Origin of the sequence: uncultured Flavobacterium sp., assembly GCF_951805225.1 — a bacterium.
Lineage (GTDB): Bacteria > Bacteroidota > Bacteroidia > Flavobacteriales > Flavobacteriaceae > Flavobacterium.
Map to the genome: position 1 here is coordinate 6,055,498 of NZ_OX638201.1, position 57,671 is coordinate 6,113,168.

26 protein-coding genes (2 of these 26 only partly in view) are annotated in these 57,671 nt (G+C 34.7%); 22 read left to right on the forward strand and 4 right to left on the reverse strand.

Annotated features, from left to right (window positions below; translation table 11 throughout):
- From WN975_RS25295 to WN975_RS25310, 4 genes are all read right to left on the reverse strand, one after another.
- Positions 1 to 10,335: the 5' portion of a gliding motility-associated C-terminal domain-containing protein gene (locus WN975_RS25295; RefSeq protein WP_337968883.1), read on the reverse strand. Its footprint begins 2,031 nt before the window's first position; only the first 10,335 of its 12,366 coding nucleotides appear in the window; it begins with the start codon at positions 10,333 to 10,335; its stop codon lies off the left edge, out of view.
- A 213-nt stretch (positions 10,336 to 10,548) separates the two neighbouring features.
- A complete protein-coding gene (locus WN975_RS25300) occupies positions 10,549 to 12,951 on the reverse strand; it encodes an arylsulfatase (RefSeq protein WP_337968884.1) in 2,403 nt (800 codons plus the stop codon).
- 485 nt (positions 12,952 to 13,436) lie between these two features.
- Positions 13,437 to 14,456 carry a proline-specific peptidase family protein gene (locus tag WN975_RS25305; RefSeq protein WP_337968885.1) on the reverse strand — a complete coding sequence of 340 codons (1,020 nt, stop codon included), beginning with the start codon at positions 14,454 to 14,456 and terminating at the stop codon, positions 13,437 to 13,439.
- 253 nt (positions 14,457 to 14,709) lie between these two features.
- On the reverse strand, positions 14,710 to 17,421 hold the full coding sequence (locus tag WN975_RS25310) for a S8 family serine peptidase (RefSeq protein WP_337968886.1): 2,712 nt from the start codon (positions 17,419 to 17,421) through the stop codon (positions 14,710 to 14,712).
- Between the two features lie 577 nt (positions 17,422 to 17,998).
- On the opposite strand from WN975_RS25310, the gene WN975_RS25315 reads away from it, so the two are divergent.
- The 22 genes from WN975_RS25315 to WN975_RS25420 form a co-directional block, all read left to right on the forward strand.
- A complete protein-coding gene (locus tag WN975_RS25315; protein ID WP_337968887.1) occupies positions 17,999 to 18,829 on the forward strand; it encodes a M57 family metalloprotease in 831 nt (276 codons plus the stop codon).
- Positions 18,830 to 19,052: 223 nt separating this feature from the next.
- A complete protein-coding gene (locus WN975_RS25320) occupies positions 19,053 to 20,084 on the forward strand; it encodes a LacI family DNA-binding transcriptional regulator (protein WP_337968888.1) in 1,032 nt (343 codons plus the stop codon).
- Positions 20,085 to 20,391: 307 nt separating this feature from the next.
- The gene (locus WN975_RS25325) at positions 20,392 to 22,557 is read left to right on the forward strand and encodes an alpha-glucuronidase family glycosyl hydrolase (protein ID WP_337968889.1); all 2,166 of its coding nucleotides are present in this window, start codon (positions 20,392 to 20,394) and stop codon (positions 22,555 to 22,557) included.
- A 71-nt stretch (positions 22,558 to 22,628) separates the two neighbouring features.
- Positions 22,629 to 23,366, forward strand: a complete 738-nt coding sequence (locus tag WN975_RS25330) for an SDR family oxidoreductase (RefSeq protein WP_337968890.1) — start codon at positions 22,629 to 22,631, stop codon at positions 23,364 to 23,366.
- Positions 23,367 to 23,697: 331 nt separating this feature from the next.
- On the forward strand, positions 23,698 to 24,870 hold the full coding sequence (gene uxuA / locus WN975_RS25335) for a mannonate dehydratase (RefSeq protein WP_337969019.1): 1,173 nt from the start codon (positions 23,698 to 23,700) through the stop codon (positions 24,868 to 24,870).
- A gap of 111 nt (positions 24,871 to 24,981) precedes the next feature.
- Entirely contained in the window at positions 24,982 to 26,037 is a 1,056-nt protein-coding gene (locus tag WN975_RS25340) for an endo-1,4-beta-xylanase (RefSeq protein WP_337968891.1), read from the forward strand.
- Between the two features lie 221 nt (positions 26,038 to 26,258).
- Complete coding sequence (locus WN975_RS25345; RefSeq protein ID WP_337968892.1) at positions 26,259 to 27,692, forward strand: MFS transporter; 1,434 nt, start codon at positions 26,259 to 26,261, stop codon at positions 27,690 to 27,692.
- 29 nt (positions 27,693 to 27,721) lie between these two features.
- Positions 27,722 to 28,756, forward strand: a complete 1,035-nt coding sequence (locus WN975_RS25350) for a glycoside hydrolase family 43 protein (RefSeq protein WP_337968893.1) — start codon at positions 27,722 to 27,724, stop codon at positions 28,754 to 28,756.
- A 37-nt stretch (positions 28,757 to 28,793) separates the two neighbouring features.
- On the forward strand, positions 28,794 to 29,525 hold the full coding sequence (locus WN975_RS25355) for an NUDIX hydrolase (RefSeq protein WP_337968894.1): 732 nt from the start codon (positions 28,794 to 28,796) through the stop codon (positions 29,523 to 29,525).
- A 271-nt stretch (positions 29,526 to 29,796) separates the two neighbouring features.
- Positions 29,797 to 31,278, forward strand: coding sequence for an FGGY family carbohydrate kinase (locus tag WN975_RS25360; RefSeq protein WP_337968895.1), 1,482 nt, complete (start codon positions 29,797 to 29,799; stop codon positions 31,276 to 31,278).
- An 8-nt stretch (positions 31,279 to 31,286) separates the two neighbouring features.
- Positions 31,287 to 32,612 (forward strand): xylose isomerase, encoded by a 1,326-nt coding sequence (xylA, locus tag WN975_RS25365; RefSeq protein WP_337968896.1) that lies wholly within the window; start codon positions 31,287 to 31,289, stop codon positions 32,610 to 32,612.
- A gap of 108 nt (positions 32,613 to 32,720) precedes the next feature.
- Positions 32,721 to 33,377, forward strand: a complete 657-nt coding sequence (fsa, locus tag WN975_RS25370; RefSeq protein ID WP_121326383.1) for a fructose-6-phosphate aldolase — start codon at positions 32,721 to 32,723, stop codon at positions 33,375 to 33,377.
- Positions 33,378 to 34,071: 694 nt separating this feature from the next.
- Entirely contained in the window at positions 34,072 to 35,799 is a 1,728-nt protein-coding gene (locus WN975_RS25375; RefSeq protein WP_337968897.1) for a glycoside hydrolase family 43 protein, read from the forward strand.
- Positions 35,800 to 35,995: 196 nt separating this feature from the next.
- Entirely contained in the window at positions 35,996 to 37,240 is a 1,245-nt protein-coding gene (locus tag WN975_RS25380; RefSeq protein ID WP_337968898.1) for an SGNH/GDSL hydrolase family protein, read from the forward strand.
- A 189-nt stretch (positions 37,241 to 37,429) separates the two neighbouring features.
- Positions 37,430 to 39,112 (forward strand): sialate O-acetylesterase, encoded by a 1,683-nt coding sequence (locus tag WN975_RS25385; RefSeq protein WP_337968899.1) that lies wholly within the window; start codon positions 37,430 to 37,432, stop codon positions 39,110 to 39,112.
- 21 nt (positions 39,113 to 39,133) lie between these two features.
- Entirely contained in the window at positions 39,134 to 41,659 is a 2,526-nt protein-coding gene (locus tag WN975_RS25390) for a glycosyl hydrolase 115 family protein (protein ID WP_337968900.1), read from the forward strand.
- Positions 41,660 to 41,716: 57 nt separating this feature from the next.
- Positions 41,717 to 44,185, forward strand: coding sequence for a glycoside hydrolase family 95 protein (locus WN975_RS25395; RefSeq protein ID WP_337968901.1), 2,469 nt, complete (start codon positions 41,717 to 41,719; stop codon positions 44,183 to 44,185).
- 20 nt (positions 44,186 to 44,205) lie between these two features.
- Complete coding sequence (locus WN975_RS25400; protein WP_337968902.1) at positions 44,206 to 45,762, forward strand: glycoside hydrolase 43 family protein; 1,557 nt, start codon at positions 44,206 to 44,208, stop codon at positions 45,760 to 45,762.
- A gap of 253 nt (positions 45,763 to 46,015) precedes the next feature.
- On the forward strand, positions 46,016 to 48,610 hold the full coding sequence (xyl3A, locus tag WN975_RS25405) for a xylan 1,4-beta-xylosidase (protein WP_337968903.1): 2,595 nt from the start codon (positions 46,016 to 46,018) through the stop codon (positions 48,608 to 48,610).
- Positions 48,611 to 48,655: 45 nt separating this feature from the next.
- Complete coding sequence (locus WN975_RS25410) at positions 48,656 to 50,611, forward strand: glycoside hydrolase family 97 catalytic domain-containing protein (RefSeq protein ID WP_337968904.1); 1,956 nt, start codon at positions 48,656 to 48,658, stop codon at positions 50,609 to 50,611.
- A gap of 131 nt (positions 50,612 to 50,742) precedes the next feature.
- Positions 50,743 to 54,870, forward strand: a complete 4,128-nt coding sequence (locus WN975_RS25415; RefSeq protein WP_337968905.1) for a two-component regulator propeller domain-containing protein — start codon at positions 50,743 to 50,745, stop codon at positions 54,868 to 54,870.
- An 852-nt stretch (positions 54,871 to 55,722) separates the two neighbouring features.
- Positions 55,723 to 57,671, forward strand: the 5' portion of a protein-coding gene (locus WN975_RS25420) for a TonB-dependent receptor (RefSeq protein WP_337968906.1). 1,060 nt of this gene lie beyond the right edge of the window; the window shows 1,949 of its 3,009 coding nt (coding positions 1-1,949); the start codon lies at positions 55,723 to 55,725; its stop codon lies off the right edge, out of view.

Sequence of the window (57,671 nt, forward strand, 5' to 3'; positions counted from 1 at the left end):
TATTCCAGTTGTATCAAAATATTGTCCAGTTGTAGAGCTGTAAACAATATATTCGTAACCGTTTGGCAGTAAATCCTTCACTCTTACTCCGGTTGCTGCTTGTGGCCCGCTATTTTTTACCGTGATTTCAAAAGTAACTGTAGCTCCGAATATCGGACTTAAATTACCACCTACTACTGCTTTGGTAAGAGATAAATCGGCTACGGCTTGAGTTGGTGTAACTGTTGCAGTGGCATAATCATCTTCTGTTGGAACTCCGTTATTTGGAGTTGAATTTGGATCTGGCAAACTGCTGGCAGTAACCTCAGCAATGTTGATATAATTTCCTGTTGCATTAACAGTGGCTGTTAATTGCAAAGTTTGAGAATCGCCATTAAGCAGAGAACCAATATTCCATTTTCCTGTAGTTTTATCGTACGCTCCTTTAGTCGCAGTAAAACTATTATAGGTATATCCGGAAGGTAATAAATCAGTTACTTCGACACCTGTAACATTTTGTGGGCCGCTATTGGTTACTACAATTTCAAATGTAACTGCAGTACCAACTAAAGGTGTAGGGTTATTTACTATTTTAGTTAAGGATAAATTAGCTGCCTGAGTAATTGGTGTTGTAATTACAGATCCGTAATCGTCTTCTGTTGTTACGCCATTATTTGGAGTAGAATCAGGATCAGGAAGTCCGGCTGCTGTAACTTCGGCTACATTTAAATAACTTCCGGTAAGGTTTACTGTTGCAGTAATTTGTAATGTTTCAGATTTTTCATTGATTAAATTACCAACGTTCCATAATCCTGTTGCAGAATTGTAAGTTCCGGTAGAAATTGTAAAACTGTTAAGAGTATATCCATTAGGAAGTAAATCAGTTACCTGAACGCCTGTATTATCCTGCGGACCATTGTTGGTTACTACAACTTCAAAAATAACTTGAGAACCTACTAAAGGTGTCGTATTATTTACGGTTTTAGTTAATGATAAATCCGATGCTTGATTCGTTGGTGTAACTGTTGCAGTCGCATAATCATCTTCTGTAGTAACTCCATTATTTGGCGTTGAATCCGGATCAGGAAGAGATGCCGCTGTAATTTCGGCAATATTCAAGTAATTTCCTGCTGCATTTACAGTTGCTGTTAATTGCAATGTTTCTGATTTTCCATTAACCAAATTACCAACGTTCCATAATCCAGTTGTGGGATTGTAAGTTCCAGTAGAAATGGTAAAGTTGCTGTAAGTATATCCGCTAGGAAGTAAATCAGTTACTTGAACACCGCTATTATTCTGCGGGCCGTTATTTGTAACTACAATTTCAAAAGTAACTTGAGAACTTACTATTGGAGTAGTATTATTCACGGTTTTAGTTAATGATAAATCCGATGCCTGATTCGTAGGCGTTACTGTTGCAGTTGCATAATCATCTTCTGCAGAAGCTCCATTATTTGGAGTTGAATCCGGATCAGTAAGAGAAGCTGAAGTAACCTCAGCAATATTTAAATAATTTCCTGTAGCATTCACAGTTGCTGTTAATTGCAATGTTTCTGATTTTCCATTAACCAAATTACCAACATTCCATGTTCCTGTTATAGGATCGTAAGTTCCTGTCGAAATGGTAAAGTTGCTATAAGTATATCCGTTTGGAAGTAAATCAGTTACTTGAACGCCTGTATTATCCTGCGGGCCGTTATTTGTAACTACAATTTCAAAAGTAACTTGAGAACCTACTATTGGAGTAGTATTATTTACGGTTTTAGTTAATGATAAATCTGAAGCCTGATTTGTTGGTGTAACTGTTGCAGTCGCGTAATCATCTTCTGTTGTTACGCCATTATTTGGAGTAGAATCTGGATCAGGAACTGCACTTGTGGTAACTTCGGCTATATTAATATAATCTCCGGAAGGATTTACCGTTGCAGTTATTTGAAGAGTATGAGACGCAGAAACTGGTAATGTTCCAATATTCCAAAGTCCTGTTATTGGATTATAAGTTCCGTTTGTAGCACTATACGAAACATAAGCATATCCGGATGGAAGTAAATCTGTCACTGTAACGCCAGTTGTTTCTTGTGGTCCGGCATTGTTAATTTCGACGCTAAAAGTTACCTGCGAACCAATTAATGGAGTGCTATTGTTTACTGTTTTAGTAAGTGATAAATCTGCTGATGCTAAGATTGGAGTTGTTAAAACTTCCGCATAATCATCTTCTGTAGTAACTGCGTTATTTGGAGTTGAGTCTGGATCCGGCTGATTGCTGGCAGTAACTTCTGCGGTATTAAGATAATTTCCTGTTGCATTTACTACAGCAGTTATTTGCAAGGTATGAGAGGCAGAAACAGGTAAGAATCCAATATTCCATAATCCTGTTGAAGCATCATAGTTTCCGGCAGTTGTACTGTATGAAATATATGTATATCCGCTAGGAAGTAAATCAGTTACTATTACTCCGTCCGTATTTTGAGGCCCATTGTTGCTTATTTCCAAACTGAAAATTACTTGCGAACCTACTAACGGAGTTGCATTGTTTACCGTTTTAGTAAGTGATAAATCAGCTGAAGTTGGAATAGGAGTAGTTAAAGCTTCTGCATAATCATCTTCTGTTGTACTTCCGTTATTCGGAGTTGAATCCGGATCGAAAACATTTGCTGCCGTTATTTCTGCCGTATTAAGATATATGCCTGAAGCATTTACAGTTGCAGTAACTTGTAACGTTTCAAATTTTCCATTCACTAAATTACCAACTGTCCAAATTCCTGTTATTGGATCATAAGCTCCAGTTGAAACTGTAAAGCTGTTAAAAGTATATCCTGATGGCAATAAATCAGTAACCTGAACACCAGCATTATCTTGTGGTCCGTTATTGGTCACTATAACGGCGAAAGTAACGGGAGTGCCTACAACTGGCGTAGCATTGCTTACTGTTTTTGTAATAGATAGATCTGATGCTTCTGGTATAGGAACTGTTGAAACTTCTGCATAATCATCTTCAGTTGTGATTCCGTTATTCGGAGTTGAATCCGGATCGAAAACAGTTGCAGCCGTTATTTCTGCAGCATTTAGATAGATGCCTGATGGATTTACAGTTGCAGTAACTTGTAGAGTTTCAAATTTTCCATTAACCAAATTACCAACTGTCCAAACTCCAGTTATTGGATCATAAGCTCCAGTCGAAACTGTAAAGCTGTTAAAAGTATATCCTGATGGTAATAAATCAGTAACCTGAACACCAGCATTATCTTGTGGTCCGCTATTGGTTACTATAATTGCAAAAGTAACTTGAGTACCTACGACTGGTGAAGCATTAGTTACTGTTTTAGTAATGGATAAATCAGATGAAACAGGTATGGGAACTGTTGAAACTTCGGCATAATCATCTTCTGTTGTACTTCCATTATTTGGAGTTGAATCTGGATCAAAAACGTTTGCAGCTGTTATTTCTGCACTATTAAGATAGATTCCTGAAGCATTTACAGTTGCAGTAACTTGTAATGTTTCAAATTTTCCGTTGACCAAATTTCCTACTGTCCAAACTCCACTTATTGGATCATAAGCTCCAGTCGAAACTGTAAAGCTGTTAAAAGTATATCCTGATGGCAATAAATCAGTAACCTGAACGCCTGCATTATCCTGAGGTCCGTTATTAGTTACTATAACGGCGAAAGTAACTTGAGTACCAACTACTGGTGTAGCATTAGTTACTGTTTTTGTAATAGATAGATCTGATGCTTCTGGTATAGGAATTGTTGAAACTTCTGCATAATCATCTTCTGTTGTGCTTCCGTTATTCGGAGTTGAATCCGGATCAAAAACATTTGCAGCTGTTATTTCTGCAGTATTAAGATAGATGCCTGAAGCATTTACAGTTGCGGTAACTTGCAATGTTTCAAATTTTCCATTAACTAAATTTCCTACTGTCCAAACTCCAGTTATTGGGTCATAGGCTCCAGTTGAAACTGTAAAACTGTTATAAGTATATCCGGATGGCAGTAAATCTGTAATCTGAACTCCTGTATTATCTTGAGGTCCGCTATTGGTAACTATAACAGCAAAAGTAACTTGAGTACCAACTATTGGCGTGGCATTACTTACTGTTTTTGTAATCGACAAATCTGATGAAACAGGTACAGGAACCGTTGGAACTTCTGCATAATCATCTTCTGTTGTAATTCCGTTATTTGGAGTAGAATCAGGATCAGGAAGATCACTTGCGGTTACCTCTGACTTATTAAGATAATCTCCTATAGGATTTACGGTTGCAGTAATTTGAAGTGTTTCAAATTTTCCATTCACTAAATTTCCTACTGTCCAAACTCCTGTTCCCGAATCATAAATTCCTGTTGACACGGTAAAACTATTAAAAGTATATCCGGAAGGCAGTAAATCAGTTACTTCAACTCCTGTACTATCCTGAGGTCCGTTATTGGTGACTATAACTTCAAAAGTAACTTGTGAACCAACTAATGGCGTTGGATTATTTACTGATTTTGTTAATGATAAATCTGCTGAAGGCTGAATTGGAGTAATAACTGCATTGTCTTCGTCATCTTCGCTTTGATCTCCGTCGTCATTATTTGGAGTAGAATCCGGATCCGGAAGATTACTGGCTGTTACTTGTGCAACATTGGTGTAAATACCTGTTGGAAGCACTTTTGCATCTATAATAAGAGATTCAGAAACTCCAACGTCAACTGTACCTACATTCCATAAACCAGTAGCGTCATTATAGATTCCTGCTGATGAGCTATAATTTATAAATGCAAAACCAGACGGAAGTAAATCAGTTACCTGAACTCCGGTTGCATTATTTGGTCCGCTGTTTGTAATTACAAGTTCAAATGAAACCTGGTTTCCTACAACAGGACTTGTATTTCCTGCCACTACATTTTTAACCAAAGATAAATCGGCAGATGGACCAATAAAAGTAATTTCGGCAGTATCCTGATCGTCCTCTGTTGGAATATTATTATTTGGCGTACTGTCAGGATCGGGTAAATCACTTGCTGTAATCTGAGCGACATTTACATAACTTCCAAGAGGATTTACAAATGCATTAAAAGTCAGATTGATATTGGCTCCGCTTGCTAAAACTAAGTTTTTCCAATCAATAGAAGCATTGGCAACTTGATACACTCCGCCATTAGAAACTGATCCCGGAATTAAACTATAACCAACCGGAATAATATCTTGTACATTTACTCCAGTAGCATTTCCGGGGCCTTTATTAACTACATTAATTGTAAAATTAACTTGTTGTCCTGCTGCTGCAGAAGTTGGAGAAACAGATTTAGTCAGTTCCAAATCAGCTGATTTTAGCGTAATATTGGCACTCGCCATATCATCTTCCGGAAGACCATTGCCCGGAGTACTGTCAGGATCTAATTGTTTCGCGGTTTGTATTTCGGCAGTATTTATATAATTGGCAGCTGTGGCAACATTGACTTTTGCGGTAATCTGCAAAGTAAGAGAGTTTCCGTTGTTTAGATTACCAACATTCCAAATGCCTGTTGTGTTATTGTATTTACCGGCTCCGTTATCACTTACATAAGTATATCCCGGAGGAAGATGATCTGAAACTGTAATTCCCGAAGCATTATTTGGTCCGCTGTTCGTTACTCTAATGGTAAATATCACATTATCATTAATGCTAACGGTCGAAGGTGAAACTGTTTTTTGAAGCGATAAATCGGCAACATCTAATATAAAATCGGCATCGTCCTGATCGTCTTCAGTTAAGATATTATTGTTTGGAGTACTATCAGGATCAAATTGATCGGAGACAATTACTTCGGACATATTTAAATACGATCCTGTTGGAAGAACTACTGCTTTGAAAGTTAAGGTAATTCGGTTTCCATTAGGAACAGTCAGATTGTACCACGATATCGTATTGTCGCCAATATTGTATTGTCCGCCAAAATTTGCTGAACCCGGAATTATCGTATAACCACTCGGAATATAATCTCTTACTGCAACGCCCGTCGCATCTACCGTTCCGCCAAAGGAATTGTTATTAAACACTTGAATGCTAAAAGTTACGGTATCGCCCGCACTTCCTGTCATTGGAGTAATAGATTTAGTCAATTCAAGATCAGCAACAGACAATATAGTAAGAGTCATTGTATCTGATGATACAGTACAATTTCCGTTACTAACAGTCCATCGCAAAACATATGTTCCGGAAATAGTACCTGTAACTGCTGTTGTTGGAGATGTTTCATCGGTAAATCCTACTGTACTTGGACCAGAAACCTGAGTCCATTCTCCCGTGCCCACAGTTGGCGTTGTTGCATTCATATTTACAGGTGAAAACTGAGGTATAGTTTGATCTAATCCTGCATTTGCGGTTGATGGCAAGTCATAAATAGTAACTATGACAGAATCCTGCGAAATACATCCGTTTAGATTTAATGTGGTAACAGTCCAGAGAAATTCATAAGTTCCAGGGACTAAACCTAACATTATTGAATTTTCATTATTTGGTGAAGCAATATTAGCAGGTGGCCCTGAAACTTTAGTCCAGGTTCCTATACCCGAAGTTACTGGCTGAGCGGCCATCGTAACTGATGTAACGTTGCATAATTCCTGATCCGGACCTGCATTTGCAATAGATGGAGGAATATCGTTGAACGTTATTTCAACAGTATCTGAAGAAGGCTGACATAAAGATGGATTGGTAAAAGGACCATTTGTAACTGTCCATGTTAATCGATAAGTTCCTAATGTTGTAATATTAGATAAAGTTGTTGTAGGACTGTTAGGATTATTAATTACAACAGCACCTCCGGAAGGATCATCTCCGGGACTGGCAAAACTCCAAGTTCCAATACCTACTGTTGGCGGAACAGCGGCAGTTTGATAAGTTGTTTGACAAGCGGCTGTATCATCTGGTCCTGCATTTGCAGTACTTGGCGCAGCGTTCATTTCAATTCGCACAACATCTGATAATGTTCGGCAAGAAGTATTTTCAAATACCCATTCCAGAATATAGAGTCCCGGCACAGTTAAACCAGTAACTGTAGTTAATGGAGCAGAAGGAGTCGTGATTACAGCGACACTTCCTACAGGTTGGTAAACAAAACGCCATTCGAAAGTAGAAACATCGGCAGGCGGCATATTTCCAGTTAAAGTGGCTGTTCCTCCAACATCAGAAATACATAAAATTTGATCCGGACCTGCGTTTGGATCTATACTGGCACCACTGAAAATATCAACATTTACTGAGTCTGAAGATCCTGAGCAAGTGCTGCCATCAGGATTCGTTACAGTATTTGTTGTATAGGTAAAAACATAAGTGTTTCCGGGAACAACTGTAGCATTGGCAACGTAATTATCCGGCGGAGATTGGGTAATAACCACATCATTTATATTTCCTGATGTGCTGGTCAGCGTCCAGGTTCCTTTAGAATTTTCATTTCCTTTAAGCTGAATACTGCTTACATCACAAAAAGTCTGATCGGCTCCGGCATTTGCAGCAGGAGTAACCACTACTACAACATCATCTTGAGTTCCGTTACATATAAAAATACTTTTTGCAGTAATGGTCCATCTAAAAGTATAAGTACCAGCCACAAGTCCGCTAATTACTGTATTTGGACTGGAAGGATTTACAATATTTGGTTGATTTGGAGCACCTGTTAAAACAGACCATTGCCCACTTTCAAAAAAACTGTCGTAAGCATTTCCTGCCATTGTAACATTGGTGTTGTTACATATATTTTGATCTGGCCCTGCATTTGCAGCAACTGGCGGGATTCCGATAGTTAAGTTAATATCATCAAATGCGACACCGCAGACTTCGGCATTTATCGTCCATCTAAAAATATAAAATCCACTGTAAGCAAAGGTAAAAACCGCATTAGGATCATGTTCGTCACTTATTGTATAACCACCAACTCCGGAAATTCTTGTCCACGTACCAATTGCGCCACTGCTTGCTGTTGCTGCCATGGTTACGGTAGTACCACATATTTCCTGATCCGGACCTGCGTCTGCCGTGGGAGGAGTATTGGCAATAGTAATAGAAACAGAACTTCTGTTAGGTTCACATAATCGGGTTATAGTTTCGATTGCCCAAGTAAAAACGTAAGTTCCATTTCCGGGAACGGTCACTATTGTATTGGGATCATTTATGTCTGCAATTACAACTCCGGCAGATGGAACTACACTCCAGATTCCATTTTCTAATGGAGCAGGAGTATTACCGCTAAGATTGAAAGAACTTGTACCAGAAGGATAACAGGCATCCGGACCAGCATCAGAAGTCGATGAAGCAGTTGCATTATTTGTGCTAATTGTTACAGTATCAGAAATTGCTGCGCTGCACGATGGACCAGGATGAAGATAAGATACTGTCCATTGTAATACATATGTTGATGCTGTTGATGTAAAACCTGTTGCGACTGCATTTGGATCATTTACATCAGAAAATGTAATCGTACCGGGACCTGAAACTTTGCTCCACGTACCAATTTCACCACTCTGAACAGGTATTGCATCGAGAGTTACTTGTGAGTTAGAACATACGAGTTTATCTGTTCCGGCATTAGCATTAGCCAGAGAACTTCCCGATACATAAATAGTTACTGTAGCAACTGAAAATCCACATTTTGCGCCGCCGCCTTTTGTTATATATTGAAAGACATATTCTCCCGGAATAAGCCCTGTAACTTGTGTGTCTACCGCAAAGATGTCAGCAATTACAGCCTCATTAGGACCGCTTAACTGACTCCAAAAGTGTAAACCTGCATCTGTCATAACTCCGGATAAAAGTGTACTTGTATCTCCGCAAGGCAAACTTACATCTGAACCTGCATTTGAGGGAGTTGGCTGACCGGACACCAGAATATTTAAGGAGTCAAAACCAAAATCACAACCAATAGGAAGCGATCCGTCTTGCTTTCTTATAAATTCGACTATATATTCACCCGAAGTAACAAGTGTAAGCGTTAAGGAATTTCCAATATCTGTTAATGCAGTTGGAAAAGGACCTAGGGGAGAAGTGCTGGGACCACTCACAATTCTATATTGATTGTAACCAGTTCCTGTTACCGTAAGCGGTATTGTAAATACAGTCGCATTACAGCTTCCTATTAAATCATCGCCGTTATTAGCAAGAATTGTTCTTGTTGAACTATTAAATTGTACAATATAATCTTTAGTAAAAACGCAACCAGTATTATTATTTGTAAGCGTATATCTAAATCTATAAGGATCTCCGGCATCAGAGATATTAGTAACTAATGTCGTTGGGTTATTAGGCGAAACAATTACAGCGCCTGCGTCTCCTTGAATTCGTGTCCATTGTACAGTTTCACCTGCATACAAAGGAGTTTGGGCAATAAGTGTTACTTGATTAATAGTGTTGTCGCAAAAGAAAATATTTTCATCTCCCCCCGAAAGAGTAGTTACATCCTGTGTTGCCGGAGGAACTACAATAGTAACAAGATCATTACCCGAAGCACATGGCCCGGTAACAGTCCATCTAAAAGTATAAGTTCCCTGAACTAGATTAGAGATTTGTGTTTTGTTTGAATTTGGGCTGCCAATAGTTGGTGTATTAGGACCACTTACAAATGTCCATTGACCATTTTGTCCATTAAGACCACAGCCGCCATAAGTTCCGGTAAGATCTGTAGTCTGTGTAGTAGTATAACAATTGCTTAATGTTTGGTCAGGTCCGGCAGAAACCGGTTTAACTCCACCATAATTTGTCACAGTAATCTGTGATGTCGTTCTGCAGCGTTGTCCTGCAGCATATTCAGGGCCTTCTATAACCCATTGAATTGTAGTTGTGCCACAACTTGTTGGAGGTAATGTTATTGTTGAAGTTGGTAAATTGGGAAAATTAATTACAACACCTGCATTATTAGCACCAACTATTTCCCAATAAGCCGTTTCTCCGGTATTTTGAGGCGCATTCGCCGTAATTGTCAAAGTTCCCGAACTATTTGGACAGCTTACTACATTACCTCCTGCATTGGCAATAGTAATAGGCTGTACATTTACGACTTTATCCTGATAGGTAGATACTCCATCTCCGCAAGTTGCACTATATCTAAAAATATAAGTGTTTCCTCCTGTATAACCGGAAACACTAGTTGTTGGATTATTTGGAGAATTGATTACTACGGTTGGTCCTGATATTTGCGTCCATAAAACATTTCCAATAATTGGAGACGGATTATTTCCTGATAGAACCAAAGCATCTGTTTCACAAATAGTAACATTCAGAACTCCTGCATTTACCGTACAGTTTTGCCCAAACGTATTTATCGAATAAAAAAATAGAATAAATACGGTATAAAATAATTTTTTAAAATAATTCTTAATTTGTATAGATCGTTCCATAGGCTGCAGGATTGCTGTGTTAGTTCGAACAATTTAAGTATGATCACTTTATTCAGTAAATCATTTATAAGTAGAGATATACAATAGAATTTTTACAACATTAAATGTTTAAATATCTCTGTATTATATTTCAAATTTTACAATATCTTTCAAAAAAGACCAATGAGAATCATAAAATGAAAAATCGAATTGGTCTTTTTATATCTAAATAAATTATTGTTTTAAATCAACTGTAACTTTTTCTATTTTTCCCTGAAAAGTAAACGGAGCATCATAAGTTCTGTCGACCGGTGTACCAAAATCTTCGCCAACATCAAGAGTTTCATCAGCAGAAAAACGGCTTGGAACTGTTTTAGGAATATCTCCGCTTGCTACTTTTTTTCCATCAACCAATAAGGTAGCTTTTGCTGCTTTACCAACACCTCCGCCGGCATAATCAAAATTTAATACGATTGTATGTTTACCCGCAGTTAAAGCAGTTGGCGATTGTATACGCCATTTATGATTCGGATAATGAGAGAAAGCATAAGCAAAAGTTGGTTTTCCTTTTTGAAGCATCAAAGCTAAACCTGCAAAATAACCACCTTGAGTAATAATCATTCCTTCTTGTCCTGCTTTGACGTCAATATCAGCCGTAATACTAAACGAAGTATTTTTCATATTTGGCGCCATTCCTTCTGTTATACGAGATGTTCCTTGATGGAAAGTAAATTTCGTTCTTCCTTTATTTAAATTAGGACGATTTTCAGGGTTCACACGATCAATATAACGATCATCAAAAGGGAAAACTTTATATTTTTGCGCTTCTTCCATAAAAGCTTTTTGCATGTCTTTTAATTTCTCAGGATTTTGTGCCGCAATATCATTAGCTTGACTATAATCTTTTGTCAGATCATACAATTCCCATTTATAATCTTTTACAGGATCTTCTGATGGAATTGGATGTCCTTGCCAAGGTAGATTTTTTGGAGTTGTATTGGCCAGCCAGCCATCTTTATAAAAACCTCTGTTGGCAATAACTTCAAAATATTGAGTTTTGTGAGTTTCAGGAGCACTTGCATTATCAAACGAATAGACCAAACTTTTTCCTGCTATAGGTTCTTGTTCAAAACCATCAACTTTTTTGGGCTGAGGTATATTTGCTGCTTCCAGAATTGTTGGTACAATATCAGTAATATGTGCAAATTGACTGCGAATTTGTCCCACTTGTTTGATTCTTGCAGGCCATGAAATCACCATTCCGGTGCGGCTTCCTCCTAAATGCGAAGCGATTTTTTTATCCCATTGAAAAGGCGTATTCATAGCGTGAGCCCAACTTTGAGAATAATGTTCTGCCATCCACGGACCACCAAAATCGTCGAGATGTTTCAGCATAAATTCTTCAGTATCAACTTCGCCATTTACCATAATACCAATTTCGCTTGTCAATCCCTGACCAGTTGGATCCTCGGCACTGGCTCCGTTATCACCCATTATAAAGATGACCATCGTATTATCATATTGCCCTAAATCTTTAATAGATTGCAATATTCTACCAATTTGATTGTCGCAATACGCTAGCATTGCAGCATAAACTTCCATTTCTCTAGCGGCTACTTTTTTCATTCCCGGAGAAAGAGCATCCCATTTTTGATATTCCGGTGGAGTAGCTGCCAATAATGCATCCGAAGGTATAATGCCTAATTTCTTTTGGTTTTCGTAAGTTGCAATACGTTGTTTGTCAAATCCCTGATCAAATTTTCCTTTAAATTTTGCAATCCATTCCTTTGGTGCCTGATGAGGTGCGTGTGCTGTTCCAGGCGTATAATAAGCAAAGAAAGGTTTGTTTGGCGAAACGTTTTTTTGTGTTTGTATCCAATGAATAGCATGATCTGCTAAATCTCGGTCTAAAATATAATCAGGATCTACTTTTTCGTCTTTAAAATAAGGATCGACAGGTTTTGTACCTTCAAACAAAGCAGGTCTAAATTGATGCGCATCTGCACCCAGAAAACCGTAGAAATATTCGAAACCTAAACCTGTTGGCCATAAATTAAAAGGTCCGGCAGGAGTAGATTGCCAATCCGGTACATTATGATTTTTTCCAAACCATGAAGTTCCATAACCATTATCAGTCAATATTTTACCAATTGTAGCAACGCTCCGCGGCACTAGACTGTTATATCCGGGATATGGAGTAGAGAATTCCATAATAATTCCTGTTGCTGCTGTATGATGGTTTCGTCCTGTAATAAGTGCAGCTCTCGAAGGCGAACAAACCGCTGTTGTATGAAATCTGTTGTATCGTAATCCGTTTTTGGCAAGAGCATCAAAATTTGGTGTCGGTATTGGACCTCCAAAAGTAGAAGTTGCACCAAAACCAACATCATCTATCATAATTAATAATACGTTGGGAGCTCCTTCAGGTGCGCTAACTTCTTTAGGCCATTCTATAGGATCAGAATCTTTGATTGTAGGGGCAACTTTACCGACTTTTTGATAAGGTTCTATAGGAAGAACAGTTCGATCTGGCCAGTTTTGATCAGATGATTTTTCCTGAGCCTGAATTGAGTTAATAAAAAGCACATTAATAAATAGTAAAAGCACTATTTTCAAGAGTAAAAAATTAATTTTCATAATTATACTTTTATTGGTTGGAAAAAGAACTGAAAAATATATACGATGAGTGCTAATGTTAACCGATAAATAAAATTTACTCAGGAAACACTTGAAAAGATTGTTGTTATTTGTTTATGGGAGTTTTAAAATTAGAAAAAAAAAGAACTGACCTTTAAAATTGTAGGAAAGAAATGGTTGCAAATTATAACTTGCAACATTGTTTTGACAATTCTTTTAAAAATTTGATGAGTTTGTTCTTTTTAACTGATGCTAAATTTTACTTTAATTATGAGGAAGTATTTCTGTATTTCTACCACATCAGAAAGTTGATTTTTCAATTTGAAATTAAAAATACTTGGTGTAAAATTTTTCAGAATAAATCTGCACAAACAAAGAAGAATGAAAAAGGAGAGTTTATAAAAGAAAAACACCTGTAAAAAAGCTTTTACAGGTGCCTTATTAAATATTATTCAGGACTAGTTTTAATGATTTAAAACTTCATTTTAAAACTTTTCAGAATCGACATCATTTACAAATTGAATTACGCCATTCATAAAAACCTTTTGATCGTCCCACATTGCTAAATGGCTTCCGTTAGGACAATATAAATATCTTCCTTTTTGAACCAATTTGCTTTGTTCTTCCATCGCTTTTGGATCCATTGTATCATATTTGGCTCCAATCATTAAAGTAGGAATTTTAAGTTCGTGTAAACGATTTTTAATGTCCCATTTAGCTAAACGACCGCTAATTCCAAATTCACTAGGTCCTTGCATTAAAGTATAAATTTCTCCATTAATATGTTTGCTGGCACGATTTAATCCATCCGGCCATTCATTTAATCGGCACAAATGTTTTTTGTAGAAATTAGGAATCAATAACTCCATATAGCGCGGATTACTAAAATCTTTTTTAGCTTCTAATGCTCTGATTTCGGCTAGAATTTCCGGTTTCATTTGTTTTGCGAGCACTTCATCAGCGTATTTTCCATATTCAGGCGCACTGGCAACCATATTTGCAACCAATAAACCTTTTAAATTTTGCTGATATTTTAAGGCATATTCCATTGCAAGTATTCCGCCCCAGGAATTTCCTAAAACATAAAAATTATCCTTATCTGCTCCAATAGCTTTACGTACTTGTTCTACTTCTTCAACAAAACGTTCTGTTGTCCATAATGTGCTGTCTTTTGGCTGATCGCTGTAATAAGATCCCAGTTGGTCATATTCGTAGAATTCATAACCTTCACGCTGAAAAAAGGTTTCAAAACATTCCATATATTCATGCGTCATTGCTGGTCCGCCATGCAACAATAGTATTTTAATTTTTGGATTATTTCCAAATCGTTTCGTCCATACTTTAAATTCCCCAACAGGTGTTTTAATAGGAATCATTTTTACACCAGCTGATTCTACTTCGTTATTTTGATTATAAGAAAAATAATCTTGAAGAGATTTTGATTTCGTTTCATTTTTACAAGAAACAGTAAGTAGAATTAAACTTAAGAAGAGAATAGCGCGCATATTTTTAGAGTTTGATAGTTGGTTTGGAATTACTTTTCAGATTAAAAATACAAATTTCTTTTATAAGTAGTATTTGTAATGAACGAAGCTTTCTTTCTTAGATCGGTTGAGGTTATTGTGTGGATGCTTTTTCTATTTAGATTTTGAGAATTTTATCTAAAGAGAAGGAATGCTTAATTATTTTTTAGCAGAAGGTTTAATAAATCATAAAAACCTTAATTTATTATTTATATGACTTTTAGTGGATATCAGTTTAAAAAACTATAATTTTTCCTGTTTGTGTTTCTCCTAATTTTGTAATTATTTTATAGATATAAATTCCCGAAGCAGTATTTTTTAGATTGATGTTATTGGTTTTAGAAAGTAGAGGAGAAGTAATAGTATTTTGTCCATTCATATTGTACAAATAGAAAATAGCGTTTTCTTCTTTTTGGGCTTCAATATTTAATTCTCCATTTTTGCTCAATATTGTAGGGTGGACAAAAAACAAATCATTGCCTAAATAATTAGTATCAAGAATTTGAGAACTTACTACATTATTGTTTTCTAAAATCAGATTTATTTTATATTTATTGCTGCCCTTTATCAGAGTAGAATCTAGAAAAGAGAATGTTTTTGAATCGATACTATTGATTGTGCTAATAACACTTTCGATGTTATTAATTATTTTCACTAACTCAATTCTTTTGATATTGTACAAGCTGAAAAGACTGGCATCAATCTTTACTTTATTTTCCTCAAAAATTTCTGCCAAAGTCAACTCAAAATAACAATTTGAGTTTTGAGCATACTGTAATGTTGATTCGCTTTTTATGCCTTCGATATTGTCAAATACAGGAATAACAGTGTAAATTTTTCCGTCATTATAGGCATAAGTAGCGTTTGTTATTTGTTCTTTAAATTCTAAACGATCTCCTGTCAGTTGATAAATATTATAGGAAGAAACATCGGCGGGTTTGTTCCAGTTAATTTCGGTTGTGCCATCGCAAACTAAACTGGTATTGATATTCAAATCATAAGAAATAGTAAAGTTATCAGAGATATAATCAGTGTTTTCAATGGTCATTTTTAATTTTGCTTTCGAAAATTTTTGTTCTGTTGGCGTATAAGTAAATTGTTCGCTATCCAGATTTGCATTATTTGCGATAACTTCCCAAGACTGTCCATTATTATAACTTATAGACAATTGTCCAGAGACATCAGAAAATGAAGAATTCCATTTGAAAGGAGAAATAGTTTTACCATCATAAGGAAAATTATCATTGATAACAGGATAATTCCACTCAAATTGATTTTTCAATTCATATTCATAAGCTATGCTGTATTCCAGAGACGCATTCGATATGTAAAAACCAGTAACATTGATAGTATAAGGTCGAGATGACGGATTTTCGATAGTGACTTGCTCTACAGTATTAATTTTATCTTTTCCTCTTACTGCTTGTTGCTCAGGTACATCAGGATTAAGAATCCACGGTAAGAAAGTGGAATTGTCAGCCGAAATAACTTCGATATCTAAATCGTTTACCAAACTTATGTTACTATTGATTGCAGCGGGTAAATCGTTCCAGACTAATGTGATTTTTAAGTTTTTGGCATTTTCCGGAACGGTAATAATATGTGAGTTTATCTGACCAGATGTCAAATTACCTGATATAATTCTATTTTCGCTGATCGTTTTTAAACATTTATCAGCATTGATATTGCCATAACCATAAATAAAATCTGGGCCTGGATTGCCTAAATCTTTAGCACTATTAATTAAAATTGCTTTTGTAAGTGCATTAGTTAGAGAGATGTTGTTTATAGACTTATAATGTTGTTTCATAAGCGTAATAATTCCTGTAGCTACTGCTGTAGAATTTGAAGTTCCTTGTGTGCTAAAGGCAACTAACTCAGGTTTTATACGGCCGTCATAAGCTGGACCTTTTGAAGAAAACGGCATAATTACTTCGTTTTGATCAATACAACCCAATACGATACTATTTTTGGATTGCTTGAAGTTACCGGTAATAGATTTATAACCCTGAAGTCCAGTATTCCCAGAGGAAAAACAATGTGTCAAATCAGTATTTGAGAATAATTGAGAATCATAAGCATTAGCAAGCGAGCCATAAAAATTCTCAATCTCTGTACCGTAGGAATGGTTTTGTGTGGCAGCGCCTTGTAAAGTTGTTACTTCATCAGGATAGATATTCAAAAAGTCAGACGATAATATCTTGGCTTTTTGAACGACTCCTTTTCCTAATGTAGAACTATTTCCTAATCCCGAAACTATAGTTGCCATTGCTGTTGCATGGCTTGATACAATTGTAGATTGTGTCGAAGAAGGAACCTGTTTATTTAAGAGATCAATATCATTTACATCAAAAAAATCATCTTTGATGGCTACAATTTGATTTTCACCTGTTAAAAGAGGAAAATTAGTATTTGCTTTATTTACAGAATTGATAGTGAAATTTTGGTCTATTATTTTAGACTCACTTTTTGGCAGCAACGCTTCTTGCGAAACAGAAGATACACTGTTTAAAGTTATAATCTCCTCAATTTTTTTGGAATCACTTTTTATCATTAAAAGATGGTTATCCAGTATTTTGATATCAGAAATGTTCCTTGATTTCAAGTCAATAATTAACGTTTTGATGCTATCAGTTGCAATTATATACTGTTTTTCTTCTATATGATTTGAAAAATTTGAGGGTAATTTCCATAAGCTATTAACAGGGAAAGTTTTTTGTAGAATCTGATTAGATCTCAAACTTTCATTTTCAACAATACAAAAAGTACTATCCAATTTTTTTACAATCTTGTATTTATTGTGATGTGCATTTTCTAAAGACGTAAGATAGTATTTCTCCAATTTTCTTCCGTTTTCTTTCTTGACGTATTGTTTCCACTTATCAGAACTCTGTGAGAAACTGATTGTAGTTATGATAAAAAAGAGAAAAGTAATTTGTTTCTTCATTTACTGTAGATGTTAGGGCTATTATAAATATTCTGATTAATCATAACACAATTCACTATCATAGCTCTTTTTCACTTCTTAACTGCGATAAAACAAAGATGAAATTGTATTTAATGATTTCTATTTGAAATATTTATGCGTTGTAGGTAAATCAAATTTATTAAAATATTTGTAAAAATTTTATGATTTTTTATTTTCTACGTAATCTTCAAAATTTGTATCGCAATCTTCTTTTTTTAGAACCCTTTTTTATGTTTTAGATAGTCTATAAAACTGCAAAATCATTTTTTAACACATTTTGCATTAGATAAAATTTATAAATGATATTTTTTAATGTAACAAATTGATTTGTATTGAGTTATTGGTTTTGCTGGGTTTACCATAATAATCAAACAATTATTGCTAAAAAAGTTACATAAAATTATTTAACAAAAAATGTTAAAATTGTTAAATAGTTATTTTATAAGTATTTTAAGATTAAAAATTATATAAATTTGACAATAAATATTACAATATTTTGTAAAGACCCCCTATTTACCAACTTATTTTAAAAACCCAAATAACCTATTTATTATTTATGAAAAAAATTAAATCAATTTTAGCCCTGTCATTTATAGCGCTAACGATTTTGTCCTGTAACAAAGAAGATCAGGCAGATCAATCAAACCAAGCATCTCTTAAAGTAACTCCAGAAGTATTAAATAAACTTAGAGCACTTTCATTAAATGCTACAGATGTTCAAGTGATTAAAAACACTAAGTTAGACGGTACCATTGAGGACGCATTCCTTGTAGAAGGAGATATTATCGTTACTCAGGATCAATTAAATAAAATGGATCTTCATGGAGGTATTACTACAGAGCAATACCATACTACTAATTTAGTATCTGCACCAAGAACTATTAAAGTTGTTGGATTAACAGGAACTGGAACAACAGCTCTAAGTACAAATATGCGTGCTGGATTACAAGCAGCTATAAATAGATACAATAATCTAGGATTGTCTATTAACTTCACGCTAACTTTTAGTTCAAGTACTTCTGGGGCAAACATTGTTGTCCGGAGACAAACGGGATCTGCTGGTGGAGTAGCAGGTTTCCCTTCAGGAGGAGCACCTTATAATTCAGTTACATTATATTCTGGATTAGATACTTATTCAACAGGTGTAAATGCACACGTATCTGCACACGAAATTGGTCACTGTATTGGTTTACGCCATACAGACTGGTTTAGCCGTCAAAGCTGTGGACAGAATTCAAACGAAGGAACAGCTGGTGTTGGAGCAATTCAAATTCCAGGAACACCTTCTGGATATGATGCAACTTCATATATGAGAGCATGTTTCGGTTCAAATGAAACTGGAGCATTCAATTCTAACGATATTACAGCTCTTAATTATTTATATTAAAAATTAAATTAAGGGGTCTTTACAAAATATAAGAGGCTGTTTCACAATTTGTGAAACAGCCTCTCTTTTTTATTGGATATAAGTGTAATTATTTTATAATAAAGTAAATGCTTTTTTGTAGTAAAATAGATGACAACTCCAGTTTACAATATGCTAAATGCATACACAATGGGTTGTTATATCATTAAAATAATTACATTTACTGATATTAGTATTATAATTGATGGAAGAACACAAACATGTAACGATATATGATATTGCCGAGAAGCTCAATCTTGCGACATCAACGATTTCAAGAGCTTTAAAAGATCATCATACTATCAGTGAAAAGACAATCAAAAAAGTAAAGCAGACAGCCAAGGAAATGGGTTTTGTACCGAACACTTTGGCGGCAGGTTTGCGAGGTAATAAATCGAGAACTATTGGTATTTTAATACCAACAGTAACGCAGCCTTTTTTGTCCTCTTTGATTAGTGGTATTGAAATTACGGCTCAAAAATCTGAATATTCAGTCATTATTATGCAGTCGCATGATTCATACGAAACAGAAGTTAATTTAGCCAAGTCCTTATACAGCAACAGAGTAAGTGGAGTTATATGCTCCCTTGCAATGGAAACCAAAGATACCTCTCATTTTAAACAATTTTCAAATAACAATATTCCCTTAGTATTTGTTGACAGGGTTCCCAGAGATTATGATACTTTTCGTGTTGTAATCAATAATTATCTGGCGGGTTACAAGGCGACAAAGCATTTGATAGAGCAAGGATGCAGAAGAATTGCGCATTTAACTGCCGGATCAGAATTTGGTACACTTTATAATGAACGAAAGAGAGGTTACATCGATGCCTTATTAGAACATGAACTGCCAGTCGATGAAAGTTTGATTATTAGTCTGAAAGAAATGAAGTATGAAGATGGAGTAAAGGCTTGCAATCAATTATTTGATTTAAAACCTCCTCCGGACGGTCTTTTTGCTCCTGGAGATATTCTTGCTGTAAGTGCAGTACAGACCGCTAAAAAAAGAGGTGTTAAAATACCTGAAGAGTTTGCGGTAATAGGGTTTAACAATGATCCAATTTCTGAAATCATTGAGCCTAACATCTCTACTATAACACATCCTGCTGAGAAAATGGGTAAAGCTGCGGCTGAACTGATTATCAAAAATCTAAAATCGGCTAAGGAAGAAGATGCAAAAGAAATTACATTTTTAAATACACAAGTCCTCATACGTGAATCCTCTAAAAGGATTTAAAACTCACTTTAATTCTATAAAATAACCTGTTAATACATACGTATTAACAGGTTATTTTTTTACAATAAAACCTCGATTTTAATTTGCCGTCGATGATTTAAATCTCTTAGCGAAATAATCTAAAATTTAAAAAAAATCGATTTTTAGTTTTTTATTACCATATTTTTGTATTTTAGCGCAACCGATTGCAAGTTGTGTATTTTTTCTGAAAGTATATTTTTTTAGCACTTTTTTTGATAAATAAGTTGCTTTTGGATAAAATCTGTGATTTGTACTTAAAATGATAAATTGATAGAAAGCAAATAAAATGACGTATACAAAAAGGACTTTTTTCAGATCTATTTTACTTTTTTTTGCGGTTTGCTATTCTGTATCGGCTCAAAAAGATTATAAATTATGGTTGCAATACAATAAGATTACTAATGATGATCTGAAAGCAGAATATCTTTCCAATATTCAGGAAATTGTTTCTTTGGGAAATTCTGAAACTATAAAAATTGCCCGTGCTGAATTAGAATTAGGTTTGAATGAGATGTTAGGAAACAAACTCGAAAATGAGTCAATAACTACGGGAGATAATACTATTATTATTGGTTCGAAAGCATCGTTAGATTCAGAAATCCAAAAAGAAATTGGAAACTTTGATCAGATCAATGAAGAAGGGTTTATGATTAAGTCAATTTTCGTAAAAGATAAAAAACACATTTTGATCACCGGTAAAAAGGACATTGGAGTTTTATACGGCGTTTATACTTTTTTAAGATTGATTCAAACCAATAAGTCAATTAAAAATCTAAATATTGTTGATGCACCTAAAACAAATATTAGAATTCTAAATCATTGGGATAATTTGGACAGAACCGTTGAACGCGGTTATGCCGGATTCTCTTTGTGGAATTGGCAAAAATTACCTGATTTTATAGATCAGCGTTATATTGATTACGCCAGAGCCAATGCATCAATTGGGATTAACGGAACTGTTTTGACCAATGTAAATGCAAATGCCTTAATCTTAACACCTCAATATTTAGAGAAAGTTCAAGCTTTGGCCAATGTATTCAGACCATACGGAATCAAAGTGTATTTAACAGCAAGATTTTCGGCACCAATTGAAATTGGAGGTTTAAAAACAGCCGACCCAAAAGATGCTGAAGTAATAAAGTGGTGGAAAAATAAAGCAGCTGAAATTTACAAACAAATCCCTGATTTTGGAGGTTTCTTGGTCAAAGCAAATTCAGAAGGTCAACCGGGACCACAAAACTACGGAAGAGATCACGTTGATGGAGCCAATATGCTGGCTGATGCCGTAGCACCTTTTGGAGGCATAATTATGTGGCGTGCATTTGTGTATTCAGAACATGATGCTAATGATCGTGCTAAACAAGCATATGCCGAATTTGTGCCTTACGACGGAAAGTTTAGAGAAAATGTGATTGTTCAGGTAAAAAATGGCGCGATCGATTTTCAGCCTCGCGAACCTTTTCATCCCATGTTTGGTGCAATGCAAAAAACACCTTTAATGATGGAGTTTCAAATCACACAGGAATATCTGGGTTTTAGTACACATTTGGTTTATTTACCCAAATTATTTCAGGAAGTTTTAGAATCGGACACCTATCAAAAAGGAAAAGGTACAACGATCGCCAAAGTAATTGATGGTACTTTGAGTCACACAAAACTTAGCGGAATTGCAGGTGTTTCGAATATAGGAAATGATCTAAACTGGACCGGACATCCTTTTGCACAGGCAAATTGGTATGGCTTTGGAAGACTGGCATGGAATCCTTACTTAGACTCTGAAACTATTGCTGATGAATGGCTGAGATGTACATTTTCGAACGATGAAAACTTCATTAAACCAGTTAAAGGTATGATGATTCAATCAAGAGAAGCGGTTGTAAATTACATGACTCCTCTGGGTTTGCATCACATTATGGATACGGGACATCATTATGGTCCGGGTCCGTGGGTTTCTAATTTATCAAGACCAGAATGGAATCCGGTGTATTATCACAAAGCGGATAAAAACGGAATAGGTTTCGACCGTTCTAAAACAGGAACCAATGCCACAGCACAATACGCGCCAGAAATAGAAAAACTTTTTTCGACTTTAGAAACTTGTCCGGAGAAAGATTTATTGTGGTTTCATCATGTTTCCTGGGATTATAAATTAAAAAATGGACAAACACTTTGGAATGGTTTGGCTTTAAAATATCAGGAAGGCGTAAATCAGGTAAAAGAAATGCAGAATATCTGGGACAAAACTGAAAAATATATTGACAGTGATCGTTTTAAAGAAGTTCAAATGTTATTAAAAATTCAGTATCAGGAAGCAAAATGGTGGCGCGATGCCTGTCTGCTTTATTTTCAGCAATACTCGGGTAAAGAATTGCCGGTTGGAGTAGAGAAACCAAAACAGTCTTTGGACTATTTTAAATCATTAAAGTTTCCTTTTGCACCGGGAAATGGATAGGTAAATGAACTATTGAATAATTGTAACGCGAATCCGTGTAATCAGCGTCCAATAAATATATATTAAAAAAAATGAGTACAAAAACGGCAATTGTAACCGGAGGAAATTCGGGTTTGGGTTTCGCAACAGCGAAGAAATTATGCGATAACGGAATCAAAACCTATATAATCGGAAGAACGAAAGAAAAAACAGAAGAAGCTTGTAAGGAAATTGGACCAAATGCAATTCCAGTACTTTTTGATCTTAATAATATTGATGGAATTGCAGAAATGATTGAGAATCTGACCAGAGAAAATCGGATTGATATTTTGGTAAATAATGCAGGAATCAACATGAAAAAGGAATTTTTAGACGTTACTGATGAAGATTTTCTATCCATAATTCACACCAATTTGTTAAGTGTTTTTGCCGTTAGTAAAGCTGTTGTAAAAAACATGAAAGAAAATGGCGGCGGAAGTATTATTAATATTAGTTCAATGGCTTCACAATACGGAATTCCGAAAGTAATTGCATATTCTGCCAGTAAAGGCGCAATAGAATCCATGACACGTGCAATGGCGGTAGAGTTGGCACCATTTGGAATCAGAGTAAACTGTATTGCGCCGGGTTTTATTAAAACAAAAATGTCAGCAAAAGCTTTGGACAGTGATCCGGAAAGAAAAAATAAAGTGCTTTCAAGAACTCCGATGGGCGTTTTAGGAGAACCATCAGATATTGCAGATGCGGTTTATTATTTCGCCTTGAGCGAATCAAAATATACAACCGGAACTATTTTACCAGTTGATGGAGGAAATAGTATTGGTTTTTAAATCTTAAGGAATAAATGAATAGCGTTCAGCTTTAGCTGGATGTAAATAGTTGCTAATTTAAATTGCCTATAGAGGAACGCGGATTAAACGGATTTTTCATCTGTGTTCCTTTTGCAAAGAGTTAGATAGAATTGTTAAGATTAAAATGATTTTGTTTCACGCAGATTTTGCAGATTAGAGCAAATTTAATTTTAGATTTTTATTAAATTAATTTGCGCTTATCAGCTTAAATCTTTTTAAATCTGCGTGAAAAATAACTAAGACATATACATAATTTGGATATCAGTACTTTATGTTTAAATAATTCTAATAGTAGTTTAGTATGATAAAAATGCAGCAAACCATGCGGTGGTTTGGTCCTCAGGATAACGTCACTTTAAAAGATATTAAGCAAGCCGGCGCGACAGGAATCGTAACGGCACTGCATCAAATTCCTGTTGGAGAAGTCTGGACAATCGATGATATTAAAGAAAGAAAGCAAATGATTATCGAAGCCGGATTAGAGTGGTTGGTTGTAGAAAGTTTGCCTGTTCATGAAGAAATAAAGCGCGCTACCGGAAATTATTTGCAATACATTGAAAACTATAAAATTATTATCAAAAATCTTTCAGCATGCGGTATTAAAATCATCACTTATAATTTTATGCCAGTTTTAGATTGGGTTAGAACAAATCACAATTTTGTTAATGAAGACGGAAGTAAAGCTTTGTTGTATAATCAGGATGCCTTTACTTATTTTGATGTTTTTTTATTAAAAAGACCCAATTCAGAGAATGATTATTCTGAGGTTGAAAAAGAAAAAGCATTGCAATTTGGTAATAAACTTTCGAAAGAAGAAAAAGAATTACTTTTTAAAAATGTGTTATTAGGATTGCCGGGAAGTAAAATCAGCTTTACTGCGGAAGAAATTCTTTCACTATTAAATAATTACGCTGAAATTACTAATGAGAAATTAAGAGAGAATCTGATTTATTTTTTATCAGAAGTAGCTCCGGTAGCTGCTGAATGTGATTCTAAATTAGCGATACATCCAGATGATCCGCCATTTTCGGTTTTAGGCTTGCCCAGAATTGTTTCTACCGAAGAGGATATCAAAAAAATATTGCTTGCGGTTCCTTTAAATTCGAATGGATTGTGTTATTGCACAGGTTCGTTGGGAGCAGATCCGAAAAATAATCTGGAAAGAATTATTGATAATTGGGGAGACAGGATTCACTTTTTGCATCTTCGAAATACCTTCCGCGAAAGCGAAACTATTTTCAGAGAATCAGAACATTTGAAAGGTGATACAAAAATGGAAAGTATTGTCGAAAAAATTCTTTTACTAATGAATTTCAGAAAAGTAAGTGTACCAATGCGTCCCGATCACGGATTTTTACATTCCATTGACGAAGAAAAAGAAACTTATCCCGGATATTCTTTAACAGGAAGACTAAAAGGTCTTGCCGAACTAAGAGGCTTGGAAATGGGAATTGCTTATAAACTCGAAAATAATACTTTTTGAAATTTTAAAAACTCAAAAATAAAATTAACTATTAACCTTAAACCAAAAAAAATGAGATTAATTAATTGCTATTTACCGCTCTTGTCCCTTGTGATTTTAAGCAGCTGTAATGTGAAAAAAGAAAAAAGCGCTATTTCTTTAAAAGACAGTTATAAAAACGATTTTTATATAGGAACAGCCTTGAGTGCAGATCAAATTGAAGAAAAAAATGCCAAAGAAGATTCCTTAATAAAAAAGGAATTTAATGCTATAACAGCCGAGAATATCATGAAATCGATGTTTGTACATCCTTTCAAAGACAAATATGATTTTGCCCTGACGGATAAATTTATTGCTTATGGCGAAAAAAACAAGATGTTTATTCATGGCCACACTTTGATTTGGCACAGCCAATTGGCGCCGTGGATGCAAAAAATTAAAGACAGCACAGAAATGAAAGCCTTTATTAAAGATCATATCACGACAATTGTTTCTAAATACAAAGGCAGAGTTGATTCCTGGGATGTGGTCAATGAAGCGTTGAACGAAGATGGAACTTTAAGAAAATCGATATTTCTAAATACACTTGGAGAAAGCTATCTTGTAGATGCTTTTAAATGGGCTGCAGCTGCTGACCCAAAAGTTGATTTGTATTATAACGATTATAATAATGAAGCACCGGCTAAAAGAGCGGGAAATATTGCTTTAATCAAAAAAATCAAGGCAGCCGGAGGAAAAATTGATGGTGTGGGAATTCAGGCGCATTGGAAATTAAATCATCCGGCATTAGAAGAAATTGAGAAAAGTATCTTGGAATATTCTGCCGCTGGAGTTAAAGTAGCTTTTACCGAACTTGATATTTCTGTACTGCCAGATCCACATAATTTAAATGGTGCCGATGTAAATCAGAATTTTGAATTGAATGCAAAAATGAATCCTTATCCTAAATCACTTCCGGATTCTGTACAGGTTAAACTTGCCGAGCGTTATGCCTCGATCTTTAAATTATTTTTAAAGCATAAAGATAAAATTAGTCGTGTAACATTTTGGGGAGTTCATGATGGACAATCCTGGTTAAATGACTGGCCTATAAAAGGCAGGACAAATTACCCATTGTTATTTGATAAAGACTTAAAGCATAAAAAAGCGTATAACAGTGTAATTGAATTAAAAGAAACAAAACAATAAAAATTTGGCTTAAAAAACTCTTTTATTGAAAACTACACAACCGAATGTGCTTTTTGTTTTATATTATGAAATAATACAAAGTGAACTTGCTAATTCTGTTTTTTTATATAATTTTACACAACCGATTGTTTTATTAATTGTTTGTTTTGCAAAACCAAAAAACCAAACGAAATCTGAGAAAAATAAACTCTGATTTCGAACCAAATTAACCACATAAAATAATGAATCACATTTCACAAAAACTATCCATTAAAGAAAAAATCGGATATAGCTTAGGAGATCTCGCTGCAAATTTAGTTTTTCAGACTTTGATGACGTACCTGGCATATTTTTATACTGATATCTATGGATTATCGCCTACGGATTCTTCCATCATTATGCTTGTCGTGGGATTAGTGGCGGCTTTTGTTTTTAATCCTATTATTGGTGTACTGGCTGACAGAACCATTACAAAATGGGGAAAATTCAGACCATGGATCTTAATAACTGCTATACCTTTAGGCATCATTGCATTACTCGCTTTTACAACACCAGGATTCTCTTATCAGGGAAAAGTAATTTATGCCGTTGTAACTTATACTTTATTATTACTGTTTTATGCAAGCAATAATTTACCGTATTCGGCTTTAAGCGGTGTAATTACAGGCGACATGAAAGAGAGAAACAGTCTGTCGTCTTATCGTTTTGTGGCAGTTATGTTTGCCCAATTTTTCGTTCAGGTTTTTATGCTTGGAATTATTAAAAGTGCCGGAAATGGAGACAAAGCCATAGGTATTGAAAAAGTAATGACCGTTTTGGCTGTTATTGGTACTATCATGTTGCTTATCACATTTTTAACAACAAAGGAGCGTATTATTCCAAAACCGGAACAAAAATCAAGTGTTCGTGAAGATCTAAGCGATTTAATGAAAAACAAACCGTGGCTGATTATGTTAAGCCTTACAACGCTCGTATTCATTACTTTGTCTATGAAAGGCGGTTCTTATGTTTACTATTTTGAAAATTATGTCAATAAAGAGGAGTTGGCACTTTTTATACAGCCAATTCTGGATACATTATCAAATATAGGATTGAATCATTTTGGGAATGATCCCGTTTCTGCAGGTTTTGGATTATTCAATGCAGGCGGAATTATATTTATGATCGTGGGAATTACTTTGTCGAAAAGTCTGGCTGATAAATACGGAAAGAGAAATATATTCGGCTTGTTTTTATTCATTTCGACCTTATTTATTCTCGCCTTTTACTTCTTTCCGCCAACCGCGATTAGTTTCATATTCTTCTCCCAGATTTTGCATGGATTTTTCTACGGAATCACAATTCCGCTTTTATGGGCAATGATTGCCGATGTTGCTGATTACTCAGAATGGCTGAATAACCGTCGTGCTACAGCAATTATTTTTTCGGCAATGATGGTAGGTTTAAAAGCAGGTTTAAGTATTGGAGGTTCCTTGACAACCTTGTTTTTAGGATATTTTCACTATGTACCAAATTCCCTGACTCAAACAGATTTTGCTATAAACGGAATCAAATTATTGGTCAGTATTTTTCCTGCAATACCTTTTTTGACAGGAGTTGTGCTATTATTTTTCTATAAAATCGATAAAAATATGGAAGCACAAATAGAGGCAGATTTAAAAGAAAAGAGAACTTAATTATTTTATATAAAACAAAAACACGACTAATGCCAGAAGATAGTATTGAAGAAATTAATTTCGATCAAATTAATAAAAAAGCAATTTCGCAACCCTTGGTATCCCATATTTATACCGCTGATCCGTCGGCACACGTATTCAATGGTAAAATTTATATTTATCCTTCGCACGATATAGATGCCGGTATACCTTTTAATGATAATGGAGATCATTTTGGTATGGAAGATTACCATGTGTTTTCAATGGAAAATATCGATTCTGAAGTTGTAGATAATGGTGTAGCCTTGCATGTAAATGATGTAGCGTGGGCAGAAAAACAAATGTGGGCTCCTGATGCAGCTTGCAAAAACGGTAAATATTATTTGTATTTCCCAGCCAAACGTCCGGATGGAATCTTTCAGATTGGAGTTGCCGTAAGTGATTCGCCTGTTGGTCCATTTTTACCACAGCCTGAAGCCATAAAAGGAAGTTACAGTATTGATCCTGCCGTTTTTGAAGATACAGATGGGAAACATTATATCTATTTTGGAGGTATTTGGGGCGGACAACTTCAGAAATACCGAAATAATACGTACGATCAGAATTATGAAGAACCAGTTGGTAACGAACCCGCTTTAGGACCAATTGTAGCTTTGCTTAGAGATGATATGTTAGAACTTGCCGAAGATCCAAAAGAGATAAAAATTCTGGATAAAAACGGCGAAATATTATTAGCCGGAGATAATGACAGACGTTTCTTCGAGGCTTCCTGGGTGCATAAATACAACGGAAAATATTACTTCTCATATTCTACCGGCGATACTCATTTTATTTGTTATGCAATAGGCGATAGTCCATATGGGCCATTTACCTATCAGGGCAAAATCCTGAATCCTGTTGTAGGCTGGACTTCACATCACTCTATTTGTAAAGTCGATGAAGATTGGTATTTATTTTATCACGATTCAAGTTTGTCAAAAGGGATAACGCATTTGCGAAGCATGAAAGTTACAAAAATAGAGTATCTCGAAGATGGTTCAATCATTACAATAGATCCTTACAGTATTAAAACATCAGCAGATTAAAGTTGACGAAAAATTAATGGGTTAAATTTTATTTTCTATGGAAAAAGGGGATGAAAAAGTTAGAAAAACCGCCGGACAAAATAGCGGGAATATAATAGAAATTGACTGTGTTATTTTCAATTTTGAAGATGATAGCCTTAAAGTTTTACTGGTAAAACAAAAGGAAAATCAAGGAAATGTAAGTTGGAGACTGGCTAACGATTATATAAAGAAAAATGAAACAATGTCAAGTACAGCTCAAAATATTCTGGAGAGATATATTGGCAACGATCAGTTTTTCTTAAAACAGCTAAAAGCTTTTGGTTATTCGTCCCAATCTTCATTGCACGAGGATATTTCAATTGGATATTATGCATTGGTAAAAAGGGGAAAGATCTCGAATGAAACCTTAAGCGAAGATGTAAAATGGATTGGTATTCACGAGATTACAGGTTTGAATGATAAGCATAAAGCCATTTTAGATTATAGTGTAAAAGAATTGCGCAAAAATATTTGCAGCAGTGCAATAGGATTTAATTTATTACCGGAAAAATTCACATTACTGCAAGTGATCCGTCTTTATGAAGAAATTTTAAACATCGAGATAAACAAATCCAATTTTAGAAGGAAATTATTTCAGATGGACTTAGTAAATGATTCTAATGAGAAAGAACAAGATGTTTCGCACAGAGCTGCCAGATTTTATAGTCTAAATTTAAAAAAGGACGAAATGCTCGCTCAAAAAACACTCGATTTCAATTTTTATTGTAAATCAATTTTTACGGAATAAGTTGTTTTATTATTAGCCTGAGTTTGATGATTTTTAATAGTGTAAGTCTCTAGCAAAGACATAAAATCGAAGATTTTGTCATTTCGACGGAGGAGAAATCACACGCGGGATTCGATAAAGATTGGCGATTTTGATTGTAGAGTTTCTAGTGTGATTTCTCCTCCGTCGAAATGACAAACTAAACGAAAATATTGTGTTTAAGCTTCGGGATTATGTGTTGAAATAAAATATTTATGAATTACGCCCAACGGGTTAGAATGATTATAAAGTTATGTATTATATAGGATATGATATTGGAAGTTCTTCTGTCAAGGTAGCCTTGGTAGAAGCTGAAACGGGAAAAAAAGTAATTGTTTTGCATGAGCCTCAAAACGAAATGGAAATTTTGTCACTGCACTCAGATTGGGCAGAGCAGGATCCGGAGATTTGGTGGCAGCACATTTGTGTAGCAACTAAAAGAGCTATTCGTGAAGCCAATATAGATGCATCGAAAATTCAGGGCGTTGGAATTTCCTATCAAATGCACGGATTGGTTATCGTAGATGCAACGGGAAATGCGCTTCGAAATTCTATTATTTGGTGCGATAGCCGTGCAGTTGAGATTGGAAATAAGGCTTTCGCCGAAATTGGAGAAGAAAAATGCATGAAACATTTGTTGAATTCTCCGGGAAACTTCACCGCTTCAAAACTAAAATGGGTGAAAGAAAATGAACCCGAAATTTATAATAAAATTTATAAATACATGCTTCCGGGAGATTACATCGCTTTGAAATTGACAGGCGAAGTAACCACTACCAAAAACGGTTTGTCTGAAGGAATGCTTTGGGATTATAAAGAAAATAAAGTAGCTGACTGGCTTTTAGATTACTACGGAATCGACCAATCGCTGACGCCAAAAATTGTAGAAAATTTTACCAATCAAGGTATTTTGACAGAGAAAGCTTCAAAAGAATCAGGACTTCCTGTTGGTATTCCGGTAGTTTACAGAGCAGGCGATCAGCCTAATAATGCTTTGGCTTTGAATGTTTTAAATCCGGGAGAAGTGGCTGCAACAGGCGGAACTTCTGGTGTTTTTTATGCGGTAAGCGAAATATCGTCGGGAAAAAGTACAAGAGTAAACAATTTTGTACACGTTAATTACGAATTAGAAACGCCTAGAGTTGGTAAACTTTTAAATATTAACGGAGCAGGAATTCAATACAGATGGCTTCGAAATAATATGGGTAATGAAACCTATGAATCAATGAATCGTAAAGCAACGAAAATTGATATTGGGTCGGATGGTGTTGTCGTGATTCCGTTTGGGAATGGCGCGGAGCGTATGTTCAACAATAAAAACATCGGAACACATTTTTTAAACCTCAATTTAAATATTCACAATAGCGCTCATTTGTTTAGAGCATCTTTAGAGGGAATCGCTTTTTCATTTGTATACGGAATGGAATGTTTAAAAGATGATAATGCTGCAATTAATGTAATTAGAGCAGGAAATGACAATTTATTTCGCTCAGAAATTTTCTCAAATACCGTTGCTACTTTAATTGGTCATGAAATCGAGATTTACAACACAACCGGAGCTGTTGGAGCAGCAAGAGCTGTAGGTTTAGAAGATGGTGATTATAACAAATTTGGTTCAAGTATTACGACCAATGATCACGTTATGACATTTTTACCATTGAAAAATAGAGAACCTTATGAAGCGGCATATCAAAAATGGAAACAAGAATTAGAATTAATATTAACAACTAAATAAAGAATCAAATGATAGTTTTAGGAGATAAAGAATACTACAAAGGCATTGGACAAATTAAGTTTGAAGGAAAGGAATCAGACAATCCATTAGCATTCAAATATTACAATCCGGATCAAATTGTGGCTGGAAAAACAATGCGCGAGCATTTTAGATTTGCCATTGCTTATTGGCATACATTCTGCGGACAAGGAAGTGATCCGTTTGGACCAGGAACTCAGAATTTTGCATGGGATCAGGCTACAGATGCAGTTCAGGCGGCAAAAGATAAAGCAGATGCGGCTTTTGAATTTATCAGCAAAATGGGATTTGATTACTTCTGTTTTCACGATTATGATTTAATTGCAGAAGGACCAACATTTGCTGAATCAGAAAGACGTTTGGCGGCAATTACAGAATACTTAAAAGAGAAAAAAGCAGCCTCTGGAATTAAATTGCTTTGGGGAACTTCTAACTGTTTCTCAAATCCAAGATTTATGAACGGAGCAGCTACAAATCCTGATTTTAATGTTGTGGCAAGAGCTGGAGGTCAGGTAAAATTAGCGTTGGATGCAACTATCGCTTTAGATGGAGAAAACTACGTATTCTGGGGCGGTAGAGAAGGTTATATGTCTTTATTGAATACAGATATGGGAAGAGAATTAGACCACATGGCGCAGTTCTTGACAATGTCCAGAGATTATGCAAGATCACAAGGTTTTAAAGGAACATTCTTTATCGAGCCAAAGCCAATGGAACCATCAAAACATCAATACGATTTTGACTCGGCAACTGCAATTGGATTCTTAAAAGAATATGGCTTGGATAAAGATTTCAAAATCAATATTGAGGTAAATCATGCAACCTTGGCACAGCACACTTTTCAGCATGAATTAGAAGTTGCTGCAAAAGCCGGAATGTTAGGAAGCATTGATGCCAACAGAGGTGATTATCAAAATGGCTGGGATACAGATCAATTTCCAAACAACATTCAGGAAACTACAGAAGCAATGTTGGTATTCTTAAAAGCTGGCGGATTACAAGGCGGAGGAGTAAACTTTGATGCAAAAATCAGAAGAAATTCTACAGATATAGAAGATGTATTTTTAGCGCATATTGGTGGTGCTGATACTTTTGCAAGAGCATTGTTGACTGCAGATAAAATTATTAGCTCTTCTCCTTATGAGAAATTAAGAACAGAAAGATACAGTTCATTCGATTCTGGAAAAGGTAAAGATTTCGAAAACGGAAAATTAAACCTTAAAGATTTATATGATATCGCAAACCAAAACGGAGAGTTAACACTTCAAAGTGGCAAACAAGAATTGTTTGAAAATATCATTAACCAATATATTTAATTGATAAAACTTATATAGAAAGACCTAACAGGTTTCAAAAACCTGTTAGGTCTACTGTTTAAGAAATAAGATTAAAACTAACGAACCAATCTCAAACCAAAAAAAACTATGAAATTTTTTATTGATACCGCCAATCTTGAAGACATTAAAGAAGCACAATCTTTGGGTGTTCTTGATGGCGTAACAACCAACCCGTCTTTGATGGCCAAAGAAGGAATTACCGGAAAAGATAATATCCTAAAACGCTATCTTGATATTTGTAACATTGTTGACGGAGATGTTTCTGCCGAAGTAATCTCGACAGATTTTGACGGAATGATCAGAGAAGGTGAAGAACTTGCCGGACTGCATCCGCAGATTGTGGTGAAATTACCTATGATTGCTGATGGTGTAAAAGCGTGTAAATATTTTTCATCAAAAGGAATCAGAACGAATGTTACTTTGGTATTTTCTGCCGGACAGGCATTATTAGCAGCAAAAGCCGGCGCAACCTATGTTTCTCCGTTTCTAGGAAGATTAGATGATATTTCGACTGATGGAATGCATTTAATTGCAGAGATCAGGGAAATTTATGATAACTATGATTATAAAACTCAGATTCTCTCGGCTTCGATAAGACATACAATGCATGTTGTAAACTGTGCAAAAGTGGGTTCAGATGTTATGACCGGACCTCTTTCTGCGATTAAAGGATTATTGAAACATCCATTGACCGATATAGGACTTAATCAATTTATTGAAGATGCAAAAAAGATGAAATTATAAGTTTCTTTTTTGCCTAATTAATAAATAAAAGTTTAATGATTTTATAATATCAAAACTCCTTTTGGATTTAATTTGAAAGGAGTTTTTTCTGTTTTATAGACAACCAATTGTCTTGTAATTTTTTCTTTAGCTAAATGTTGAGAATGCCATAATAGTATTAAAGTTAGAATTGAAATCAAACACTAAAACAGAGAGTGTGTAATATTTTGGCACATTAATTAAATAGACTGTTTTTTATCTAACAATTTTTTATCGATTCTTGAAAAAAAATATCAAACAACCGATTGTGTGTTGGTTGTTTTTTCTATATTTGTAATAAATACACTTATCTATTAAGCCAAACCAAACTTCTAACACTCTAAACCAATTTTATGATAAACTTATTACGAGCAGACAAATCTGCTTATCAAAATTCAGGGTTTTAACCTTGGTACTAAAAGCAAATTTAACCGTAGTTATAAGTGTTGATTTTACAGAATAACTTTATAAGTTGGTTATTTAAGTTTGCTTTAGTTAAAGCCGAGGAATTATCCCTCGGCTTTTAAATTGTAAACTCAATTTTTGACTGGAAGTGTTTTGATAAACATTGAAGATCAATAAAATACCAAACATAGAATCCGACGTATTTCAAATTAAATATTTTAAAATAACCTAACATTTTCCAGGAGATGTTAATAATAAATAATTAGTATAAATGAAGCAGCGAATAATATTTTACTTATTACCAATATTGTTTCTTTTTTCTTTTAAAGCAATAGCAGCAAACGATACCCTTACAAAAAAGAAAAGTAAAAAAACACCTATTTTTTCTAATGTTGTATATCAGGGCAATGATCCTGTTTATAAAAATAATCCGTTAAAACCAGACGAGTTTTATTCTCCAATTTTGCAGGGATGTTATCCTGATCCGGCCATTACCAGAAAGGGAGATGATTATTATATGGTATGTTCTTCATTTGCGATGTTTCCGGGTGTGCCAATTTTTCACTCTAAAGATTTAGTCAATTGGACAGATTTGGGAGGTGTTTTAAATAATGTATCAGAATTTAATCCGCATGATACGGGGATTAGTGCCGGTGTGTATGCGCCTGGAATTACTTATAATCCGCATAATGATACTTTTTATATGATTGTTACCGCATTTTCCGGAGGTCTTGGAAATATTATTGTTAAAACAAAAGATCCTATGAAAGGATGGGGAAGTCCTGTCAAATTAGATTTTGGCGGAATCGACCCTTCCATATTTTTTGATGAGAACGGCAAAGGTTACATTGTTCATAATGATGCGCCCGATAAAGGAAAAGAATTATATGAGGGACATCGCGTAATTAAAGTTTGGGAATATGATACAAATACAGATAAAGTAATTCCCGGTACAGATAAAATTATTGTTGACGGAGGTGTAGATCTTTCAAAAAGACCAATTTGGATTGAAGCGCCACATTTATATAAAAAAAACGGGAAATATTATTTAATGTGTGCCGAAGGTGGAACAGGAGGAAATCACAGCGAGGTTATTTTTATTAGCGATAATCCAAAAGGGCCTTTCAAACCATCATCAAATAATCCGATTCTTACCCAGCGTTATTTTCCAAAAGACAGAAAAGATAAAGTTGATTGGGCAGGTCATGCAGATTTAGTTCTGGGACCTGATAATAAATACTATGGAGTTTTCTTAGGCATTCGCCCAAATAATGAAGATAGAGTAAACATAGGAAGAGAGACTTTTATATTGCCTGTAGATTGGTCTGGTGAATTTCCTGTTTTTGAAAACGGATTAGTTCCAATGCAGCCAAAATTAAAAATGCCAGCTGGAGTTACAAATAATACAGGAAAGGATGGTTTTTTCCCGAATGGTAATTTCACTTTTACCGAAAATTTCACTTCTAAAAAATTAGATTTCAGATGGATTGGATTAAGAGGTCCACGTGAAAATTTTATTTCATTAAGTAAAAAAGGTTTAGAAATAACACCATTTGAAACAAACATAAAAGAAGTTAAACCAACTTCGACGCTTTTTTACAGACAGCAGCACAATATATTTTCATTTACAACAGCACTTGATTATAAACCACAATCAGAAAAGGATTTAGCAGGTATTGTCTGTCTTCAGAATGAGCGTTTTAATTATGTTTTTGGAATCACAAAAAAAGGAAATGACACTTTTATTTTGTTAGAAAGAACAGAAAAAGGACAATCAAAAATTATAGCAAGTTCTAAAATCAAAGTAACAAATTTACTTCGTTTACAGGTAAAAGCAACAGGCGATAATTATGAATTTAGTTATGCTGTGAATGGAGTAGATTTTGAAAATTTGGGAGGAATTGTTTCGGGAGATATTCTTTCGACAAATGTTGCAGGAGGTTTTACTGGAGCATTGGTAGGATTGTATGCTACTTCTGCAAATGATGCTCGTCCTTAATAGAAAATGGGGCAGTTTTAATTTGAATTAAATAGACTTTGCGACTTCGCGACTTTGAGAGATTTAATCCTTTCTCTAAACAGCGAGAAATTTGCACGCAAAGACGCAGAGTCGCAAAGTTTTATTACTCCAGCTAAAGCTGAAGGCAATACAATTAATACCAAAAGACAAAAATGTATTTATAATTTTCAATAAAATGAACGTAAAAGCAAAGTCTATTAAATACATTATATTTTTTACTCTCCTAATTTTAATTGCAGGATGCAGCTCTAATAAAGCATCAATTAAAACGACAGAGAAAAAAGACACTCAAAATTGGACAGGAACTTGGGCAACAGCTCAGATGCTTGTCGAACCCAATAATATGCCACCTTCACCGGGACTTGCACAAAATACGCTTCGTCAGATTATTAAAGTATCGTTGGGAGGTAAAAAAAATAGACTTCGTTTTTCTAATTTATTTAGCGATCAGCCTACGGTTATTAAATCAGTAAGTGTTGCCAACGTTATTGAGGCTCCGACTGTAGATGCAAAAACGCAGAAAACATTGAGTTTTAAAGGCAATCCGCAAGTAATATTAGGACCAAATGAAGAAGTATATTCAGATGATTTGGATTTCGAATTGAAGCCCGGACAGCTTTTAGCCATTACGATTTATTATGGAGAAGTTTCATCAAAAGTAACTGGACATCCCGGTTCTCGTACGACTTCTTATATTATGGAAGGAGATCATATCAATAATACATCTTTTGCGGGAGCGGTAAAAACAGATCATTGGTATTCTATTATGGGAGTTGAAATCAGTTCGGATAAAGAAGAGACGAATGTCGTTTGCTTAGGAAATTCTATCATTGATGGACGTGGATCAGGAACGAACAAACAGAATCGATGGACAGACATTTTAGCAGCACGTTTGAATGCCAATAAAAGTACAGCACATATTGGAGTTTTGAATTTAGGAATTGGAGGAAATTGTGTCGTTAGAGGCGGTTTAGGCCCAACAGCTTTAAGTCGTTTTGACCGAGATGTTCTTTCTCAAAAAGGAACCAAATGGCTAATTATTCTAGAAGGAATAAATGATATAGGCGGTATTAAAAAAACAGAAGACCCATCTCTTACAGCAAAAGAAATTATTGACGGTTATAAAATAATGATTGATAAAGCCCATGCAAAAGGAATAAAAGTATTTGGCGGTACAATTTTACCATTTGAAAAATCTTTTTATGATGCGCCATACAAACAACAGGCAAGAGATGTTGTAAATGAATGGATTCGCGCCAAAGGTAATTTTGATGCCGTAATTGATTTTGATAAAGAAATGGTTTCAGGCATTGGTTCCAAAACAATTTTATCAGATATGCATGATGGAGATTTTCTGCATCCAAATGAAAAAGGATATCAGAGAATGGGAGAAGCTATAGACTTAAATTTATTTAAGTAGATGTGTTTTTCAAATAAAAGCACAGATTAAAAAGATCATAAAATAAAAATCTTCTCAATCTGCAAAATCTGCGTGAAAAAATATTTAGCGCACAGTTTTAATTTGGAAATCAAAATAGAATTTAGGAGTTAAATAATACACATTTCAAGAGTCAGAAATTTTAATTATAAATTTTAACTAAAGTATAAAATGAAATCAATAATCAGGTTTTCAATATTTACAGTTCTTTTTTTAATAGTACAAAAAGGATATTCACAAGATCCAAATTTTCATATTTATTTGAGTTTGGGACAATCCAATATGGAAGGTTATGCCAAAATAGAACCTCAGGATAAAACGGATGTTAACGAACGCTTTCAGGTTTTAGCCGCAGTCGACTGTCCGGAATTGGGACGTGAAAAAGGAAAATGGTACACCGCTGTTCCGCCGTTGTGCAGATGTACAACAGGACTAACTCCCGTTGATTATTTCGGAAGAACTATGATATCAAATCTTCCAGAGAAAGTAAGAGTTGGTGTTATAAATGTTGCTGTTGGAGGATGTAAAATAGAGCTTTTTGATAAAAATAATTTCGAAAGTTATGTAGCAGATTCTCCGGATTGGTTAAAAAATATAGTAAAACAATACGACGGAAATCCATATGGAAGATTGGTAGAAATGGCAAAAATTGCTCAAAAAAGAGGAGTAATAAAAGGCATTTTACTTCATCAGGGAGAATCCAATACAGGTGATACACTTTGGCCTCAAAAAGTAAAAATAGTATATGATAATTTAATAAAAGATCTTAATCTCGATCCCCAAAAAGTACCGTTGCTTTCCGGAGAAACCGTAAATGAAGATCAGAATGGTAAATGTGGCAGTATGAATAAGATTATTGCAAAACTGCCACAAGCAATACCAAACTCTTATGTTATTTCGTCAAAAGGATGCACAGCTGAGCCTGATTTTTTGCATTTTAATGCTAATGGTTACAGAGAATTAGGAAAACGTTATGCAGAGAAAATGTTATCGCTTTCAGGTTACCAATTATTTGATGGGAAAGAACCTTTTATAGTTCGTGCTCCTCTTGGATTTGATGAGGTTAATCCAAATGCAAAACAAGGAAAAATTGAAACGATTAGTTACGAATCTAAAACGGTAGGTTCAATTAGAAAAGCAACAATTTATACACCACCGGGATTCAATAAAAATAAAAAATATCCAGTTTTATATCTTCTTCACGGAATAGGAGGAGATGAGAAAGAATGGCTTAATGGTGGAAAGCCAAATGTGATATTAGATAATCTTTATGCAGAAGGAAAACTGGAACCTATGATTGTAGTAATGCCAAACGGAAGGGCAATGAAAGATGACAGCGCAAGCGGTGATATTATGGCTGCAGATAAAGTAAAGGCATTCAGTGTTTTTGAAAAAGATCTTCTAAATGATTTAATTCCTTTTATTGAAAAAAAATATCCGGTTATAAAAGACAGAGAACATCGTGCAATTGCCGGTTTATCTATGGGAGGCGGACAGTCATTAAATTTCGGATTAGGGAATTTGGATACGTTTGCATGGGTAGGAGCTTTTTCGGCTGCACCTAATACTAAAACCGGGGAAGAATTATTGCCTAAACCCGAAGATGCAAAAAAGAAACTCAAACTGCTTTGGATTTCCTGTGGCGACAAAGACTGGCTTATAGAAAACAGCGCACGAACACACGATTATTTATCGAAAAATAATGTGCCTCATATTTACTATATCGAGCCTGGAGTACATGATTTTAAAGTTTGGAAAAACGGTTTATATATGTTTTCACAGTTTTTATTTAAAGATGTCGATCCTTCAGTTTTTCAGAAATATAGTATTTCAGCCTTCACTATTGAAAAGTAATTTTTAATTCAGAAAGATAGAATGAAAAGCCTTTCAACATATATAAGCTTATTGATAATCTGTCTTTGTAATCCTGTAAAAGCGGCAGAACCTTTCATAACACATGAAAAAAGGTCTAATGTTATGGTTATAGCAGAGAAATCAATAACGCCTTCTTTTTTTATAAATGCCACATTTGATGCTGGGATCATGCGTGCCGTATATAATCTGCAATCAGACTTTGAGAAAGTTACCGGTACAAAACCTGTCGTTTTTAATCAAAGTCCTACTAATGCTTCACCACTTATTATAATTGGAATGGCGGGCAATTCAGTGATTGATGATTTAATAAAGCAAAAGAAAATTGATGGAAAAGAGCTGAAAGGGAAAAATGAAAAATTTATTATTCAGAATGTTAAAAATCCATTCAAAGGAGTTCAAGAAGCTATTGTAATTGCAGGAAGCGACAAACGTGGGACAATTTATGGAATTTATGAATTATCAAGACAAATAGGCGTTTCACCTTGGTATTACTGGGCAGATGTTCCGGTAAAGCAAAGTGAAGCGCTGTATTTTATAAAAGGAATTTACACAGATGGAGAACCTGCCGTAAAATACAGAGGATTTTTTTTAAACGATGAAGCACCAGCATTAAGCGGATGGGCAAAAAAGACCTTCGGAGGATTTAATAGCAAGTTTTACGAGAAAGTTTTCGAATTATTACTTCGTTTAAAATCCAATTATATCTGGCCGGCAATGTGGGGAAGTGCTTTTTATGATGATGACTCTGCCAGCGGACCACTTGCCAATGAAATGGGTATTATAATGGGAACATCTCACCATGAACCGATGGCATTGGCTCAAACAGATTGGCATCGATATATTAAAAAAAATAACCTTCCGAATATTTGGGATTACTCCAAAAATAAAACCGTTTTAGATGAATTTTGGAAAAGCGGTATTGTGCGAAGTAAAAACTGGGAAAAATTAGTAACTATTGGCATGCGCGGAGATGGTGATGAAGCAATGAGCGAAGGCACTAATATTAGTTTGCTCGAGAATATTGTAAAAGAACAACGTCGCATTATTTCACAGGAAACAGGACAAATTCCATCAAAAACGCCTCAGATTTGGGCTTTATACAAAGAAGTGCAGGATTATTATGATCAGGGAATGCGTGTGCCGGAAGATGTGATTTTATTGTTTTGTGATGATAATTGGGGCAATGTACGTAAACTTCCAGACCTGACTAAACCTATGCATAAAGGCGGATACGGAATGTATTATCACTTTGATTATGTTGGCGGTCCAAGAAACTCGAAATGGATTAATATAAGTCCGATACAAAGAGTTTGGGAACAAATGAATCTAAGCTACGAGCATGGTGTCGATAAAGTCTGGATTGTGAATGTTGGAGATCTTAAACCAATGGAGTTTCCAATCAGCTTTTTTCTGGATATGGCATGGAATCCCAAGAAATTTAATGCTCAGAATCTATTCGAATTTACTGAGAAATGGGCCGCGGAACAGTTTGGCAAAAAACATTCAAAAGAGATTGCGGGGTTTCTAAATACCTATCCTAAATTCAACCGTCGTGTAACTCCTGAAATGCTTGATAGCCAAACGTACAGTCTTGAAAACTACAATGAATTTCAAAATGTTGTGAATGATTACAAGAATTTGGCACTTGATGCCTATAGAGTTTACAATGATTTACCTGAGGAATATAAAGACGCTTATTTTCAGCTCGTTTTATATCCTATAGATGCTTGCAGCAATCTTTACGAAATGTATTTTGCACAAGCTCAGAACAAAAAACTTTTCGAACAAAAAGACATTGAAGCCAATTATTATGCAGATATAGTGAAAACAAAATTCGCTCGCGATTCTGTACTTCAAAACAAATACAATAATGAAATTGCCGGCGGAAAATGGTCTCATATGATGGATCAAATGCGTATTGGTTACAAAAACTGGAATGATTCTCCCAAAAATATTTTGCCTGATGTAAAATATGTTACGGAATCTGAGAAGATAACGCTAAAGGTATTTGTTGAAAAAGATGGTTATGTTGCTATTGAAGCAGAACATTTTTCTAAAGCAAATAATTCAGAAAGAATACATTGGGAAGTGATTCCTGATTTTGGAAAAACAAAAAGCGGGATCACTACATTTCCGCAAAACCTTTATCCAGATAAACAGGAAGATATTTTCGTAGAATATGAAATTGATTTTGCTTCTGCAGGAAACTTTAATGTCGAATTACTATTAGCGCCTACACTTAATTTTAATAGCAACAAAGGACTACTTTATGAAGTTTCTTTTGATGGTGAAAATCCACAGCTTGTAAATTTTAACGGAAAATACCGTGGTGAATTAGGAAAATGGCAGGCAGAACATATCATACATTCGGTAACGGCACATCAAATTTTGAAAGCAGGAAGACACATCTTACGTTTCCGAGTTTTAGATCCCGGAATTGTTCTCGAGAAGATTTTAATAAACACAGGCGGATTAAAACCGGCTTATCTCGGTGCGCCGGAAAGTGAGAGAGTTTCGCAGGATTAGTTTTTGATTTAAAACATTGATAAAAGTTCAAAAGCTTATAATTCAATATAAACAAACATGAAAAAATATTTGATTACCATATTACTGTTTTTAGGGATTTCATTAGCTGCACAAGAAGCAGATGATGTAAAACTTTGGTATAAAACTCCTTCGAATGGTGTTTGGGAAAATGCTTTGCCAATTGGTAACGGATTTATGGGAGCAATGGTTTATGGTGATGTGGGAAAAGAAGTTTTTCAATTAAATGAAGGTACTTTATGGAGCGGAAGTCCTAATAGAAACGATAATCCTAAAGCAAAAGATGCCTTAAGCGAAATCAGAAAACTTATTTTTCAGGGAGAGTATAAAAAAGCGGAACAATTAACCAATGACAATATAATTAGTAAAAAGTCTCAGGGACAGATGTTTCAGCCCGCAGGGAATTTGCAACTGGATTTCTCAAATCATCAAAATTATACTAATTATTACCGCGAACTCGATATCGAAAAAGCAGTTGCAAAAACAGTTTACACCGTCGATGGAATTAGGTATACCAGAGAAGCATTTATGTCTTTTCCGGATCGGGTTTTGGTTATAAAACTTTCGGCAGATAAACCGGGGAAATTGTCTTTTAAAGCAAGTATCAATTCGGAGCATAAAAAACAGTTAATTACTCTCATTGGTAGTAATGAACTTTCGCTAAGCGGTACTTCCAGCGATCATGAAGGTGTTGAAGGAAAGGTGAATTTTAATGCACTTGCAAGATTTAAAGTTATTGGAGGAAACATAAAAGCGGTCGATAATTCAATACAAATTGATAAAGCAGATTCAGTTCTCATTTTCGTTTCTATTGCTACGAATTTTATTAATTATAATGATATTTCGGGGCAGGAAAAAGAACTTGCAAAGTCATTTTTGGATAAAGCATTCGATAAGAATTATGATAAAATGAAGAAAGCTCATGTTGAGTATTATCAAAAATATTTCAAAAGAGTAAAACTTGATTTGGGCAAAACCGCAGCATCTAATGTTCCAACAGACGAAAGACTGTCTAATTTCAGAAATACTGCAGATCCTTTTTTTGTTACTTTATATTATCAATACGGCAGATATTTATTGATTTCGTCTTCGCAGCCCGGCGGTCAGGCAGCTAATCTTCAGGGCATTTGGAATCACAGTATGAATCCTGCTTGGGATAGTAAATACACGATCAATATTAATACAGAAATGAATTATTGGCCAGCCGAGAAAACAAATTTATCAGAAATGCATGAGCCTTTGCTAAAAATGATTCGGGAGCTAGCCGATACAGGAAAAGAAACGGCAAAAGTAATGTATGGCGCACGAGGCTGGATGGCACATCATAATACCGATATATGGAGAATTAACGGAGCCGTTGACGGTGCAACCTGGGGAGTTTGGAACGCAGGAGGAGGTTGGTTAAGCCAGCATTTATGGGAACATTATTTATATACCGGAGACAAAAAATATCTTGAATCAGTTTATGAAGTGCTAAAAGGCGCAGCTGATTTTTACTCGGATTTTTTAGTAAAAGATCCCGCAAATGGATGGTTAGTTGTTGCACCGGGAAATTCTCCTGAAAATGCTCCACATGCGCATCAGGGTTCTACTATAACAGCAGGTTCTACAATGGATAATCAAATTGTTTTTGATGTTTTTAGTACCGCCATCAGAGCATCAGAAATACTGGGAAAAGACAAAGAATATGGGGATAGTTTAAAAGTATTGAGAAAAATGCTTCCGCCAATGCAAATCGGGAAATACAATCAAATTCAAGAATGGCTGGATGATATTGATGATCCAAAAGACAATCACCGCCATATTTCGCATTTGTATGGCTTATATCCTTCCAATCAAATTTCGGCTTACAGAACGCCGGAACTTTTTGCAGCAGCAAAGAATACCTTGATTCAAAGAGGAGACGTGTCTACAGGATGGAGCATGGGATGGAAAGTCAATTGGTGGGCAAAAATGCAGGATGGCAATCACGCTTACAGTTTAATTCAGAATCAATTAACGCCGCTTGGTGTCAATAAAGACGGCGGAGGAACTTATAATAATCTTTTTGATGCACATCCGCCATTTCAGATTGATGGAAATTTTGGATGTACATCCGGAATAACAGAAATGCTTCTGCAAAGTTCTGATGGAGCGGTTCATTTACTTCCAGCTTTACCAGATGCCTTAAAAGAGTACGGAGAAATAACCGGTTTAAAAGCCCGTGGAGGTTTTGAAATTATGGATATGAAATGGAAAAACGGAAAACTAATTGCCTTAAGTATTAAGTCAAATTTTGGAGGAAATCTTAGATTAAGAACAGGAAATGAAATTATTGCAAAAGATTCTAAAAACTTTAAAATAGCTTCGGGAGAAAACAGTAATCCTTTTTATGAGTTAAATGAAACTGCTAAACCTCTTATATCTAAAGAATCCAATATAAATGCTTTAACTATTCCGCAGACTTATTTATACGATGTAAAAACTGAAAAGGGTAAAATTTATACTTTTTTAATTGATTCAAACTAAAAATTTTAGCAATAAAAATTATGAAAATATTCTATAACCTATTAGCCATTTTTTTAATCATAACCGGATCTCATGCTCAGGAAAACAAAGCACAGAATCCGGTAATTTTTGCCGATGTTCCTGATTTGTCAATCATAAGAGTTGGCGATGATTATTATATGAGCAGCACTACGATGCACATGAGTCCGGGCGTTCCAATTATGAAATCAAAAGATTTAATTAATTGGAAAATAATAAACTATGCCTCAAATACTTTAGGAAATTCAGACGAGCTGAATCTTGATAATGGTAAAAATAACTATGGAAGAGGTTCCTGGGCAAGTAATATCAGATTTCATAACAATACATTTTATGTAACCACTTTTGCTCAGACAACCGGAAAAACTTACATATACAGCACAAAGAATATCGAAAAAGGACCTTGGAAAGAAATTAGTTTTAGTCCGGCATATCACGATCACAGTATCTTGTTTGATGATGATGGCAAAGTTTATATAGTGTACGGAAATGGTAAACTTTTTATCAAAGAATTAAAAGCGGATTTATCAGGAATAAAAGAAGACGGATTAGATCAGGTTTTAATAGAAAATGCCAGTAGTCCAGCAGGAAATTCTATTATGCTTGGCGCAGAAGGTTCGCAATTGTACAAAATTAAGGGCAAATATTATCTCTTTAATATCGTCTGGCCAAAAGACGGAATGCGCACCGTAGTTATTCACAGAGCCGATAAAATTACGGGTCCTTGGGAAGGAAAAATTGGTCTGCAGGATTTAGGTGTTGCACAAGGAGGATTAATTGATACTCCTGACGGGAAATGGTTTTCGTACTTATTTAGAGATTACGGTGGCGTAGGACGTATTCCTTATTTTGTTCCCGTGAAATGGGTAGACGGTTGGCCAATTCTGGGAGAAAATAATAAAGTACCTCAATACTTAGATTTACCCGAAAGTAAAGGATTGATTCCGGGAATTGTAAATTCAGATGATTTCAGCCGAAAAAAAGGAGACAGAGATTTACCCTTAGTTTGGCAATGGAATCATAACCCTGATAATTCATTTTGGTCGGTTAAAGAAAGACAAGGATATTTAAGATTAAAAACTGCCTCAATAACAAACACTTTAATTCAGGCTAAAAATACACTCACACAAAGAACTTTTGGACCTGAATGTTCAGGAACTACTTTGTTGGAAATTTCTAAAATGAAAGATGGTGATTTTGCAGGGCTTTGCTTATTGCAAAAAGATTTTGGTTTGGTTGGTGTAAAAGCCGAAAATGGATCAAAAAGAATTGTCATGATTGAAACTGTAGATGGTATTTCAAAAGAAATTCAAAGCGTTCCTTTCTCTGGCACTAAAGTCTATTTTAAAGCAGAATGCAATTTTAAAGACAAAACTGATTTAGGCAAATTTTACTATAGTCTCGACGGTAAAAAATGGATTAGTATAGGAAACACCATAAAGTTACCCTATACACTTCCTCATTTTATGGGCTATAGATTTGGACTTTTCAATTATGCAGAGAAAGATTTAGGTGGTTATGTTGATTTTGATTATTTCCATATTGACAATAAAATTTAATATTAAACTAATAATGGCAATCAAGAGTTGAAAGTTTGCAATTTGTGCCGTGAGGCACTAAATATTGGTAGAAATAAAGGGTTTGAAATTCGTTGGCGTGCCGTAGGTACGCAACAATATAATGATTATTGCGTACCTACGGCACGCTAAATTTGTTCCAATTAATGTTTTCTACCAATATTTAGTGTCTAATGGTACATTTCAATTCTTGATCGGCTTTAATAGCAAAAATCTTTAATTCAAAATAAAAAACATGAAAAGTAATTATTTATATCTTTTAAGTTTACTATGCTTTTTTAATTTAAATGCACAGCAATATCCTTATAAAGATCCTGCACTTAGCTCTAAAAAGCGTGCAGAAGATTTAATTTCCCGATTAACTCTGGAAGAAAAGGCAGCGTTAATGTGCGATCAAAGTGATGCTATACCAAGACTTGGAATCAAAAAGTTTAATTGGTGGAGTGAAGCCTTGCATGGTTATGCCAATAATGATAATGTCACTGTTTTTCCTGAACCTATTGGTATGGCAGCTTCTTTTGACGATAAATTAGTTTACCGTGTATTTGATGCTGTTTCAGATGAGGCGCGTGCAAAATACAATCAATGGATAAAAAATGGGAATGAGAACAAACGTTTTTTGAGTCTTTCAGTGTGGACGCCAAATGTAAATATTTTTAGAGATCCACGCTGGGGACGCGGACAGGAAACCTATGGCGAAGATCCTTATCTGACTTCAAGAATGGGAATTTCAGTTGTCAAAGGACTTCAGGGACCGGCAGATGCTAAATACCGAAAACTTTTGGCTTGTGCTAAACATTTTGCTGTTCATTCAGGACCAGAATGGAGCCGACACGAATTGAACCTGAATAATATAAATCCGCGTGAATTATACGAAACTTATCTGCCAGCATTTAAAGCATTAGTGCAGGATGCCGATGTTCGACAAGTAATGTGTGCTTATCAGCGTTTAGACGATGAACCTTGCTGTAGTAATACGCGTTTACTGCAACGTATTCTTCGTGACGAATGGGGTTATAAATACATGGTAGTTTCAGATTGCGGAGCAGTTACGGATTTTTATACTACTCACAAAGTTTCATCAGATGCGGTACATGCAGCATCAAAAGCCGTTCTTGCAGGGACGGATGTAGAATGTGTTTGGGAAAAATATCCTTTTAAAAATTTACCGGAAGCAGTTGCAAAAGATTTAATAAAAGAAGCAGATATTAATAAAAGCCTGCTTCGTGTTTTAACCGGTCGTTTTGATTTAGGCGAAATGGATGATGACGCAATTGTTCCTTGGGCTCAAATTCCGGCATCTGTTCTTAATAGTAAAGAACATCAGCAATTAGCACTTGAAATGGCTCAAAAATCAATGACGCTTTTACAGAATAAAAACAATATTCTTCCTTTAAATAAAAACATAAATAAAGTAGCAGTTATAGGTCCAAACGCTGATAATGAACCAATGTTATGGGGAAATTATAATGGAACTCCGAATAAAACAATTACCATTAAAAAAGGGATAGAAGCAAAAATTACAGAGAATAAAGTCTTATACGATAAATCCTGTGATTTAGTCGAAGATAAAGTAACGCAAACTTATTTCGATCAATTTTCATTTGAAGGAAAAAAAGGAATGAAAGCAACCTATTGGAATAATCCAAATAGAGAAGGAAATAGTGTTGCAACTCAGCAAATTTTAAATCCTATAAAAATGACGACTGCAGGTCAGCATGAATTTGCGTCGGGCGTTAAACTGGAAGGATTTTCGGCTAAATACGAAACAGAATTTTCAGCTAAAGAAAATGATACTCTTGTTTTTAAAACTGGTGTTACTGGAGCTTTTGAATTATTAGTTGATGGTAAATCCGTAGCAAAATATACCAACTGGCGTACAGTTCCGTCGAGTGTTCCTTTTGCAGTAAAAGCGGGTAAAACATATAAAATCGAAATTCTTTTTGCCCAGTCAAACAATTGGCAGGCAAATCTTGAATTCGATTTCGGAAAAGAATTTGATATTGATTTCAAAGCTTTAATTGAAAAATTAAAAGGCATCGATACTGTAATTTTTGCAGGCGGACTTTCGACTTTACTTGAAGGAGAAGAAATGCCTGTTTCGTATCCCGGTTTTAAAGGAGGCGACAGAACCAATATTGAACTTCCTGCCGTTCAGAGAAAATGTTTAAAAGAACTTAAAGTTGCCGGTAAAAAAGTAATTTTTGTAAACTGTTCCGGATCTGCAATTGCGCTAACTCCAGAAACAGAAAGTTGTGATGCCATTTTACAAGCGTGGTATCCGGGAGAAGCGGGAGGACAGGCTGTAGCCGATGTTCTTTTTGGAGATTATAATCCTGCGGGAAAGCTGCCAATTTCATTCTATAAAAATTCAGATAAATTAGGTGATTTTGAAGATTATTCACTGAAAGAACGCACTTATAGATATACAACAGATGTTTTGTTTCCGTTTGGTTTTGGTTTAAGCTATTCTAAATTTGAAATTGGAGCAGCAAATCTGAGTAAGACCAAGATAAAATCGAATGAAAACACACAGTTAAACTTCTCAATAAAGAACATTAGCAAACGCGAAGGAACTGAGATTGTTCAGGTTTATGTTCGAAAATTAAACGACACAGACGGTCCATTAAAAACATTAAAAGCTTTTAAAAGAATTGATTTAAAAGCAGGCGAAAAGCAAAATGTAACAATCAATTTACCAGCTTCTTCATTTGAGTTTTATGATGCTAAAACCGGAGGAATGAATATAACAAATGGTGAATATGAGGTTTATTATGGAAATAGTTCTGGTGCTAAAGATTTAAAAAGTACTAAATTGGTTATTCAATAAATGGATTGTTTCCTGAATTTCTTTACAAACAAAAAAGTGATAAATATGCTGCGAATTATAAGTTTTAAATATGTTTTGTGTTTATGTCTGTTTAGTTTTCTCAACCTAAATGCACAATCAGTTATAAAAAGCCCTGACGGTAAACTTAAAGTTTCTCTTTTTGTTTCTAACGGTCAGCCTTTTTACAGTATTTCCTATAATGAAAAAACGTTCTTAGAAAAATCTCCGCTTGGTTTAAAAACCAATGTCGGTGATTTTACAACAGGATTAGTTTTAAAAACGAATCCAATTCAAAATAAAATTGACGAAAAATATCAGCTTCCCAATATTAAGAACAGCAATGTGCATTATGAAGCTAATGAAGCCGTTTTTTCTTTCACTAAAGAAGGTAAAGAAGCTATCGATATTGTATTTAGAGTAAGCAATAATAATGCAGCATTTAAATATAAAATATATCCGCAAAATGAAAGCCGTTCTTGCGTGGTGCAGGAAGAAGCTTCCGGTTTTCGTTTGCCGCAAGGCACAACCACATTTCTTTGTCCGCAAAGTAAGTCAATGACAGGATATGCCAGAACTGCGCCAAGTTATGAAACATCGTATACATTAAATGCTCCTTTGGGAGAAAACGGAATTGGAGAAGGTTATACATTTCCTTGTCTTTTTAAAGTAAACAATAACGGTTGGGTTTTAATATCCGAGACAGGCGTAGACAGCGGTTATTGCGCCAGCCGATTACTTGGACAAGAAAAAGGATTATACACAATTGGTTTTCCAATGGCGGGAGAAAATAACGGAAACGGAACAACCGCGCCAGGAATACCGCTTATTGGTGAAACGCCGTGGAGAACTATTACAGTTGGCGAAACTCTGGCTCCCATTGTAGAAACTACGATTCCTTTTGATTTGGTTAAACCAAAATATGAAGCTTCAAAAGAATATCAATATACCAAAGGTTCGTGGAGCTGGATCATGAAAATGGATAACAATACCACTTTTCCGGTACAAAAAGAGTACATCGATTTTAGTGCGGCAATGGGATATCAAACGATTTTAGTCGACGCACTTTGGGATACGCAAATCGGGAAAGATAAAATTGCTGAATTGGCAAAATATGGTTCAGAAAAAGGTGTTGGCTTGTATTTATGGTACAATTCGAATGGATATTGGAATGATGCGCCTCAAGGACCAAGAGGAATGATGGACAATAGTATAATTCGCCGTAAGGAAATGGCGTGGTTAAAAAGCATCGATGTAAAAGGAATCAAAGTAGATTTCTTTGGAGGAGACAAACAGGTAATGATGAAGTTGTATGAAGATATCTTGAAAGATGCTAACGATTTTGGCTTATTGGTTATTTTTCACGGTTGTACATTACCAAGAGGCTGGGAGCGTATGTATCCCAATTTTGCGTCTGCAGAGGCTGTTTTGGCAAGCGAGAATTTACATTTTGGACAAGGAAGCTGTGACAATGAAGCAACCAATGCGGCAATACATACTTTTATCCGGAATACTGTGGGAAGTATGGATTTTGGCGGAAGCGCTTTAAATAAATTTTACAATAGTGAAAATACTCCAAACAAAGGTTCAAAACGAATTACTTCTGATGTATTTGCTTTAGCGACAGCAGTACTTTTTCAAAGCGGTGTACAGCATTTTGCATTGGCGCCAAACAATTTGACTGATGCTCCGGTTTGGGCAATAAATTTTATGAAAGAGGTTCCCACGACTTGGGATGAGGTTCATTTTTTAGAAGGATATCCGGGTAAATATGCAGTTCTGGCACGCCGAAAAGGAACTAAATGGTATATCGCAGGGATAAACGCTCAAAAAGAAACGTTGAAAATTAAAGTGAAACTGCCAATGATTGTTTCAGGAACATCATTAACCAGCTATTTTGATGACGAAAAATTAAATGGAGAAGTAAAAACAATAAAGCTTAAAAATAATCAGGAAGTCGAAATAAAAATTCCAAGTAATGGCGGAATGCTTCTGGTGAATTAGTTTAAAAAAAGCCCGCAGATTATACGGATTGAACGGATTTTCGCAGATTTTTTTTAATAATTGTGTCTGGCAAATAATTGGTTTTTTATTAAACAATATACATTGAATTTTAATTTAATAATAATTTTAAAATGTCCCCAAAAAAATGTTTTAGAGCCATTGGCATTTTGTTTTTTATAATAAACAACTTGTTTTCTCAAAATACATTTGAAAACTACCGATTTCGGTTAGTAGATAATGACACGTCAAAAAGTGGTATTTACACCATTGCACAGGATCAGTTTGGGGTTATGTGGATGGGAACAAATGGTGCGGGTTTATATAAATATGATGGGATAAATTATGTAGGTTATGAGCAAAACTCAAAGCAGCGTAATTCTATCAATAGCAATTTAATTTACATTGTATACGTAGATTCTCAAAATCGTTTGTGGGTAGGTACAGATGAAGGATTGTGTCTTTATAATCGGGATTTGAATACTTTTGAAAATATTGATCTTCGGAAAAAAAGCAAAAAAGAAGCTGTAATTTCGGTAAAAAGCATCATCGAAGACAATAATGGAGATCTTTTTTTAGGAACTTTTAATAATGGTTTATTAAAGCTAAATGTTAAATCCAGAGAAATTACGAATATCAAACAGGATGAACCAAATTATCTTGTAAACTGCTTGGTAAAAGATAAAAAAGGGACTATTTATTTAGGCACCAATGTTGGTTTAAAAGTATTTGATCCAATAAAAAAGGAGATTAAAAAAGTAAGCATTGGCAACGACAATAAATTACTTTCAGGAACAATTGTATCTATGTTTTTTGACAGTAAACAAAACCTGTGGATTGGCAATGGATATAAAGGTCTGGTTAAGGCAGATTTATATTCTAAAGTTAAGCAGGTTGTTTCTTATCCAATTACCAGAAAAAGGATTATGTCAATATTGGCAACAGATTCAAAAACAATTCTTTGTGCAACAGAAAATGACGGTTTAATCATTGTAAATGACGAAGGGATTGTTCAAAAAAAATATGTAAACAGCAGATTTGATAATCGTAGTTTAAGTTCAAATTCTGTCTGGTCATTATTTTTAGATAAAGAAAAAAGAATCTGGTTGGGTTATTATAATAAAGGATTAGGTGTTTTTGACCGAATCAATAGCAAGGTAAATATTATAGAAAGTTTACCCGGAAATTCGCAATCATTACAAACCAATTGTGTCACAAGTATTGCCAAAGATCATCAGGGGCAATTGTGGATTTCTATGGAAGGCGGAGGAGTTGATGTCTACAATCCGGCGACTAAATACTTTAAACATATCACTAAATCAGATGCCAGTTTTTATTCCGGATTGACCAATGATAATATCACGAAAGTATTTATTGATAAAAAGCAAAATGTCTGGCTGTCGAGTTGGAATGAAGGGATTTTTCTTTTAAAGAAGGGAAGCAGAAGCTTTATTAATTACAATACAAAAAACACTCCCAATCTGGCTTCGGACAATATTATGAGTATTAATGAAGATTCGAGAGGAGTGATCTGGATAGGGACTTTTTCAAAAGGGCTTCATTATTATACGCCTTCAGACGGTCAATTTCATCATTGTAATACTAAACCCTTTTTAGCAAATGGACTTACGAATATAGATATCAGAGAAGTGATGGTTGATTCAGATGATGATGTTTGGGTGGGTTCAACAACAGGTTTATATAAGGTTAGTACGAAGGATTTTGTTTCTTTTTCGGTTACTTCCTTGCGGGATAAAATGTCTGAAAAGTTTAAAAATCATAAAAGTACACATACCATTAATACTTTATATGAAGCTAAAAACAAAGAAATTTGGATTGGTACAGACGGAGCAGGATTGTTCAGTTACAATAAAAAAACGGCTGTTCTGACATGGTATATAAATTTTAAAGGACTTCATGAAAAATCAATATCCTCGATTGTAGAATCTAATGATGGAAACATTTGGTTAAGCGGGAAGAAAGGAATTAGCCGACTGGATTTGAAAAACAAAACAACTGTCAATTATTCTACTTTTGATGGTTTACTTGGAAATGATTTTAATAATAATTCTGTTCTGAAAGACGAAAATGGAATCCTTTACTTTGGCAGTTATCAAGGCTTAAATTACTTTAATCCTGCAAATTTGGTTAAAAGCAAAAAACAGCTTCCAATTTACTTGACTGATCTAAAGCTTTTTAATAAATCAGTTGGGCCGCTTGAAAAAAACTCACCATTAGTAAAAGTAATATCAGAAACAAAAAAGATAATCCTCAGACACGATCAATCTGTATTTACAATCGATTTTATTGGGATTAATTATTCGTTTCCCGCCAGAAATGAATTTGCGTATTATTTAGAAGGTTTTGAAGATTCCTGGAATTATGTTGGCAATAAACGTTCGGCAACTTATACGAATTTAACTCCAGGTAAATATGTTTTTAAACTTAAAGCATCCGAAAAAAATGGAGTTTGGAGTCAAAAACCATTAGAATTAAGAATTGAAATTTTACCGCCCTGGTGGAAAACATCTTTTGCCTATTTGTTCTATTCTTTGTTATTATTGGCAGCAATTTATTTTGCCAATCAGTACTATCAAAATCGTTTTAAACAAAAACAAATGATAGAATTTGAAAAGACAAAGGCGATTCAGATTGAAAAATTAAACAATAAAAAATTGCAATTTTTTACCAATATCTCGCATGAGTTTAGAACTCCGCTTACTTTGATTTTAAATCCATTAGCAGATATCATCAAGAATAATAGTCAGGAAGTGCCGGATGTTGTATTGAATAAATTGCAGACGATTCAAAAAAGTTCGGATCGACTTTCAAGATTAATCAATGAGTTAATGGATTTTAATCAGTTGCAGTTTAATAAAATGCCTTTAAAAGTGCAGCTAATTGAGGTAGTTGGTTTTACAAAAGAAATTGTGAGTTATTTTGATGAAGAAGCCTTCAGCCGTGGAATTCAACTGGAGTTTGAGTCAAACAAAACAGCATTAAAAGATTGGGTAGATCCTAAAATGTTCGAAAAAATTATTTTCAACGTAATTTCAAATGCTTTTAAAGTTACTCCGGATAACGGAAAAATTAGGATAAAAATAGTAGTTGACGAGCAGTTAGTTCGCTTTCCGCTGATAAGTTCAACGAATATGAATTCTTCTTTTGCGGTTATTGTTGAAGATACAGGTGCGGGATTAGAGAAAAAAGATATTAAAAGAATTTTTGACCGTTTCTATCAGGTAAATAATTTAAATAAAGCGTATTACGGAAGTACCGGAATAGGTTTAGAAGTTGTTCGCGGATTTGTAGAATTACATAAAGGAATAATCGAAGTAAAAAGTCAATTAGGAGTTGGTACGACTTTTAAATTGTTATTTCCTGTTGGAAAAGAATTCTTTAACGAAAATGAAATACTGCAGGAAGAATTTAAAAAGGAGAAAAAAATAAGTTTCACACCAATTGTTGAAAAAACGATCACAGAATCATCTGATGATCAGGAAAAACAAGATCGGGTTTACACTATTTTGATTGTTGAGGATAATGTTGAATTACGGAATTATCTAAAAAACGAACTCAAAAAAGAGTATAAAGTTATAACAGCAGAAAATGGTCAAATTGGCCTAGAATTGGCTTTGCAAAAACTGCCTGATTTGATTTTGACAGATGTAATTATGCCTGTTATGAGTGGATTAGAATTATGCAAAAATATTAAAGCAGATTTAACAACCAGTCATATTCCGTTATTGATGTTATCTGCAAAGGCATTAATTAAAGACAAATTAGAAGGCATTGATTCTGGTGCTGATATGTATTTGAGCAAACCTTTTGATATGGATATTTTAAGATCCAGTTTAGTTCAATTGATCAAGAGCAGACAGATTATGTTTAATAAATTTTACAACGGAATTACTCCAAAGGCAAAAGAAAAAACAACGACTTTGGATAATGAATTTATAAAAAACGTCTTGAATTATATTAATGAAAATATGGCTGAATATGAGTTAAGTGTTGAGGTTTTGGCATCGAAAGTGTTTTTGAGCAGAAGCCAATTGTACCGAAAAATTAAAACACTTACGGGTATAACGGTAAATGAATTTATACGAAATGTTCGTTTAGAAAAAGCAAAAGAATTGATAGAATTGGGGAATGATAATATAAACGAGATTAGTATTAAAGTCGGTTTTAGTTCGCCTTCTTATTTTACAAAATGTTATAAAGAGAAATTCGGATATCTGCCAACACATAATAACAAAAAGTGATTTTTTCTAAAGATGCTAATCAAGAGTTGAAATGTGCCTTCGGGCACTAAATATCGGTAGCCATTGTAGATTCTAAATAGGTTGGCGTGCCGTAGGTACACAATGGTTATCATTTTGTTGCGTACCTACGGCACGCTAAATTTATTCCAATTCATGCTTTCTACCAATATTTAGTGCCTAACGGCACAAATTATAGACTTTCAACTTTTAATTTGGATAATGTATTATTAAAGACGGCTTATGCCGCCTTTTTTTTGTGCTTTTAATATAGATAATCTTCGCGAAAATTTGACTTCAATATACACAAACATTAAGGCTTTGGTTTTATCAAAACAACACTCCATAGCGTCAATTTTGTCTTTAAGCCATTATTAAATATTTATAAATGCCCTGCTATTTTTTTTACATGCGAAAAAAAAAGCCACAATTTTAATAATACCCTATTTATGTTTTTACTACTAAATAAGTCTTAAATACTGATTTTGCTCATTTTATTAAGTTTCATGCTACAAATTTGATAGTTTTTGCATCATTTTTAATATGTGAAATTTATGTTAACAGTATATTTTTGGATGTAACAAAATCAAATAAACTAAAATCAATTATGAACGAATTAAAACAATATTACAGTATGACATGAAATCTAAAATTATGTATTTAAATGCTCTTTTTTTTAAATCAAAATTTAAATAATGAATTATGATTTGCGAAATATCGATTTATAAAGATGTATAAAATTGATCTTTTAAAATTTGAAAAAACAGAGAATAGCTTTTGAGCTAATACCATAATAAGTACGATAAAAACTTTACAACCAAACAACTATTAAACTAAACAAAAAAACCAATGAAAATGATGTTAAAATTAAAATTTGCAATAATCACATTGCTAATAATTGGCAGTCAGAGTGTGATGGCACAAACAAAGACCGTACAGGGGGTAATTACCGATCCCTCTGGATTTCCTTTACCTGGCGCCAGCGTTAATGTAGAAGGTTCAAAAAACAGCGCATCAACAGATTTTGACGGTAAATACTCTTTAAAAGGAGTTAACAATACAGACAAAATAACATTCTCTTATGTAGGCTTGATTTCGCAAACAATTACTGTTGGAACCAGAGAAACAATTGATGTTGTATTAGCACTGTCTACACAAAGCTTAAATGAAGTTGTAGTAGCTTATGGAACTCAAAAAAGAACTAAAGTAACCGGAGCAATTTCAACGGTAAGTTCAAAAGATATTGCTGCTGTTCCTATTACTAATGCAGAATCGGCTTTGCAAGGACGTGCGGCAGGTGTTACTGTTGTAAATGGTGCACCGGGTTCAAGTCCTACGGTTAGTATTCGTGGTTTGTCTACAATGGGTAACAGTGCTCCATTATATGTAATTGATGGGGTTTTAACAGGTAATCTTTCAGGTTTAAGCCCTAATGATATTGAGAGTATATCAGTTTTAAAAGACGCTTCTACTACGGCATTATACGGTTCAAAAGCTTTTAATGGAGTAATTGTGGTTACTACTAAAAAAGGTAAAAAAGGTCCGGGACAGCTAAATTTTAGCACATATGTAGGTGGACAAACGGTTACAAAAAGATATGATGTGTTAAATACACAGCAATATCTGCAATATGCAAAAGACTTAGGAAGTGATTTAACAGCAAGAGCTGCTGAATTTGGAAATATAAATACGAACTGGCAAGATCAGATTTTTCAAACCGGTCTTATGCAGGATTATAATTTAAGTTTTTCAAATGGTACAGAGACTTCTACAAGCCGTTATTCTGCTGAATATATGAAACAAGAAGGTGCTATTATTAACACTGGTTTTGAACGTTATTCTTTTAGATCTAATAATACTCAGGATATTGGAAAACTTAGAATTGGAAGCAACATCGGTGTATCTTTTAGTACTACTAATCCGGAGCGTAGTGCCGGAGGAAGAACATTATTAGAGCATGCTATTAAAATGGCGCCTTATTTTCCGATTTACAATTCAAATAATTTAGGCGGATATCAAGGTCCAAGTGCAATTGATGGTAACGATGCCGAAAATCCTGTGCGTGTAGCCAATTTGGGTTATCAAAAAATTAACGGATTATCTATAATTGGAAACATCTTTGCAGAATTGGAACTTTACAAAGGTTTAAAATTCAGATCACAAGTTTCCTTAGATTATTATACAAGTAAGGATCATACTTTTGTTCCTAGTTATCAGGATGGTTCTTATCATAAACAAGCATTTTCTACAACAAATGAAACAAATGGACAAGGTCAGACTATTGTTTTTGATAACAGTTTAACGTATAAAACTACTATTGCAGGAAAACACAATCTTGAAGTATTAGGAGTTATTACTAAAATTGATGGAAAATCACAAACTCTTGCAGCGGGAAGCCGTTACAGTATTTCAGACGAAATAGATCAGTTGAGATATAATGAAGGTAGTTTAGGTTCAGCCAATTATGTAGAAAAAAATCTTGGTTACATCGCTCGTATCAATTATGATTATAATGATAAATACCTGCTTGCTGTTTCAGGAAGAAGAGATGCTTCGTCTCGTTTTGGAGCCAATAACCGTTGGGGTAATTTCTATTCGGTTGCTGTAGGTTGGAACATAGCCAAAGAAGAGTTTATGGCAAATTCTGTTTTCAGTACATTAAAACTTAGAGCAAGTACAGGAACAACAGGAAATGACAGAATTGATAATTATCAATATAGTGCAACATTAATTGCAAATTATAATTATCCAATTGGTGGAGGAAATGCACCAGGTGTATCTTTAGGAGTTGCTTCAAACCCAGA

What these genes read in the sequence shown, in the direction of transcription:
- WN975_RS25415 (WP_337968905.1), top strand. Translation starts at nt 50,743, where the DNA reads ATGTCCCCAAAAAAATGTTTTAGAGCCATTGGCATTTTGTTTTTTATA.
- fsa (WP_121326383.1), top strand. Translation starts at nt 32,721, where the DNA reads ATGAAATTTTTTATTGATACCGCCAATCTTGAAGACATTAAAGAAGCA.
- WN975_RS25360 (WP_337968895.1), top strand. Translation starts at nt 29,797, where the DNA reads ATGTATTATATAGGATATGATATTGGAAGTTCTTCTGTCAAGGTAGCC.
- WN975_RS25400 (WP_337968902.1), top strand. Translation starts at nt 44,206, where the DNA reads ATGAAAATATTCTATAACCTATTAGCCATTTTTTTAATCATAACCGGA.
- WN975_RS25345 (WP_337968892.1), top strand. Translation starts at nt 26,259, where the DNA reads ATGAATCACATTTCACAAAAACTATCCATTAAAGAAAAAATCGGATAT.
- xyl3A (WP_337968903.1), top strand. Translation starts at nt 46,016, where the DNA reads ATGAAAAGTAATTATTTATATCTTTTAAGTTTACTATGCTTTTTTAAT.
- WN975_RS25315 (WP_337968887.1), top strand. Translation starts at nt 17,999, where the DNA reads ATGAAAAAAATTAAATCAATTTTAGCCCTGTCATTTATAGCGCTAACG.
- WN975_RS25395 (WP_337968901.1), top strand. Translation starts at nt 41,717, where the DNA reads ATGAAAAAATATTTGATTACCATATTACTGTTTTTAGGGATTTCATTA.
- WN975_RS25325 (WP_337968889.1), top strand. Translation starts at nt 20,392, where the DNA reads ATGACGTATACAAAAAGGACTTTTTTCAGATCTATTTTACTTTTTTTT.
- WN975_RS25390 (WP_337968900.1), top strand. Translation starts at nt 39,134, where the DNA reads ATGAAAAGCCTTTCAACATATATAAGCTTATTGATAATCTGTCTTTGT.
- WN975_RS25410 (WP_337968904.1), top strand. Translation starts at nt 48,656, where the DNA reads ATGCTGCGAATTATAAGTTTTAAATATGTTTTGTGTTTATGTCTGTTT.
- WN975_RS25380 (WP_337968898.1), top strand. Translation starts at nt 35,996, where the DNA reads ATGAACGTAAAAGCAAAGTCTATTAAATACATTATATTTTTTACTCTC.
- WN975_RS25330 (WP_337968890.1), top strand. Translation starts at nt 22,629, where the DNA reads ATGAGTACAAAAACGGCAATTGTAACCGGAGGAAATTCGGGTTTGGGT.
- WN975_RS25300 (WP_337968884.1), bottom strand. Translation starts at nt 12,951, where the DNA reads ATGAAAATTAATTTTTTACTCTTGAAAATAGTGCTTTTACTATTTATT.
- WN975_RS25310 (WP_337968886.1), bottom strand. Translation starts at nt 17,421, where the DNA reads ATGAAGAAACAAATTACTTTTCTCTTTTTTATCATAACTACAATCAGT.
- WN975_RS25320 (WP_337968888.1), top strand. Translation starts at nt 19,053, where the DNA reads ATGGAAGAACACAAACATGTAACGATATATGATATTGCCGAGAAGCTC.
- WN975_RS25375 (WP_337968897.1), top strand. Translation starts at nt 34,072, where the DNA reads ATGAAGCAGCGAATAATATTTTACTTATTACCAATATTGTTTCTTTTT.
- WN975_RS25350 (WP_337968893.1), top strand. Translation starts at nt 27,722, where the DNA reads ATGCCAGAAGATAGTATTGAAGAAATTAATTTCGATCAAATTAATAAA.
- uxuA (WP_337969019.1), top strand. Translation starts at nt 23,698, where the DNA reads ATGCAGCAAACCATGCGGTGGTTTGGTCCTCAGGATAACGTCACTTTA.
- WN975_RS25385 (WP_337968899.1), top strand. Translation starts at nt 37,430, where the DNA reads ATGAAATCAATAATCAGGTTTTCAATATTTACAGTTCTTTTTTTAATA.
- WN975_RS25355 (WP_337968894.1), top strand. Translation starts at nt 28,794, where the DNA reads ATGGAAAAAGGGGATGAAAAAGTTAGAAAAACCGCCGGACAAAATAGC.
- WN975_RS25305 (WP_337968885.1), bottom strand. Translation starts at nt 14,456, where the DNA reads ATGCGCGCTATTCTCTTCTTAAGTTTAATTCTACTTACTGTTTCTTGT.
- xylA (WP_337968896.1), top strand. Translation starts at nt 31,287, where the DNA reads ATGATAGTTTTAGGAGATAAAGAATACTACAAAGGCATTGGACAAATT.